General features: G+C 38.4%; 56 protein-coding genes, 1 tRNA gene and 1 other annotated feature (2 of these 58 cut by a window edge). Of the genes, 7 read left to right on the plus strand and 50 right to left on the minus strand.

Annotated elements, in window-relative coordinates; all coding sequences use genetic code 11:
- The 14 genes from ftsY to BN1206_RS06185 all read right to left on the minus strand — a co-directional run.
- Positions 1-658 carry the start of a signal recognition particle-docking protein FtsY gene (gene ftsY / locus BN1206_RS06120; protein WP_052543061.1) on the minus strand. It extends 662 nt beyond the left edge of the window, so 658 of the gene's 1,320 nt are visible here — the first part of the coding sequence; the start codon lies at positions 656-658; the stop codon falls past the left edge of the window.
- Complete coding sequence (gene smc / locus BN1206_RS06125; RefSeq protein WP_052543062.1) at positions 659-4,228, minus strand: chromosome segregation protein SMC; 3,570 nt, start codon at positions 4,226-4,228, stop codon at positions 659-661.
- Between the two features lie 12 nt (positions 4,229-4,240).
- Positions 4,241-4,927, minus strand: a complete 687-nt coding sequence (gene rnc, locus BN1206_RS06130; protein ID WP_013642162.1) for a ribonuclease III — start codon at positions 4,925-4,927, stop codon at positions 4,241-4,243.
- Between the two features lie 113 nt (positions 4,928-5,040).
- Positions 5,041-6,813 (minus strand): oligopeptide ABC transporter substrate-binding protein, encoded by a 1,773-nt coding sequence (locus tag BN1206_RS06135; protein WP_052543063.1) that lies wholly within the window; start codon positions 6,811-6,813, stop codon positions 5,041-5,043.
- A gap of 207 nt (positions 6,814-7,020) precedes the next feature.
- On the minus strand, positions 7,021-8,790 hold the full coding sequence (locus BN1206_RS06140; RefSeq protein ID WP_052543064.1) for an oligopeptide ABC transporter substrate-binding protein: 1,770 nt from the start codon (positions 8,788-8,790) through the stop codon (positions 7,021-7,023).
- Positions 8,791-9,008: 218 nt separating this feature from the next.
- Positions 9,009-9,941 carry an ABC transporter permease gene (locus BN1206_RS06145; protein ID WP_013642164.1) on the minus strand — a complete coding sequence of 311 codons (933 nt, stop codon included), beginning with the start codon at positions 9,939-9,941 and terminating at the stop codon, positions 9,009-9,011.
- A gap of 14 nt (positions 9,942-9,955) precedes the next feature.
- On the minus strand, positions 9,956-10,915 hold the full coding sequence (gene opp4B / locus BN1206_RS06150) for an oligopeptide ABC transporter permease (protein ID WP_013642165.1): 960 nt from the start codon (positions 10,913-10,915) through the stop codon (positions 9,956-9,958).
- Positions 10,916-10,917: 2 nt separating this feature from the next.
- Positions 10,918-11,904 (minus strand): ATP-binding cassette domain-containing protein, encoded by a 987-nt coding sequence (locus BN1206_RS06155; protein ID WP_013642166.1) that lies wholly within the window; start codon positions 11,902-11,904, stop codon positions 10,918-10,920.
- A gap of 3 nt (positions 11,905-11,907) precedes the next feature.
- Positions 11,908-12,930, minus strand: coding sequence for an ABC transporter ATP-binding protein (locus tag BN1206_RS06160; RefSeq protein ID WP_022087350.1), 1,023 nt, complete (start codon positions 12,928-12,930; stop codon positions 11,908-11,910).
- Between the two features lie 120 nt (positions 12,931-13,050).
- The gene (gene acpP / locus BN1206_RS06165; protein WP_013438182.1) at positions 13,051-13,293 is read right to left on the minus strand and encodes an acyl carrier protein; all 243 of its coding nucleotides are present in this window, start codon (positions 13,291-13,293) and stop codon (positions 13,051-13,053) included.
- A 33-nt stretch (positions 13,294-13,326) separates the two neighbouring features.
- Positions 13,327-14,328: a phosphate acyltransferase PlsX gene (plsX, locus tag BN1206_RS06170; RefSeq protein WP_013438183.1), complete on the minus strand. Its 1,002-nt coding sequence runs from the start codon at positions 14,326-14,328 to the stop codon at positions 13,327-13,329.
- Between the two features lie 22 nt (positions 14,329-14,350).
- Complete coding sequence (gene recG, locus BN1206_RS06175) at positions 14,351-16,387, minus strand: ATP-dependent DNA helicase RecG (protein ID WP_014565966.1); 2,037 nt, start codon at positions 16,385-16,387, stop codon at positions 14,351-14,353.
- Between the two features lies 1 nt (position 16,388).
- Positions 16,389-18,050: a DAK2 domain-containing protein gene (locus tag BN1206_RS06180; protein WP_013438185.1), complete on the minus strand. Its 1,662-nt coding sequence runs from the start codon at positions 18,048-18,050 to the stop codon at positions 16,389-16,391.
- A gap of 21 nt (positions 18,051-18,071) precedes the next feature.
- Positions 18,072-18,434: an Asp23/Gls24 family envelope stress response protein gene (locus tag BN1206_RS06185; protein ID WP_003547910.1), complete on the minus strand. Its 363-nt coding sequence runs from the start codon at positions 18,432-18,434 to the stop codon at positions 18,072-18,074.
- A gap of 167 nt (positions 18,435-18,601) precedes the next feature.
- On the opposite strand from BN1206_RS06185, the gene rpmB reads away from it, so the two are divergent.
- Positions 18,602-18,787, plus strand: a complete 186-nt coding sequence (rpmB, locus tag BN1206_RS06190; protein WP_007125368.1) for a 50S ribosomal protein L28 — start codon at positions 18,602-18,604, stop codon at positions 18,785-18,787.
- Positions 18,788-18,885: 98 nt separating this feature from the next.
- Here the strand turns inward: rpmB and BN1206_RS06195 are convergent, their stop codons facing one another.
- From BN1206_RS06195 to gmk, 11 genes are read right to left on the minus strand one after another with little or no spacing between them, the layout of a single operon-like run.
- Complete coding sequence (locus BN1206_RS06195) at positions 18,886-19,191, minus strand: hypothetical protein (protein ID WP_013438186.1); 306 nt, start codon at positions 19,189-19,191, stop codon at positions 18,886-18,888.
- Between the two features lie 44 nt (positions 19,192-19,235).
- Positions 19,236-19,922 (minus strand): thiamine diphosphokinase, encoded by a 687-nt coding sequence (locus tag BN1206_RS06200; protein ID WP_052543065.1) that lies wholly within the window; start codon positions 19,920-19,922, stop codon positions 19,236-19,238.
- Positions 19,922-20,572, minus strand: a complete 651-nt coding sequence (rpe, locus tag BN1206_RS06205; RefSeq protein WP_052543066.1) for a ribulose-phosphate 3-epimerase — start codon at positions 20,570-20,572, stop codon at positions 19,922-19,924. Before rpe ends, BN1206_RS06200 begins: the two co-directional genes overlap by 1 nt.
- An 11-nt stretch (positions 20,573-20,583) precedes the next feature.
- Complete coding sequence (rsgA, locus tag BN1206_RS06210) at positions 20,584-21,474, minus strand: ribosome small subunit-dependent GTPase A (protein ID WP_013438189.1); 891 nt, start codon at positions 21,472-21,474, stop codon at positions 20,584-20,586.
- The gene (pknB, locus tag BN1206_RS06215) at positions 21,475-23,502 is read right to left on the minus strand and encodes a Stk1 family PASTA domain-containing Ser/Thr kinase (protein WP_022087353.1); all 2,028 of its coding nucleotides are present in this window, start codon (positions 23,500-23,502) and stop codon (positions 21,475-21,477) included.
- Positions 23,492-24,247 (minus strand): Stp1/IreP family PP2C-type Ser/Thr phosphatase, encoded by a 756-nt coding sequence (locus tag BN1206_RS06220; RefSeq protein ID WP_013438191.1) that lies wholly within the window; start codon positions 24,245-24,247, stop codon positions 23,492-23,494. Before BN1206_RS06220 ends, pknB begins: the two co-directional genes overlap by 11 nt.
- Before the next feature lie 4 nt (positions 24,248-24,251).
- Positions 24,252-25,580, minus strand: a complete 1,329-nt coding sequence (gene rsmB, locus BN1206_RS06225) for a 16S rRNA (cytosine(967)-C(5))-methyltransferase RsmB (protein WP_052543067.1) — start codon at positions 25,578-25,580, stop codon at positions 24,252-24,254.
- Positions 25,567-26,511: a methionyl-tRNA formyltransferase gene (gene fmt / locus BN1206_RS06230; protein WP_013642174.1), complete on the minus strand. Its 945-nt coding sequence runs from the start codon at positions 26,509-26,511 to the stop codon at positions 25,567-25,569. The genes rsmB and fmt overlap by 14 nt, the downstream gene beginning before the upstream one ends.
- Before the next feature lie 13 nt (positions 26,512-26,524).
- A complete protein-coding gene (gene priA / locus BN1206_RS06235) occupies positions 26,525-28,924 on the minus strand; it encodes a primosomal protein N' (RefSeq protein WP_052543068.1) in 2,400 nt (799 codons plus the stop codon).
- Positions 28,925-28,974: 50 nt separating this feature from the next.
- Entirely contained in the window at positions 28,975-29,199 is a 225-nt protein-coding gene (gene rpoZ / locus BN1206_RS06240) for a DNA-directed RNA polymerase subunit omega (RefSeq protein ID WP_003547927.1), read from the minus strand.
- Positions 29,200-29,201: 2 nt separating this feature from the next.
- On the minus strand, positions 29,202-29,816 hold the full coding sequence (gmk, locus tag BN1206_RS06245) for a guanylate kinase (RefSeq protein WP_013438195.1): 615 nt from the start codon (positions 29,814-29,816) through the stop codon (positions 29,202-29,204).
- Between the two features lie 165 nt (positions 29,817-29,981).
- On the opposite strand from gmk, the gene BN1206_RS06250 reads away from it, so the two are divergent.
- Positions 29,982-30,266 (plus strand): hypothetical protein, encoded by a 285-nt coding sequence (locus BN1206_RS06250; RefSeq protein ID WP_052543069.1) that lies wholly within the window; start codon positions 29,982-29,984, stop codon positions 30,264-30,266.
- Here the strand turns inward: BN1206_RS06250 and BN1206_RS06255 are convergent, their stop codons facing one another.
- The 14 genes from BN1206_RS06255 to BN1206_RS06320 form a co-directional block, all read right to left on the minus strand.
- Positions 30,267-30,707 (minus strand): ASCH domain-containing protein, encoded by a 441-nt coding sequence (locus tag BN1206_RS06255; protein WP_052543070.1) that lies wholly within the window; start codon positions 30,705-30,707, stop codon positions 30,267-30,269. It abuts the gene before it with no gap.
- Positions 30,700-32,382 carry a DNA repair protein RecN gene (recN, locus tag BN1206_RS06260; RefSeq protein ID WP_014565970.1) on the minus strand — a complete coding sequence of 561 codons (1,683 nt, stop codon included), beginning with the start codon at positions 32,380-32,382 and terminating at the stop codon, positions 30,700-30,702. Before recN ends, BN1206_RS06255 begins: the two co-directional genes overlap by 8 nt.
- Positions 32,383-32,392: 10 nt before the next feature.
- Complete coding sequence (locus BN1206_RS06265) at positions 32,393-33,205, minus strand: TlyA family RNA methyltransferase (RefSeq protein WP_013438198.1); 813 nt, start codon at positions 33,203-33,205, stop codon at positions 32,393-32,395.
- A complete protein-coding gene (locus tag BN1206_RS06270; protein WP_013438199.1) occupies positions 33,206-34,075 on the minus strand; it encodes a polyprenyl synthetase family protein in 870 nt (289 codons plus the stop codon).
- A 2-nt stretch (positions 34,076-34,077) separates the two neighbouring features.
- On the minus strand, positions 34,078-34,320 hold the full coding sequence (locus BN1206_RS06275; RefSeq protein ID WP_007125351.1) for an exodeoxyribonuclease VII small subunit: 243 nt from the start codon (positions 34,318-34,320) through the stop codon (positions 34,078-34,080).
- Positions 34,310-35,668 carry an exodeoxyribonuclease VII large subunit gene (gene xseA / locus BN1206_RS06280; protein WP_013438200.1) on the minus strand — a complete coding sequence of 453 codons (1,359 nt, stop codon included), beginning with the start codon at positions 35,666-35,668 and terminating at the stop codon, positions 34,310-34,312. The genes BN1206_RS06275 and xseA overlap by 11 nt, the downstream gene beginning before the upstream one ends.
- Entirely contained in the window at positions 35,655-36,506 is an 852-nt protein-coding gene (locus BN1206_RS06285; RefSeq protein ID WP_013438201.1) for a bifunctional methylenetetrahydrofolate dehydrogenase/methenyltetrahydrofolate cyclohydrolase, read from the minus strand. Before BN1206_RS06285 ends, xseA begins: the two co-directional genes overlap by 14 nt.
- Before the next feature lie 56 nt (positions 36,507-36,562).
- Positions 36,563-36,955, minus strand: coding sequence for a transcription antitermination factor NusB (gene nusB / locus BN1206_RS06290; RefSeq protein ID WP_013438202.1), 393 nt, complete (start codon positions 36,953-36,955; stop codon positions 36,563-36,565).
- Positions 36,955-37,389 (minus strand): Asp23/Gls24 family envelope stress response protein, encoded by a 435-nt coding sequence (locus BN1206_RS06295; protein ID WP_013438203.1) that lies wholly within the window; start codon positions 37,387-37,389, stop codon positions 36,955-36,957. The genes nusB and BN1206_RS06295 overlap by 1 nt, the downstream gene beginning before the upstream one ends.
- A 16-nt stretch (positions 37,390-37,405) precedes the next feature.
- The gene (gene efp / locus BN1206_RS06300; protein ID WP_013438204.1) at positions 37,406-37,975 is read right to left on the minus strand and encodes an elongation factor P; all 570 of its coding nucleotides are present in this window, start codon (positions 37,973-37,975) and stop codon (positions 37,406-37,408) included.
- Between the two features lie 80 nt (positions 37,976-38,055).
- On the minus strand, positions 38,056-39,165 hold the full coding sequence (locus BN1206_RS06305) for a M24 family metallopeptidase (RefSeq protein WP_052543071.1): 1,110 nt from the start codon (positions 39,163-39,165) through the stop codon (positions 38,056-38,058).
- Between the two features lie 126 nt (positions 39,166-39,291).
- Positions 39,292-39,582, minus strand: a complete 291-nt coding sequence (rpmA, locus tag BN1206_RS06310; RefSeq protein WP_013438206.1) for a 50S ribosomal protein L27 — start codon at positions 39,580-39,582, stop codon at positions 39,292-39,294.
- Positions 39,583-39,602: 20 nt separating this feature from the next.
- Entirely contained in the window at positions 39,603-39,914 is a 312-nt protein-coding gene (gene rplU / locus BN1206_RS06315) for a 50S ribosomal protein L21 (protein ID WP_013642181.1), read from the minus strand.
- Positions 39,915-39,928: 14 nt separating this feature from the next.
- Positions 39,929-40,009 (minus strand) — a sequence feature (ribosomal protein L21 leader region).
- A 68-nt stretch (positions 40,010-40,077) separates the two neighbouring features.
- Positions 40,078-41,454 carry a DUF2325 domain-containing protein gene (locus tag BN1206_RS06320; protein ID WP_052543072.1) on the minus strand — a complete coding sequence of 459 codons (1,377 nt, stop codon included), beginning with the start codon at positions 41,452-41,454 and terminating at the stop codon, positions 40,078-40,080.
- A gap of 152 nt (positions 41,455-41,606) precedes the next feature.
- On the opposite strand from BN1206_RS06320, the gene BN1206_RS06325 reads away from it, so the two are divergent.
- A complete protein-coding gene (locus tag BN1206_RS06325) occupies positions 41,607-42,632 on the plus strand; it encodes a branched-chain amino acid aminotransferase (protein ID WP_013438209.1) in 1,026 nt (341 codons plus the stop codon).
- 55 nt (positions 42,633-42,687) lie between these two features.
- Here BN1206_RS06325 and BN1206_RS06330 read toward each other — a convergent pair whose 3' ends face one another.
- From BN1206_RS06330 to BN1206_RS06355, 5 genes are all read right to left on the minus strand, one after another.
- On the minus strand, positions 42,688-42,867 hold the full coding sequence (locus BN1206_RS06330; RefSeq protein WP_003547962.1) for a 2-hydroxymuconate tautomerase: 180 nt from the start codon (positions 42,865-42,867) through the stop codon (positions 42,688-42,690).
- Between the two features lie 223 nt (positions 42,868-43,090).
- On the minus strand, positions 43,091-43,930 hold the full coding sequence (locus BN1206_RS06340) for an alpha/beta hydrolase (RefSeq protein ID WP_013438211.1): 840 nt from the start codon (positions 43,928-43,930) through the stop codon (positions 43,091-43,093).
- Positions 43,931-44,099: 169 nt separating this feature from the next.
- Positions 44,100-45,329, minus strand: coding sequence for a GH25 family lysozyme (locus tag BN1206_RS06345; protein WP_052543073.1), 1,230 nt, complete (start codon positions 45,327-45,329; stop codon positions 44,100-44,102).
- A 173-nt stretch (positions 45,330-45,502) separates the two neighbouring features.
- Complete coding sequence (locus tag BN1206_RS06350; RefSeq protein WP_052543074.1) at positions 45,503-45,859, minus strand: arsenate reductase family protein; 357 nt, start codon at positions 45,857-45,859, stop codon at positions 45,503-45,505.
- 1 nt (position 45,860) lies between these two features.
- Positions 45,861-46,757 (minus strand): alpha/beta hydrolase, encoded by an 897-nt coding sequence (locus tag BN1206_RS06355; RefSeq protein WP_013642186.1) that lies wholly within the window; start codon positions 46,755-46,757, stop codon positions 45,861-45,863.
- Positions 46,758-46,926: 169 nt separating this feature from the next.
- Between BN1206_RS06355 and BN1206_RS06360 the strand changes: the two genes are divergently transcribed.
- Positions 46,927-47,003, plus strand: a tRNA-Arg gene (locus tag BN1206_RS06360).
- Positions 47,004-47,102: 99 nt separating this feature from the next.
- Here BN1206_RS06360 and BN1206_RS06365 read toward each other — a convergent pair.
- The 4 genes from BN1206_RS06365 to BN1206_RS06380 all read right to left on the minus strand — a co-directional run bounded on the left by BN1206_RS06365 (position 47,103) and on the right by BN1206_RS06380 (position 51,801).
- Positions 47,103-48,683 (minus strand): ATP-binding cassette domain-containing protein, encoded by a 1,581-nt coding sequence (locus BN1206_RS06365; RefSeq protein WP_052543075.1) that lies wholly within the window; start codon positions 48,681-48,683, stop codon positions 47,103-47,105.
- Complete coding sequence (locus BN1206_RS06370) at positions 48,683-50,260, minus strand: ATP-binding cassette domain-containing protein (RefSeq protein ID WP_052543076.1); 1,578 nt, start codon at positions 50,258-50,260, stop codon at positions 48,683-48,685. The genes BN1206_RS06365 and BN1206_RS06370 overlap by 1 nt, the downstream gene beginning before the upstream one ends.
- Before the next feature lie 324 nt (positions 50,261-50,584).
- Positions 50,585-51,400, minus strand: coding sequence for a Cof-type HAD-IIB family hydrolase (locus BN1206_RS06375; protein WP_052543077.1), 816 nt, complete (start codon positions 51,398-51,400; stop codon positions 50,585-50,587).
- Positions 51,401-51,471: 71 nt separating this feature from the next.
- Positions 51,472-51,801, minus strand: a complete 330-nt coding sequence (locus tag BN1206_RS06380; RefSeq protein WP_052543078.1) for a hypothetical protein — start codon at positions 51,799-51,801, stop codon at positions 51,472-51,474.
- Positions 51,802-52,004: 203 nt separating this feature from the next.
- Between BN1206_RS06380 and BN1206_RS06385 the strand changes: the two genes are divergently transcribed.
- Entirely contained in the window at positions 52,005-54,005 is a 2,001-nt protein-coding gene (locus tag BN1206_RS06385) for a hypothetical protein (RefSeq protein WP_052543079.1), read from the plus strand.
- A 52-nt stretch (positions 54,006-54,057) separates the two neighbouring features.
- Here BN1206_RS06385 and BN1206_RS06390 read toward each other — a convergent pair whose 3' ends face one another.
- Together BN1206_RS06390 and BN1206_RS06395 are read right to left on the minus strand one after the other, a co-directional pair.
- Positions 54,058-54,657: an SHOCT domain-containing protein gene (locus tag BN1206_RS06390; protein ID WP_013642205.1), complete on the minus strand. Its 600-nt coding sequence runs from the start codon at positions 54,655-54,657 to the stop codon at positions 54,058-54,060.
- A gap of 72 nt (positions 54,658-54,729) precedes the next feature.
- A complete protein-coding gene (locus tag BN1206_RS06395) occupies positions 54,730-55,527 on the minus strand; it encodes a TIGR02452 family protein (protein WP_013642206.1) in 798 nt (265 codons plus the stop codon).
- A 93-nt stretch (positions 55,528-55,620) separates the two neighbouring features.
- On the opposite strand from BN1206_RS06395, the gene BN1206_RS06400 reads away from it, so the two are divergent.
- Complete coding sequence (locus BN1206_RS06400) at positions 55,621-55,836, plus strand: hypothetical protein (protein ID WP_052543080.1); 216 nt, start codon at positions 55,621-55,623, stop codon at positions 55,834-55,836.
- A gap of 377 nt (positions 55,837-56,213) precedes the next feature.
- Positions 56,214-57,671, plus strand: partial view of a Xaa-Pro dipeptidyl-peptidase gene (locus BN1206_RS06405; protein ID WP_052543081.1) — the 5' portion only. Its footprint extends 924 nt past the window's final position; only the first 1,458 of its 2,382 coding nucleotides appear in the window; its start codon is at positions 56,214-56,216; its stop codon lies beyond the right edge, outside the window.

The following is a 57,671-nucleotide window of genomic DNA, read 5'->3' on the forward strand; positions in this document are numbered from 1 at the left end:
CACCTTGGTCGTAAAGGTCAACCAATTTTTCAACGATTACTTGCTTCAAATCATCACGTGATTTAGCATTTTGCAACTTAGCTTCTTCACGCAATTCATCGGTTAATTGTTCAGCTGTTTCAAAACCAACATCAGATTCAATCAACAAATCTTCAAGATCATCAAAGAAGTCTTCATCTACTGATCTAAATCTTGCAAAGAAGGCATTTAAACGCGCACCAAAACCTTTATTGGTTTTTTCAAGCCCCTTTTCATAAAGCTTTTCTTGAGCATCTTCTTCATCAGAGGATTTTTCCTCATCATTTTCTTGCTCTGCTGGTTGTTCTTCTTCAGTTTCAGATTCAGCCTCATGTGTTTTTTCTTCGGCTGGCTTCTCTTCTACTGGTTCAGACTCTTCAGAATTTTCCACTTCAGTAGCTTGTGGTTCTGGTTCTACTTCAGTTTCAGATGTAGGTTCATTTTCAGCCTCAGAGGTAGTTTCTGCTTCAGATTCTTCTGTTGCAGCAGTTTCTTCAGCTGACTCTTCTTTTTCAGGTTCAGCTGATTCTTCTTCTTGCTTTTCTTCTTCCTCTTGTTTTGGCTGTTCTTCTTTTTTCTCTTCTTCGTCCTCGTCTTTTTTACCAAAGAGAGACTTTTTAATTCGATCAAATAATCCCAATTATCTCACCTCATGTTTGTTCTTTAATTCTTTTAATGATACAGACAATACTTGAGAAACACCAGATTCTTGCATTACTACACCATACAATTGATCAGCCTTACGCATGGTTCCACGTCTATGAGTAATTACGATAAACTGCGTCTTCATATCGTACTTAAGCAAAAACTGGGCAAATCGAGTTACATTTGCATCATCAAGGGCAGCTTCCACCTCATCTAGTACACAGAATGGTACTGGATTTACTTGCAACATTGCGAACAGCAAAGTAATAGCAGTTAAGGCTCTTTCACCACCAGAAAGCAAACTTAAGCGTTGCAATTTCTTGCCAGGTGGTTGAGCGATAATTTCAATTCCTGTTTCAAGCAGGTTATTTGGCTCGGTTAGTTCAAGTTTAGCCTTTCCTCCGCCAAAGACTACAGGGAAGATTTGCTTAAAGCTGTCTGCAATTGTATTAAACGTATCCTTGAATCGAGTTTTAACCTCTTCATCAAGTTCATTCATGGACTTTTCAAGATCGTCACGTGCCTTAAGCAAGTCGTTTTGTTGACCACTCAAGAAGTCATAACGCTTTTTAACATCTTCATATTCTTGAATTGAATCAAGGTTAACTGGACCAATATCTTCAATTGACATGCGATGCAGTTTAACGCTCTTAGCTAATTCATTTCTGGTGTCTTCATCATTTTCGCCTTCAGCCTGAGCAAGAGCTGCCTCATAAGTTAATGAGTAATCATCACGCAAAGTTTCAAGACGTTGATTAATTGCACTATTGAACTTAGCTAGTTGCACTGAATAGCCTTCTTGTTCAATCGCGGCATCCTTACGCAATTCATAGTTTCGACTAGCTACTTGATCCAGCTGATTGATTTGCGCATCAAATTGACCCAATTGTGAACTAAGCTCATTCAACTTGGTTTGTAAGTCTTCAGTTTGCTGCTTGAGGTCCGCTTTTTGCTTCTTCAGATCGGTATTCTTTTGAACTGAACGCTCACCACTTTGAGTTAAATCTTGCAGTTTGTGCGTCAAATCAGCAGTTTGTTCTTGATTATTTCTAATCTGCTGTTTCTTCTCATTTTCTTGGCTACGCAAGTTTTCTAATTTGTTGGTATAAACCGCAATATCTGGATCCAACTTGGAAAGCTGATCTTGAACCTTTTGACTCAAGCTGTTAAAGTTTCTAATTCGCTCTTGCAGCTGATTCATTGCAGTTCTTTGCTCTTTACCTTGCTTAGTCAATTCATTTTGCTTGGTTTGAGCTTCTTCAATCTGCTGCTTTAATTCTTTAATCCGAGAATCACGTTCTTTGATTCTAGATTCGTACAAATTATTAGCATCGGTTAAACGCTTAACTTCTTTTTCTTGACTTTGGAAAGAAATAGCAACTTCATTAATTGCTTGATTAGTTTCTTGCAAAGAACTTTGAAGCTTTTGCAATTCAGCATTTACTCTTTGGGCTTGATCAACTAAGGTTTCAAGTTGATTCTGATCTTCTCTCAAAGTCTTAGTCAAAGTCTTGATTTGTGCTTCTAACTGATTGATTTCAGTAGCGGTTTGCAATGGAGAGTTATTCCGCTGATTTCTTTGTCCACCAGTCATGGAACCACCAGGTGAAATTACATCCCCATCCAAAGTAACGATTCGATAGCGATTGATGCGCTTAGAAATAGATAAAGCAGTATCAATCGTATCTACAATAATTACGCTACCCAATAAGTAATTGATTGCAGCGTTAATATTATGCTCAGTTTTGCTTTCAACTAAATCGCTAGCTACGCCTCTAAACCCCTCATATGATTCAAGTGTAGTAACGGTTGATTGAGGGATGCCATATTGACGCAAACCGTCTAATGGCAAGAAAGTGGCACGACCTGCACGATTGCGCTTCAATTGGTTAATTGCGTTTCTAGCACTAATTCTGCTATCGGTAATTAAATCCTGAACGCCACCCCCAAGAGCAGTGGTCATCGCAGCTTCTAGTTCAACTGGGAAGGAAATCAATTCACCTACTGCACCAATTACGCCAGGAAAGGCATTCATGTTGTTTAAAACATTACGAACACCATAGTAATAACCCTCGTGACGTTTTTGGATGTTAACTAAAGCTTCATGACGAGCCTCAATTTTTTCTAATTTTCCTCGCTCATTGGCAACTGTCTGACGCAATTGATTAACCTTATTAGTCAAGTCGCTATTTTGATCGCCAACTTCGGCTAACTTGATCTTTTCACTCTTGCGCTTTTCAGTTAAAGTTTTGCCTTCGGCACGGAGCTTCTCGAGTTCAGTCTTTGCCTCACTTAATTGCTTTGAGACATCGCTATTTTGATAACTAGTATCGACTTTGCTTCGCTTTAATTCAGTATTCAAGTTAACGATTTGGTTATTAGTCGTCGCTTGATCTTGAAGCAACTGAATATAATCATTTCTGCAGCTTTCCAGTTTCTTATTTAATTCTTCTGGATCTTCCTTTAATTCTGCAGTTAATTCATCACGTTGCTTTTGTAAAACAGCCTGCTTATCCTTTAACTCTGTCGCATTCTTTTGCAAAGAAGCCAAGTCTTCATTTAATTTAACCAGGCTATTTTTCAAACTCTTAACTTGATTTTGATACTCGACCTTAGTCGCATCATCAAACTGACGAGATTGCTCTGCCATTTGCAAGCTAGCATCCAAATCGGACAACTTCTTACTTAATTCAAGCAGTTGCTTTTGCGTATTATCACGCTCAGTTTGCAGCTTCTTATACTCGCCTCGTTTTTCAGAAACTGCATCTTGAGAGTCCTTAACTTCATTATCTAATTTAGATAAAAGAACTTGACTCTTCTTAGCAGACTTTTCTACATCTTCTTTTTGACGGTTGATATCTTCAATTTCAAAAGCCAATAGACTCTTTAATTTCTTGTCTAAACCTGCCTTTTGAAATTGATATTCTTTAGCCAGTGAGCTTTGTTCATGTAACGGCTCAAGACGACCTTCGAGTTCTTTAACTAAATCATTAATTCTAATTAAGTTATCTTGTGTCTTTTTGAGTTGCGTCTGTGCTTCTTCTTTTTGCTGCTTAAAGTGAAGCACACCAGCTGCTTCCTCGAAAATAAGTCGTCTTTGTTCTGGACGAGAATTTAAGATTTGATCAACGCGTCCCTGGGAAATAATGGCCAAACTATTTGGTGAAATTCCTGAATCAAGGAAAAGTGCACGAACATCGCGCATTCTAACTTGTTGATTGTTGATCAGAAATTCACTGTCGCCTGAACGCAAAATTCTTCTGGTAATTGAAACTTGATCGGCGTCAAAAGCCAATTCACGATCTTTATTATCAAATACTAAAGTAACTTCTGCTTTATTCAGTGGCTTACGATATTGACTACCAGCAAAAATGACATCCTTCATGTTGGTACCACGAAGGGATTTAGCACTGGATTCACCCATTACCCAACGGATAGCTTCAGTGATGTTACTTTTACCACTACCATTAGGTCCAACGATGCCAGTAATTCCGTCATTAAAATGAATAGTTGTCTTTTCCGCAAATGATTTAAAACCATCAAGCACTAATTCTGTTAATGGCACTTTTTCGTCCCCTTACTCTAATTCTTTTAATGCAGCCTTGGCAGCTTGTTGTTCTGCCGCCTTCTTATTATGGCCTTCGCCGCGAGTCTTAGCCTCATCATTGATCTTTAATTCAACTTCAAAGTGCGATGGCAATTGTGATTCACTGATGACTGAATATTCAATATTAACGGGACCATTTTGTTGCAACAATTCCTGCAAGTCCGTCTTATAATCGCGTGAATCATCAAACTCACCCTTATCAATTAAAGGATAAACTGTTAAATGCAAGAAGTGCTCAACTGCTGGCATCCCTTGATCAAGATATAAAGCACCATTAAAAGCTTCAAAAACGTCTTCTAGTAAAGTTTTACGGCTTCTAGCACCAGCTTTTTCTTCACCATTGCCCAAATGAATTTCTTTTTGAAAACCACATTCAATCGCAAATTCAGAGAAGCCTTCAGTTCTAACAATATTAGATCTTAATCTAGTTAATTCACCTTCATTTAACTTAGGGTAATGACGATACAAATAATTAGATACAGCCAATTCAAGAACGGCATCACCTAAAAATTCTAGTTTTTCATAATCACGAATCCCAGCGTCAGGGTGTTCATTTGAATATGAAGAATGCGTAAATGCTTCTTCTAGTAATTTTTCATTATTAAATTTAACATTATATTCGTCTTTTAATTTCTTTAAAAATTTTGTACTTACCATATAATTGCCCCTTTATACCTAGTAAATTATACCAGTTTTACCACTAAAATTTGAATGTCAAAAAAGACTACTTCAAAAAAATGAAGTAGTCTTTTAATATTTAGTAATTTTTATTACTTAGCGTAAGCTACATTGTACCAGTTAGGGAAACCGTTACCCATTGAAGCTGATGGCTTAAGTGAGTAGCCAGTAAGTTTCTTGTTAACTGCAGTAATAGTGTAACTGTTTGATACAGGAAGAACGTAAGCTTCGTCATCCATGTACTTTTGCCATTCGTGGAATTTATCAATTCTGTATTGGTGGTTGAAGGCCTTTTGTGAGTCCATTTCATCAAGAAGTTGAGTGTTCTTCTTAGTTACGAAACGTGAGTAGTTCATTGGAGCTGTTTGACTGTAAAGGTCGTTTGGTGATGGTTCACTTGAAAGTGACCATGCACCCATGAACATATCAACTGATGGGTCATCGTTTTGAACCTTGTCGTAGAATGAGTTAAATTCAATTAAACGACCGCCAGTAAGCTTAACGTTCAAACCTTCCTTCTTCCATTGTTGGATGTAGTTTTGGATGATTGGTTCTTGGTTAGCATTACCACTCATAGCTGCAAGATGAATAGTCAAAGGCTTACCGTTAGGTTGTACACGGTAAGTACCCTTCTTCTTGTAGCCAGCCTTGTCCAAGATTTCGTTACCCTTCTTAATGTTGTATGAGTAACCCTTAACATCCTTGTCGAAGTAGTCACCGAATTGCTTAAGAATCAAAGTAGGAATTCTAAAGCTTAAGCCGTATGAGTAACGCTTAGCAACTTGGTTAACGTTCATACCGTAACCAATGGCTTGACGAAGAGCCTTGTTGTTCATCTTGGACTTAGGGTTCATTACGTTTTCGCCCTTCTTAGCGTCCCACTTACCTACCTTAAAGCCAAGGTATGAGTATGAAAGTGGAACAGTAGCAATGAAGTTAACGCCCTTAGTATTCTTAACGTTTGGCCATTGTGAGTTGATAACTTGGATAACGTCAAACTTGTTTGACTTAATACTTTGAGCAACTGAGTTAGGGTTGATTACAGTAGCGGTAATCTTGCTAAGCTTTGGCTTGCCCTTGTAGTAGTACTTGTTTGGTACCCAAGTAGCTGATTGACCACGAACAAGTTTTTGAAGCTTGTATGGACCAAAGAACAAAGGCTTCTTACGGATCTTGTCGCTTGACATTAAGTCTGAGAATTTAACGTCCTTTAAGTAGTGGTAAGGTGCTGCAGCTTCCCAGATGTAGCCATTACCACTAGTGTTCATACCTGGCTTCATAGTCTTAAAGTGAAGAACAACCTTACGACCATTTTCACCATCTGGCATTTCAAGACCAGAAATAGTGCTTGCCTTACCTTCGTGGTATTCTTTCAAACCTACCAAGTCAGCTAAACTTGCAGTGTAACGTTGTGACTTAGAATTCTTGTTAGCAATAATTTCGTAAGCGTATTCGTAGTCCTTAGCGGTTACTTGCTTACCATCTGACCACTTAACGCCCTTCTTAATGTTGATAGTTGCAGTCTTGGCCTTTTGGTCAATCTTAATGGTAGCTGCACCCTTATTAGTGAAGACATAATGATCATCAGTTGAGAAAAGTGATTCAGCACCATATTGCATAACTTCGGTATCAGTTGCTGAAGTTGAAAGTTCATCATTAAAAATACCTGTGAATGGGGTATCGGTTTCAACAGCAACCTTTACAGTACCACCGTTCTTGGTAGCCTTCTTTGGAACAACTGAACTAAACTTAGCAGCAGTTGAAGCTTCATTAGCGTTTTGATTAGATGACTTCCCACAAGCTGCTAAAGTAAGAGCAACACCTGATAAAAGTGTAATGCCAGCAAATACTTTTGCCTTTTTCATTAGTAAAAATCCTCCATAACTTGGAACAAGTTGATACTATCAATAATAGCACTATTACAAAATAGTTACAATAGCATGAAAACGGCAGGTATCTTTTTAAGACATCTGTCGCTTTTTTATGTTAGTTATTAGATTTTTAATATGAAAGTTTATGTAAAGGATTATTTATTGTTTAGAAATTTTGGAGATTTTTACTAATGTGCCTAATTACTTAGCGTAACCTACTTGGTACCATAATTGGTGACCGTTGTTGTTTTGTGATGGCTTAGTTGAGTAACCGGTGATCTTGTTGTTTACAGCATTGATACTGTATGAGTTGCTGGTTGGGATTACAAAGGCTTCATCGAACATGTACTTTTGCCATTGGTGGAAGACCTTTACACGGTACTTAGTGTTAAATGACTTCTCTGAGTCCATTTCAGCAAGCAGCTTGTTGTTTTCTGGAGTTACGAAACGTTCGTAGTTCATTGGTGAAGTTTCACCGTACATGCTTCCTTGTGATGGTTCAGAAGCTAAGCTCCAACCTGCTTGGAAGAAGTCGATATCCTTAGAATCGTTTTGAACCTTGTCGTAGAATGAGTTGAATTCCATCAAACGACCACCAGTAAGCTTAACGTTCAAACCGATCTTGTGCCATTGTTGTAAGTAGTTTTGAGCAATAGCTTCAGCGTTTGGTGAACCTGACATAGCAGCAAAGTGAAGTACTAATGGCTTACCGTTAGGTTGTACACGCCACTTACCCTTCTTCTTGTAGCCAGCCTTGTCCAATAATTGGTTAGCCTTCTTCAAGTTGTAGTTGTAGCCCTTGATGCTGCTGTCGTGGTATTCACCGAAGCCTGAAGGAATTAAAGTATTAACTCTGAAGCTCAAGCCTTGGGTGTAACGCTTGTTAACGGCATCAATGTTCATTGCATAACCAATAGCTTGACGCAATGACTTGTTGGAAACCTTGGAGTTCTTATCCATGACATTCTTGCCAGTCTTAGCGTCCCATTTACCCATCTTAAAACCAACGTAGTTGTATGCCAATGGAACTTGAGCAACCCAGTTAACACCCTTGGTGTTCTTAACTTGATCCCATTGTGAGTTAATTACGCCAGCGATATCGAACTTGTGACTCTTAATAGCTTGCGAAGCTGAGTTAGGGCTAACTACTTGGATTACAACCTTGTTTAACTTTGGTTTACCTCTCCAGTAGTACTTGTTTGGTACCCAAGTTACTGATTGACCACGAACAAGCTTATCAAGTTTAAATGGACCAAAGTATAATGGCTTCTTTCTGATTTGATCACATGATTGAAGCTTGTTAAATGGAACATTCTTTAAGTAGTGGTATGGTGCAGCTGATTCCCAGAAGTAGCCGTTACCTGAGAAGTACATACCTGGTCTCATTTGTTTGTAGTGAATTACAATTGTACGACCCTTTTCACCATCTGGCATTTCAATACCAGAAATAGTCTTAGCCTTGCCTTCGTGGTATTCTTTCATACCTTGAATTGACTCAAGAGTTGAATCGTAACGTTGTGCTTGAGTCTTCTTGTTTGCCAAAATTTCGTATGGATATTCAAGGTCTTTAGCATTTACTTGCTTACCGTCTGACCACTTAACACCCTTCTTAACAGTGATGGTTACTGTCTTGGCCTTACGGTCAAGTTTCATAGTTGCGGCACCTTTATTGTTAATTCTGTAATGATCATCAGTATCGAATAATGATTCTTCACCAGGTGCAGCTACATTTGAGTCAATTGCGGAAGTTGATAATTCATCTGAAAAGATTCCAGTAAATGGAGTATCAGTTTCCAAAGCTACAGAAACGGTACCACCCTGCTTGGTAGCTTTCTTAGGAGTTGAATCTGGAAACTTCTTAGCATCCTTTGCTCCTTGGTTATTGCTGTTACCGCTTTGACCACAAGCAGCCAATGCTAATGCGGCCGCGGAAACTACTCCGACAGAACCTAAAATCTTTGTTAATTTCATATAATTATTCCTCCATCTAGGATATCTTTTATGATTTTTATTAAAAATCTTTGAATCAAGTTGATGATTAAATAATACCACGCTATATTAGTTTTTCAATAGTTTTATGAAATTATTTTTAATTTTTATTTTATTAGAATTACATAACTTTATTATCATGCAGACACAAAAACAGCTCTATCAAGCGATAGAGCTGTTTTAATATATTTATTAGATTATTAATTTTCACGTTGTCTTGCGTCACCAGCACGTTGAAGAGCACGACCAACGTAGTTAATACTTAAGGAAATTACCAAAAGCAAGATAGTAGCTGGAAGCCATAACCATGGACGGTTAATAACGTTAACTGGGTCATCAGCAAATCCAATCAAAGTACCAAGTGATGGTGTAGTAGTTGGCAACCCATAGCCCAAGAAAGACAGACTAGTTTCAATACCAATGTTACCAGCAATAGTTAAAACAACGTCGATGATAATCATTGAAGTAATGTTTGGCAAAACTTCACGGAACATGATTTGTAAGTTAGATGAGCCTGATGTCTTTGATGCCAAAACATAGTCACGGTCACGTTGTGACAGAATGAATGAACGGTAATAACGTGCCGTCGTCGTCCATCCGAACATCGCGATCAAGAATACCAAAGTTACAGCGTTGTAGTTAGGAATAACTGTAGTCAAAACAATGATAATTGGCATTTGTGGCAAAATTTGAATGAAGTCAACTATTCTCATGATGATGACATCAATAACACCACCATAGTAACCAGAAACTAATCCGACTACCAACCCAACGATTTCAGTGATTACAGTAACTGAGATACCGATCATGATTGAGTTACGTCCACCCATGATGAGTAGCTTCAAAATGTCACGACCACCATCATCAGTACCAAGAAGGTGACCACCTTGGCCCCAACCGTAATATGCGTCAGCGATATTCATTTCAGTAATTTGTGCTCTATTCAAGAACAGTGAACCACCAAAAGTGAATAACAAAATTAAAATAATGATAATCAACGCTGTTAAAGCAGACTTAGAACGTAAAATTTCACGTACAGCCACCTTGAATCCAGAAGGTGGGAGAGTAGCCTTTGGTGTAGCGTCTTTTTTACTTGCTTTCTTTGTAGCAGTATCTTTCTTCTTATCAGCCATTTCTTCTCTCCTCCCTATTGAATTCTAATACGTGGGTCAATAATACTCATAATGATATCTGACAATAAGTTACCAATTAAAGTCAAAATACCAAAGATAAGAATCAAAGCAGTTAAAGTGGTGTAGTCACGTTGACTGATTGAGTCAAGGAACAACTTACCCATACCAGGATAACTGAAGACACTTTCAATAATCATTGAACCACTAAGAAGACCAGTAATAGTATTACCAAGGAAGGCAGCGATTGGCAATAATGAGTTTCTCAAAATGTGTTTATGGAAAACGACATTTTCAGGAACACCTTTACTGCGAGCTGTTCTGACGTAGTCTTCAACCTTGTTGTCAACGATACCAGTTCTCAAGTACTGAACGATACCAGTAGTAGTAATCAAAGCATACAAGACTGCTGGCAAAATCATGTGGTAAAGTCTACTGCCAAGCACGCCCCAGAATCCTGACGCGTTAGCTGAAACTGAACCTGAGATTGGGAACCAACCTAAAGTAAAGCCGAAGAGCCATAATCCTAAGATATAGAATACGAACCCTGGCGTTGCCAAAGTAATGTAGTTAAAGATTTGAACACTAGTATCTTGCCATTCATCTTGGTGACGACCAGCAGTGATACCAAGAGGAATAGCAATACTATAAGTCAAAATTGTAGTCAAAAGTGAAAGCCAGAAAGTATTGTTTGCACGATCGGCAATCAATGAAACTACTGGAACGTGCTGGATGTAACTTGTACCTAAATCACCATGGAACAAGTTGCCCACCCATCTAAAGTATTGCACGTACCAAGGATCATAAAGACCAGCAGCTCTTTTTAAAGCTTCAATTTGCTTCGGGTCAGTGTTAGGGTTGATTGATCCGCTGAATGGGTCACCAGGCATCATCTTAGCTAAAAGGAAGACGAGCAGACTCAAGATGATCAATTGAGGGATCATGATTAATAAACGACGTAAGATTGTTTTCCACATGCTTAATCACTCTCCTTTTCTTCTCGTTCTTCAATTTTAGCTTCTTGTGCCATGTCTTTTGGCAAAGCTACCCAGTGGTTAGGAGCTACCTTTTGAAGTGGGTAAACACGACCATTTTCGTCATACCACTTGCTTTGGTTTTCCTTAAATTCTCTTTCGACTTGTTCACGGTGCTTCTTGTGTTCTTCACGGTGTTCTACGTCTACCCTAGGAATTGCGGAAAGAAGTCGCTTAGTATAAATATGAATTGGGTGCTTGTAAATTTCATCACGGCTACCCAGTTCTACCAAACGACCACGGTGCATAATCGCCAAATTTTCTGACATATGCTTAACCACGCCTAAGTCGTGAGAAATGAATAAGTATGCAATGTTGTATTGTTGTTGAATGTGCTTCATGAAGTTCAAAACCTGAGCTTGAACTGATAAGTCCAAAGCACTAGTTGGTTCATCGGCTACAATCAATTTTGGATTCGTAGCTACCGCACGAGCAACACCAATTCTTTGACGCTGACCACCAGAGAATTCATGAGGATATTTGTAAATCGCATCACTAGGCATCCCTACAATATCGAGTAATTCTTGTACACGATCACGTTCTTGATCAGTAGTCAAGTTTTCGAAGTTTCTGATTGGCTCAGCAATGATATCTTCGATTCTCTTTCTTGGGTTCAAACTTGACATTGAATCCTGGAAAATCATTTGAACATCCTTGTTGTAGTCAAGCTTTCTACGATTGCTTGCCTTAGTTACGTCTAGGCCCTTATACATAATTTGACCACTAGTAGCTTTTTCAACACCAACAATTACCTTACCAGTCGTTGACTTACCAGAACCAGATTCACCAATTAAGCCGTAGGTTTCACCTTCACCAATTGAGAAGTTAACCCCATCAACGGCACGAACATAATCAGTAATTCTGTTCCAAAAGCCTGAACGAATTGGGTAATATACTTTTAAATCTTTAATCTGAATTATTTCTTTGCCCATATACTACTCCCCACTTGCTGCTTTTTGCGTTTCGTCTTCAAAATGGAAGGTCTTCCAGCAAGTACATCTTACCCAGTGACCTGGGACTACTTCGTGTACTTGTGGATTTTCTTCATGAGCGCTTGCTGGAATCCATGGGATTCTAGCAGCAAATCTATCACCTGTACGTGGCATATTCTTAAGTGATGGCACAGTACCATGAATAACATGGAGGTCCTCATCTGAATCATCAGATTGAGGCATTGAATTAAGCAATGATCTTGTGTACGGATGAAGAGGATTTTCGAAAATCGTCTTTACATCTGATTTTTCTACGATTTGACCAGCATACATAACAGCAACTTCATCTGCAGTTTCTGCCACAACGCCCAAGTCGTGTGTAATCAAAATAATACCTGAGTGTGATTGCTTTTGAATGTCTTCAAGCAAGTCCAAAATTTGAGCTTGGATAGTTACATCCAAAGCTGTTGTTGGTTCATCAGCAATGATGATTTCAGGCTTACATGCGATAGCCATCGCAATAACGACACGTTGACGCAAACCACCTGATAATTCGTGTGGATACATTGCGTACATTTCTTCAGGCTTAGGCATACCTACTTGATTAAACAATTCAATAACACGTGCATGACGTGCCTTTTCATCCATATCCGTATGGTAGTATAAAGTTTCAGCTACTTGATCACCAACACGCATCAAAGGATTCAAGCTGGCTAGTGGGTCTTGGAAGATCATACCGATCTTGTCGCCACGAATCTTATTAAACAATGATTCATTCAAACCAACTAGGTTCAATTCGTTGTAAAGAATATCACCTGTAACTTTAGTGTTTTTATGGTCATACAATCCAATAATACTTGCAGCGATAGTACTCTTACCGCAACCAGATTCGCCTACGATAGCAAGAATTTCGTCACGCTTCAAAGTCAAATTAATATCATCTGCAGCATCATAGAATTTCCCTTGCAAACGGTACGCCGTATGCAGGTGCTGAATATCTAATAATAGATCACTCTGCTTTTCCAAAGGTCATTCCTCCATTTATGGCTTTGTTCATTAAAAGCCGTTTAATCTTTTCTATTTATTTTCTAATTATAAACACAAAGCTGGTCGTATGCAAATAGCTACACGGCTTTTTTTAGGAAATTAACCTTGATGAGACTCGATATATGAGACTGCATCCCCAACTGTTTTAATCTTTTCAGCTTCTTCATCAGGGATTTCTGAGCCGAATTCATCTTCAAGTTGCAAAATGAATTCTACTAGGTCAATTGAATCAGCATCCAAATCGTCGGTAAAGCTAGTACTTTCAGTGATCTTGTCTTTATCTACATCAAAATTTTCAGCAATCAAATCTTTGATCTTATTAAAAATCTCTTCTTTTGACATATAAATATTCCTCCTTTTTAATAAATTATTTTACTATTTTGAAGCAAATTCGTCTTTAAAATCTTCAACAAGATTTTCTTTAATCATTTTATCAACCTGCTTCAAGGTGTAGTAAATCGGTCTTACATCTGAACGGCCGTGTGTCTTAACAACTGGTGCATTGACACCAAGAAGGACAGCTCCACCATACTTAGCAGTATCAAATTTTGATCTAAGGCTGGATAATGAACCCCTGACCATTAAAGCACCAAGCTTAGTCATGACGCCACCATTTAAAAGACTGTCTTTTAATAGATGTAAAAGAACGCTTGAAGTTCCTTCGATATTTTTAAGAACGGCATTGCCGGTAAAACCATCAGTAACTACAACATCAGCGTTGCCAAGCAATAGTTCGTTACCTTCAATATTTCCTTGGAAGTTCAATGAACTATCCTTCAGCAATTGATAAGCTTGTTGGTGAACATCGTCACCCTTGTCGCTTTCTGCACCAACATTTAAAAGGCTAATACGTGGATTTTCAATACCGCGAATCTTTTCTGCATAATAAGAAGCCATTTGCGCCCATTGCAACAAGTATTCAGGCTTACTCTTAGCGTTAGCACCTACATCTACCATGTTAAAGCCATCATCACTGTTTTGTGCAGGAAGCGTTGGCATCAAACCAGGACGAACGATGCCTTTAATTCGGCCGATGATAAAGATACCACATGCCAAAAGCGCACCGGTGTTACCTAATGAAAGAAGTGCATCAGCTTTTCCTTCTTTAACATAATTTGCGGCAACCACCATTGAAGAATCTTTTTTCTTTCTGATGGCTCTTACTGGCTCATCTTCATCTTCAATAATTTCAGTTGTTGATACAACACCCAATTGATCATTAATTTGATCAGCTGGAATTAATTTACGCAATTGTTCTTTATCACCAAATAGTAAAAATTTAGTGTCGGGCATTTCGCCTTTTGCTTTCAAAACAGCCTCAATGATTGCTTCTGGGGCATTTTCACCGCCCATGGCATCAATTGCAATTGTTCTCATATACTTTTTCACCACATCTTTTTTAAATTCTGTTTTGTTCTAATTGCTTATATTCTAACACTTGCTTTAAGGAATTATGTTCCGGACTTGTTAATTCTGGATCTGCTTTAACCAACTCACGGGCGACCTTTTGGGCCACTACTAACGTATTGTAATTATTGACCACATCACCTACGCGAAATTCTGGCAAACCGGATTGAGCTTTACCGAATAAATCACCTTCACCACGCATTTTAAGATCTTCCTCAGCCAATTTAAACCCATTGTTGGTTGCGGCAATGATTTTCATTCTAGCCTTGCCTGAATCCGTCTTAGGATCTGCAATAAAGATACAGTAACTTTGTGTTTGACCACGTCCAATTCTTCCACGCAGCTGGTGCAATTGACTTAGACCAAAACGATCGGCATTATAAATGACCATCATGTTGGCATTAGCTACGTCAACTCCAACTTCGATTACGCTGGTCGTTACCAAAATATTGATTTCACCACTAGCAAAGGCGGACATGATCTCGTCTTTTTTAGCTCCTGGCATTTGTCCGTGTAAAAGCACTACATTCTGATCTGGAAAATCATGGCTTAATTTTTCATGCAATTCTTCAGCATTCTTTAAATCCAGAGTTTCTGATTCTGTAATCAATGGCGTTACCGCATAAATTTGGAAGCCCTGATCTAGTTGCTCGTACATTAACTTGTAAACGTCTTTCATCTGGCTGCTGGTCTTCCAAGCCGAAATGATTGGTTTTCGGCCAGCCGGCAGATGATGAATTTCAGATACTGTCATATCGCCATAAACAGTCAGAGCCAAAGTTCGAGGAATTGGCGTTGCCGTCATTGCTAAAATATCCGGATTGTCACCTTTATTGATCAAAGCTTGTCTTTGACCAACACCGAACCTGTGCTGTTCATCAATGATGACTAAGCCTAACTTTTTAAAGATGACGTTCTTTTGGATTAAAGCATGAGTACCAATGACGACATTGATCGTTCCGTCCGTTAACTCGCAATAAATTTCACGGCGCTCGAGTGTTTTAGTATTACCTGTAAGTAAAGCTACTCTTACGCCAAGTGGACGCAGCAACTCATCAATCTTTTTAAAATGCTGCGTAGCCAAGATTTCGGTTGGCACCATCAAGGCAGCCTGGTAGCCCGCACTAATTGCCGCAAAGATAGCATAAACAGCTACAATGGTTTTACCAGAGCCAACATCACCTTGAAGCAATCTTCTCATTTGACCATCTGAGTGCATATCCGCGAAAATTTCATTAACAACTTTCTTTTGATCATCAGAAAGCTCAAATGGCAAAGATTTAGTCAAATTAGCTATTTCTTTTAAATCATATTTCTTAGGGTAACCCTGCTGCTTACCATCATGATTTGCAAGCAACGCCAGCTGCAATTCAAAAATGAAGAATTCACGGAAAATCGCACTTCTTTTAGCCAATTCAGCATCATGACCATTTTTAGGGTGATGCATTTTTTGAATAATTTCTTGATCATGTAGCAGACGATACTTTTCCATGATTTCTTTTGGAACAATATCCTGCACCTGATCTAAGAAACTATCAATAGCCAAATTAATTAAATTAATCAGCTTCTTTTGCTTTACGTGTCGATTAACTGGATAAATCGGCGCCATACCACTGTCATTTTCTTTAGCAGCTACAAATTTAAAGGCGGACAAACTTTGCCGAGCGACATTGTATTTACCATAAATGGCAACTTCTTGCCCAATCTCAATTTTACTTTTCAGCCACGGTTGATTAAAAAAATTGACCATGACAATATCATGGTCAATTCTTATTTTGAAGCTTAGTCTGCTCTTCTTGTATCCAAATCCACTAACAAAAGGCTCAGTTGCTACGATTCCTTTCAGCATTACCTTTTGACCATCCATGATTTGGTCTAACGGCAATGTTTGAAGTTCGTCATATCGAAAAGGAAAATAAAAGAGTAAGTCATAAATACTATAAATCCCTAAGCTTCCTAGATCAGCTGCAGTCTTTGTCCCTACGCCTTTTAAATCTGTTACCGGAGCAAATAATGCATTATCTAACATTTTATTCAACTGATACTAAGAAATGATATACTGGTTGACCGCCATCATGAATTTCAAATTCAAGATCATCATGTTTTTCTTCAAGTTGGCTAACCACTTCTTGTGCTTCTTCTTCATTTGAATCACGACCAAACATGATGGTAATGATTTCTGAATCTTCATCAAGCATCTTTTCGATCATTTCGGTAGTAGCCTTGATCAAATCAGCGTTATCAACCTTAATATTACCGTCGATGATACCAAGGTAATCATTCTTGTGAATTTCTACGTCGTCAATTTCAGTATCACGAGTAGCTTGAGTTACTTCACCTGAAACTACAGTGTCGAGATCTTCTGACATAGCTTCAACGTTATCATCAACGGAAGCATCTGGGTTAAATGAAAGCATTGCAGTAAGACCTTGTGAGATAGTCTTGCTTGGTACGATACCTACTGGAATGTCACTAACTTCTGCAGCTTGCTTAGCAGCCATCACGATATTACCGTTGTTTGGCAAAACAATTGCCTTCTTAGCACCTGACTTCTTGATTGCATCAATAAAGTCTTGGGTTGATGGGTTCATTGTTTGACCACCAGAAATAATTCTGTTTACGCCTTCGCTTTCAAACAATTTTCTAATACCGTTACCAGAAGCTACGGCAATAACAGCAAAGTCAACTGATCCTTGTTGTTCTTCATCTTGATCAACGATGCTTTCGTGTTGGATACGCATGTTGTCGATCTTGATCTTGCCTAATTGACCGAATTGACTACCGTACTTGAAGACATCACCAGGGTGTTCGGTGTGAACGTGAACCTTAGCAATTTCACCATCAGATACAGCTAAAAGTGAGTCGCCCAAACCTGACAAGTGCTTTCTGAATTCTTCCAAATCGAATTTCTTCTTGTTTGGCACGTCAGCGTTAAGGTCAACCATAATTTCAGTACAGTAGCCGTTCTTGATATCTTGAGTAGCTAGTTGACTTTGTACAGAAGATTGGTGGTGCATTGCGTTGATCATTTCATCCATTTCAGTTTCGTCAGGTTGATATTGATCAGCAAAGTTTTCACCAAGAAGACCTTCTAAGAAACCTTCATAAATGAACAAAAGTCCTTGACCACCTGAGTCAACAACACCAACTTGCTTCAATACTGGAAGTAAATCTGGAGTTGATTTAAGAGCCTTCTTAGCACCTTCAACAACTGCCTTCATTACTTCAGTAACATCATCAGTGTCATTAGCCTTAGAAGCACCTTCTTGAGCAGCAACACGAGCTACAGTCAAAATAGTACCTTCGACAGGTTTCATTACTGCCTTATAAGCAGTAGCTACACCATTTGAAAAGGCGTTAGCCAATTCTTGTGCAGTTAAGGTCTTCATGCCTTGAGTAGCTTTGTAGAAGCCGCGGAACAACTGTGAAGTAATAACACCACTGTTACCACGTGCACCCATCAACATTCCTTTAGCTAAGCTTTCAGTCAAATCACCAACATTGCTGCTAGGATTTTCAGAAACGGCTCTTGCCCCACTTTCAATAGTTAAATTCATGTTGGTACCAGTATCACCATCAGGAACTGGGAACACGTTCAATGAGTTAACAAACTCAGCGTTCTTACCAATTCTGTGGGTGGCAACACGCACCATATCTCTAAATTGCTTACTATCTATTTCATTTAAAACCACTATTTAAAACCTCCGCTTACGTTATTCGTCAAGTACTTTTACGCTTTGAACGATTACATTAACGGCTTTAGTGTTAATTCCTAATTGATTAGAAAGATTGAATTTAACACTGTCTTGAACATTCTTACTTACTTCAGAAATCTTAAGTCCATAACCAACAATAATGTACACGTCAACAGTAATTTCATTATCTTCTGACTTTACAACAACGCCACGTTTATAGTTGGCGCGGTTAAGAATCCCGTCAAAGCCATCGCGAATAGCATTCTTAGATGCCATTCCTACAACGCCATAATTAGACGTAGCTGCGCCACCAACAACAGTTGCAATTACACCGTTTGAAATATCAATCAAACCATCTTTTGTCTTGATCTTAACAGCCATCTTTGTCCTCCGTCTCATTATCTATGTATACGTTTATTATTTTATCATAGTACTTACTCAATCAATAAACAAAATACGTTGTAAAAAAATCCTTTTAGAGTTGAATTGCTTCAAAACATATGATAATCTAATTAAGTATGACACCACAAATAAAGGAGGTTTAGCAAATGGCAAAAGATTACGTAACAGGTAAGAAGACTACATTCGGTAACAAACGTTCACACTCAATGAACTCAGCTCGTCGTGCTTGGAAGCCAAACCTTCAAAAAGTTCGCATTCTTGTTGACGGTAAGCCAAAGCGCGTTTGGGTTTCAACCAAGGCTTTAAAGTCTGGTAAAGTTACTCGTGCCTAATAATAAAAAAGCCTATTAGATCTTCGATCTGGTAGACTATTTTTTTACGCTTTTTTAGCAATCATAAAAGGGACAGCTTCACGCTGTCCCTTTTTCTTTTATTTCATAATGTTGTGATGCTTATCATCGTCTGAAATTTCTTCTGCCATTCTTTCATCGATTGGCGTATAAGCATACTCAGTAATCATTTCACCAAGCTTAGTTGGCAAACCTAAATCTTGATAAGTAACGTTTCTAGCCGCACCGTTAATTGTAGCAACTTCCTTATTCTTCTTTTTATCAAAAACATGAACGTGATTCTTGTGCATGTAGTCCTCTACATTTCTCTTAGCACGATCAAGTCTGGCTTCATAGCGACCGTTTTCGAAATCAGCAACATCTTTTTCAAAATCAGTATACTTCATAATATTTCCTCATTTCTTTTTCTTTACCCTATTTTCACACTTTTTCAAAGATTATGAAAGCGATTGATATCTTTAGAATAAATTGCCGCAATCAAGCCTTGTTTAAAGGTAATCTTGAAACTGTCGCTGTTAGGTAAAAATTCATTTGATGAAAAAACGCGAGGATACTTACCTGAATAATTTTTCAGATCATATCTTGCACCAATTATATTAAAATCCTCAGTTGCAGAGAGCAAAGCAAAACCGATATACGGATATTCTTCCTTTCTCTCAATCACATGCATCCCTGGATTAAAGAATTCGATGCTGTTTTGTTTATCTGACAATTCTACCTTTGGCGCAAATTGATTAACAGCCGGATTAAGAAGCATCAATAAATTAATCAAGAAGTGGTCTAGTCTGCCACCGGTTGCACCTAAAATAGTTAATTTATCTGCATGATAGTCGTTAAAAACCGTTTTCAGCATTAACTCCGAATCGGTCAAATCTTTAACTGGGTTAGAATAGCGGATGTCTGTTACACTCTTTTCAATCCGTGCCAAATCATTATCTTGTAATGAATCAAAGTCGCCAATCGCTACATCGGGCGTAATACCTAGTTCTTCTAAAAACAAGGCACCACGATCGACACCGAAAATCAATCCATGATTGCGTTTAGCCTCTAATAGCTGCTCTTTAATATCCTGGGGCCATAAATCAGTCGGGCCACCTAATAATGCATATACTCTCATTATTTAATGACATTTTCTAATTTACGAACTTGGTTAGCTATATCACCATTTTTATATAAATATGAACCCACTACAAAGACATTAGCACCAGCATCCTTGGCGATTTTAATAGTTTGATCATTAACACCGCCATCTACTTCAATAGCAATATCGTTGCTAACAATTTCTCTAGCCTGTTTAATTTTCTCAGCAGAATCCTCAATAAATTTTTGTCCGCCAAAGCCAGGATGAACCGTCATTACTAATACCTGATCAAGCTTAGATGCAAACTTAGCTACAACATTGCTAGGCGTATCAGGATTAATTGCTAAAGAAGTTTTGACATCATTGGAAATTAAGTAATCAAGCCAATAATCCAATTTCTTCTCACTCATTGCTTCATAGTGAAGTTCAATCAGATCAGCACCCGCATCCACAAAGGCTGGTATAAGATCATCTGGATTATCACTCATTAAATGAATTTCTGATTCTGTCATCGGAAATTCACGTTTGAAGTCTTGAACCAATTGAGGTCCAAAAGAAAGATTAGGCACAAAATGTCCATCCATAATATCGATGTGAAATCTGCTAATTCCTGCAGCAATGGCATCTTTGACATCATTTTCTAAATTTAGATTATCTGCATTCAAAATTGATGGTGCAATAAGCATATTTTCCTCCGTTATTTTAAGTATTCGGGGATGCGGCCTTCACTAATTTCGGTCCGCATTGCCAAATAATCCTTGTATCGGCTTGCTAAAATTTTACCTTCTTCAAGCAGCTTCTTTACTTCACAACCTGGTTCTTTCAAGTGCTGACAGCCGCGAAACTTACATTTTTGACTAGCACGCTTGAATTCCACAAAGTAATTGCATAATTCATTAAGTTTAATTGGGGTCAAATCAATTGAAGAAAAGCCAGGTGTATCAGCAAGGAAGCCTTCGCCCAACTTAAACAATTCTACTTTTCTAGTAGTGTGCTTACCGCGGTTTAAACTAGTCGAAATTTCGCCTGTAGCTTGATGAGCGTCTTCTTTTAAGTGATTCAATAAAGTTGACTTACCCGCACCAGATTGTCCCGCTAGCGTCCAAATTTGATCTTTACCGATCAATTCTGGAATCTTAATTTGTACATCATGATAGTCAGTAAAAACAGGATAACCGATTTCTTGATAGTAAGCTAAAGATTTTTTTATTTCACTAAGTTTATCATCGTCGATCAGATCAGCCTTAGACAAATAAATAGTTGCCTTTACCTTTTGCCAAGAAAAGAAAATCAAAAAGCGGTCTAATAATTCTAATGAAAAATCTGGTTCAACCGCAGAAATTACCAATAATACATGGCTAACATTTGCGACAGCTGGACGGCCAATTCGATTTAACCGCGGCATAATTTTAACCAGATAACTCATTCCTTTGTCATCGATCTGGATTTCTACTCGGTCTCCTACTGCTGGTTTTTGCTTTTTTTGACGAAAAACGCCACGAGCACGCGTTCTCACGATACCCGCAGCGGTTTCTACGTCATAATAACCAGCAATTAAACCAATAACAGTTCCTTGTGCTAGTTTCATTTATTTAGTCACCTTTTCATTCAAGATAGTTTCTCCATTGCGGACTACTCTTAATTGTCCTGCACCATTCTTAATTGAAAATGGAATTGAGAAGCTCATATCACGTTTAATATAAAGATCACGGTAAATATTGCTTAAGTAGTGATCGTCGTCCTTAATATAGATCTGAACATGATCGCCCTTAGTAGAACTTGACTTGCTGGATGAACTGTCTTCATCTTTATTATTATCTGTTTCTCCAGCACTGTCGTCTGCTGTCCCAACATAGTTTACGGTAAAGTTCTTAGTTATTGTGGTCTCTTTTTCTTCCTTGGGTCCACGAGAAACCTTAATTGCAATGGTTGAGCCACGATCAACTTTTGTTCCAGGACCTGGATCCATTGAAATGATTAAGCCTTTTTCGACATCATCAGAGTACTTTTGATTAATCTGCAAAGTTAAACCATGATCTCTTGCATAATCTTGAGCACTCTTTAATGAGTAATTATGCAAATCTTTCAATGTCACCGTATTACTTCTTTGACGTGGAGCCTTACCTCTAGAAACTACCAAAGTAATTGTAGTTTGCGTTGGCTTAACTTCAACCCCGGCAGCAATACTTTGCGAAATGATGTTGCCTTGAGTAATCTTGCTTGAGAATTGATCTTCTCTAACCACATCGAAGCCCTGATTTTCTAACTTCTCAGCGGCCTTATCATAATCATCGCCTACTACGTCAGGCACCTTTACCATGCTTGAACCGCTAGAAACGATCAAATTGACAGATTTTCCTCGATCAAGAGAATTGCCAGCCGTCGGCTTAGTGGCAATGACATAGCCCTTTTTAACATCATCAGATTGACGTCGAATAATTTTACCCACTTGCAAGCCAGCAGCTTCTAACTTTCTCTCCGCTGCATTCTCAGCAATGTTGGTTACATCAGGGACATTGACTTGCTTGGGTTGATTATTGCCGCTTAAAGCAAAAATCATAATGAAAATAATCAACCCAGCGGCAATCACAGAAAAGATCCACCACCATTTATGAGCTTTAACATTCTGCCAAAAGCTCTTTTTTTCTTTCTTAGGTGTTTCTTCTACCTCTGATTTTTCCTCTTTCTTGGATTCCTCAGCAGTAGTCTTTTGTGGTTTAAATCCTGGTAAAACGATGGTTTTATCATCGCTATTGCCGTGATTCGGAACAAAGATTGGTTCATCGCTTCGTTCGGGATCAAGACTGCTATCAAGATCTGCCTTCATTACTTGAGCAGAAGCGTAACGATCACGTGGATCCTTAGCTGTCGCCTTTAAAACGACATTCTCTAATGCTTGCGGAACGCTCTTGTCTTTCTTTCTAATTGAAGGAATAGGTTCTTGAGCATGTTTTAAAGCAACAGAAACAGGCGTATCCCCATTAAATGGCACAGTACCTGTAATCAATTCATAAAGAATGATCCCAAGAGAATAAATGTCGGATTGCTTAGTAACCAATCCTCCTCTTGTTTGTTCTGGTGACATGTAATGGACAGAACCCATCACTGAATTAGTTTGCGTAATTGAGCTTTGGTTAAGCGCTACTGCAATACCAAAATCGGCGATTTTAATATTACCTCTTTTATCCATTAAGATATTTTGTGGCTTTAAGTCTCGGTGAATCACATTATGCTTGTGAGCAAGAGCTACCGCACTTAAAATTTGATCCATGATGCGAATTACTTCACGCAAATCTAATGGAGAATTTTCACGGATATATTCTTTTAAATCAGGACCGTCGACATATTCCATTACCATATAAGGAAGTCCATGATCCGTACCAACATCAAGAACTGAGACAATATTAGGATGACTTAGCTCACTGGTAGCTAATGCTTCTCTTTGGAAGCGAGCTTGCGTTTGAGGTTCATTTTGCAAATCTAAGCGCAAGATTTTAACAGCAACTTTACGCTGTAAAATAATATCTTCAGCCAGATAAACATTGGCCATCCCGCCTTCGCCTAAAGTATCAATAATGCGATAGCGCTCTCCAAGCAGATAACCTTTATCGATCACTGCTTTCGTCCTCCTTATTCCAAATTAGGCAGACAGTAATATTGTCACCACCACCTAATCGATTAGCCTCGCTAATTAACTTATTGCAGCGTTCTTTCAAACTTAATTCTTTAGTTGCCAAAATTTGTTGAATTTGCGGATCACTAAGAGAATTAGTTAATCCATCGGTACACAACAAGATAATGTCATTATCGCCCAATTTAATTTCATTAATCTCAGGATCAATCGTACTAGATACACCCAAAGCTTGAGTAATAATGTTCTTTTGTGGGTGATGCTTAGCTTGTTCTTTGGTAATTTGACCCATTTTAACCAATTCGTTGACTAAAGAATGGTCTTCTGTGAGTTGAACAAACTTTCCTTCTGAGTAGCTATATGCACGTGAATCACCCAAATGAGCAATTAAAGCATCATTGTCAAAAGCAAAGGCTAAAACAATGGTGGTCCCCATTCCGTTTAAATCGGGAAACTTATCAGCCGTTTTCAAAATGGTTTCATTTTCAGAATTTAACTGAACATCCAACCATTTATGCGCAATATTAGTATCGGTGAAGTCGGTAATGCCGAAGTTATGCCCCAAATGCGTAACTGCCATTGTTGAGGCTACGTCGCCGCCTTGATGTCCACCCATGCCGTCGCAGACGACCGCCAAAGTGATTCCCTTGCGATTTTTAAAAACTTGTACAAAATCTTGATTGCTTTTTCGTACCTTACCGATACTAGAAGCGTATGCTGTTTCAATCAAAAATCTAACCTCGCATCTTAAATTTAGCAATGAAAAATCCATCATTGTTATCTTGGTCAGGCATTATTTTTAGCATCCCAGTCTTTGATTCCAACTTGCTGAGCTTGAATGGCTTTAATTCGAAATCGGGATGCAATTTTAAGAATTTTTCGACCACGGCTTCATCTTCTTCTACCGAAATTGAGCAAGTAGAATAAACTAATTCACCGTCTTCTTTTAATAATGGACTAACTGAATCTAAAATTGCCAATTGAATTTTTTGTAAATTCTGCAAGTCGCGTTCAGTCTTAGTATAGCGAATTTCTGGCTTACGTCTTAATAAACCTAAACCAGAACAAGGTGCATCTACTAAAATCTTAGTAAATTCTCCCGGCTTGAAAACATCTTGTACTTTGCGCGCATCACAAGCTTTAATTTTAACCTTATTAGCTACATTCATTCTTTTCGCATTTTCTTTAACTAAATGCAATTTCTTTTCATGAATGTCTAAAGCTGTTACATCACCGGCGACAACTCGCTCTGCCATTTGCACGGTTTTACCGCCCGGAGCACTACATGCGTCCAAAATATGCTCTTCTTTGGAATCAAAATCAAAAGATTCTATCACTAAACTAGCGGCTTCATCTTGAATTGTCAATTTTCCGCGCTTGAATAAATCACTTTGACTAACGCCGCCATGACCTAAAATTATATCATTAACAGATAAGTTAGACCATTCGGGTTCATAACCTTCCGTTTTTAGTTGATTAAAGACTTGATCTCGATCACATAATGCTGAAATGCGGACACTATTTTTAGCCGGTTGATTGATGCTTTCAAGCAACTTTTTAGTACGGTCCATGCCCCAATAATTGGCAAAATAATTTACTAGCCATTCAGGCATACTTTCTTTTACACTCAAATATTTTATTTCATCTTTTGCGTCAGGTAAAATTACGCCTCGTCTAATAAATGAACGTAAAATTCCATTCACTACACGATAGCCAGATGAGTGATGCTTGCCAAACTGTTTAGCAAGTTTATTTGCTTCATCTAAGACCGCGCGATTGGGAACTTTATCCAAAAAGACAATTTGATAAATGGACATCAATAAAAGTGGCTTTAGATATTTCTCAGTTAATTTAATTCTCACTAAGCCTTTCAATTGATACTCTAAAAAAAGTCGATACTGAATCGTCCCATAAACAATCTTAGTGGCTAAATTTTGATCAGCCTGTGAGAGATCTGAATGGTTAAGACTGTTATTTAGGCTGATGTTTGAATAGGATTTATCTTGTAAAACCTTGATTAATGTTTCTAAGCTGATTGCACGAGCGCTTTTACTTGTCGACAATTTCTTCTCCTGGTGTAAACTTGCTACCTTGACCGTTCAAAAAGTTCTTAATATTCATGCGCTTCTTGCCACTTGGTTGTACTTCAAGCAAATTCAAAACATTACCATCGGCAAAACTAATAGCGAAGCGACCCTTATTTGCGACAACTGAACCTGGCTTCAAATCTGTAGTTTCATCAGCAACTTCAGCCTTCCAAACCTTGAAACGCTTGCCTTCAACCATCATGTAAGCGCCTGGATCTGGGTTAAGAGCACGAATCATATTATTGGCTTCAGTAGCTGTCATGCTAGTAGTGATTCTTTCTTGCTCTTTGGTAATATTAGGTGAAAAGACCACTTTATCAGGATCTTGAGGCGTCTTTTTAACAGTACCATCAATAATTGAAGGTAAAGTCTTAAGCAAAAGATCACGACCTACAATTGCCAACTTGGCAAATAAAGTACCAGCATTATCATCCGGTTGAATCTTAATTGCTTCTTGAGCATAAATATCGCCGGCGTCCATCTTTTTGACCATTTCCATAATGGTAATACCAGTTTCGGCATCCCCGTTAATTAAAGAATATTGGATTGGTGCACCGCCACGATACTTAGGCAAAAGTGAGCCATGAACATTTACAGCAGCAATTTTAACTGAATTCAAAAACTTAGTTGGCAAAAATTGACCATAGGCTGCAGTAACAATTAAGTCAGCGTGCATATCAATTAATTCTTGCATTTCGTCAGAGCCAGATAATTTTGCAGGTTGGTAAATAGGTAAATTATGTTTTTCTGCAGCAACCTTAGCTGGACTCTTAGTAATTTTTTGCTTACGTCCAACCTTCTTGTCTGGTTGAGTTACTACAGCCTTAATTTCATAATTATTTTCAATTAAACCTTCAAGTACTGGAACTGAAAATTCCGGTGTTCCCATAAATATTACTGATGTCATTACAGCATCTCCTCTACATTATTCTTTCTGGTTCATTATCAATAAAAATACTTAAGCCATACTTCTTTGCTTCCTGTGCGGAATCCTGAACATGGTGTAATAGTTTATTCAAATTAGGTTCTTTTTTATATTTTACCAGTATTTGGTAATAATATTGATTTTTTACACGAGAAATTGCACTTGGCGTTGGCCCTAAAATAATCGTTTCTGCATGAAGCTCTTTAGTTAAATAGCGTTTGATCTTAAAAGCTTCTCTTGCAGCGTTTTGCTCTTTTTTAGCAGCAATTGAAATTAAAACAGTAAAGAAGTATGGTGGATAGTTTCCAGCGTGTCTAACGTTCATTTCATAGCCATAAAAACGCTCATAGTCCTGCGTCTTAGCTAATTGAATAGCGTAGTGTTCCGGATTATATGTCTGGATCAGCACTTCTCCTTCTTTATCTGCTCGGCCAGCACGCCCAGCAACTTGCGTTAAAAGCTCAAATGTCTTTTCAGAAGCATTGTAATCTGAGAACCACAAACCTGTATCGGCATTGATTACTCCTACCAAGGTTACATTAGGGAAATCCAAACCTTTGGCAATCATTTGCGTTCCAAGTAAAATATCTGCTTCGTGATTACCAAATGCATCCAAAATTTTCTTGTAGCTACCCTTTCTACGGGTGGTATCAACATCCATGCGTAAAATTCTAGCGCCTGGCAAAAGTTCTTCCAACTCTTCTTGTACTTTTTGCGTTCCAGTACCCAAAAAACGAATTTGAGAACTTTGACAATTAGGACAACGAGTAGGAATTGGTTCAGTGTGACCACAATAGTGACACTGCATGCTGTTAGTATCCTTATGCAAGTTCAAAGATACATCACAGTTAGGACATTTTAAGACAAAGCCACATTCTCGACAAAGCATAAAGTTGGCAAAACCGCGACGGTTAAGCATCAAAATAACTTGTTCTTTTTTCTCTAGTCGCTTTTTAATCGCATCAACTAGTTCAAGCGATAAATCAAATTGGCCGCCTGCAAATTGAACATGTTTTAAATCGATTAATCTTACTTTAGGCAGCTTCTTATTGTTGGCTCTCTTGGTTAGTCGTAAAAGATGATAGACATTCTTTTGTGCCCTTGCACGGCTTCCTAAAGACGGCGTTGCGCTGCCTAATACAAGTGGACAGTGATGGTATTTACTGCGCCAGATAGCCACATCTCGAGCGTTATAGCGCGGATCAGACTCTTGCTTGTATGATGACTCGTGTTCCTCATCGATCACGATTAAGCCGATATTTTTAAGCGGTGCAAAAACCGCACTTCTGGCACCAACTACTACTTTGGTTTCGCCGCGGCGTATTCTGCGCCATTCATCATATTTTTCTCCTTCAGATAACGCACTGTGCAAGACAGCAACTTCTTGACCAAATCTTGCCTTTACTTGACGCACCATCTGTGGGGTAAGCGAAATCTCTGGCACCAGCATCAAGGCGGTTCTGCCTTGGGCTAAAGCTTTACTGATGGCATGCAAATAAACTTCAGTCTTGCCGCTACCAGTAATTCCTTCAAGCAAAAATGTTTCAGCTTTTTTCTCATCGATAGCTTTGGCAATTTCGTCTAAAGCATGTTGTTGTTCATCATTTAACTTGATTGGAGCTGGTTTTTCATCATCTTTAAAGCCTGCTAAAGGATCACGATAAACTTCAACTGCCTTTTTCTTTAGCCAGCCTTTTTTAACAGCCGAATTCAAGACTGCAGCGGTTAAACCCAATCCAGCTTCTAATTCCTTTTGTGTTTTGGGATAAGCATCGGTATGTTCAATGATATCCATCAAAAGCTGCTTTTGCTTTACCGCATTTTGCCGCAAAGTATTATAGATTTTAGTATATTCTTCTGGTGCCAAAGCCAATGCATATTGATTTTCCTTTTTCTTTTTAGCCTTATTGTCGACAACATACTCAATCTTGGCATCATCATTTTTTAGCAAACTGCGGATTTTCTTGATTTGTGTTGAATCTGTTATTTTATTTAAATCAATGGGATCGCCTTGAAAAAACGGCATCTCTTTAGCCTTTGGACTAGCAGGTAGCAATAGTTTACGATAGCCGGCCCGCATCACCCATGGCAGCATAGCCTGTAAAATTTTGATCCGGTATGAATAAATATTTTGTGCTAAATCTGCAGATAATTTAACTAATTCAGGCGTTAGTGGCGGCATTTCATCAACCACTACCAACAAATCCTTCATTTTGCCTTTAAAATTGCTAGTTTCAGATAGGCCGATAACAAAGCCTTGCACTTTTCTGGGTCCAAAAGGCACTACTACTCTTGACCCGACTTGGATTTCCTTCTCAATGTCAGAGGGAACATGATATTCAAAAACGCGATCAGTCTGTCGCGCCGCAACATCTACAATCACTTGAGCAATCATCTAATCACCTGTAAAAAAGACCTTCACCCCATAGGATGAAGGTCAATCAATTAATCTTCGAGGTTAACCTCGGCATGTGCTGGGTCAACTGTAACTTTTCCAGCAGCGATTTCTTCAAGTGCCTTACCAACGGCCTTATCACACTTAAAGTGTTCAAGTGTTGGGGGATCGCCAGCTTCAAGTTCATGTGCTCTCTTAGCAGCAAGAACAGATAATGAGTAACGTGAGTCAACACGTGACAATAATTTATCAATTGATGGGTAAGTAATTCTCATAATTAATCCTCCTTGACCATCTTGCGGTAGTCATCAATTACACGTTTAACACTGACATGTTCTGCATCAACAATTGCTTTAATATGATCTACTGCATTAGCTACTGTATCATTAACTACTGCATAATCATAGTCTTCCATTTCTAGAATTTCATTTCTGGCTTGCTTGATACGACCACGAATTACTTCTTCTGGTTCTGTACCACGATGTTCTAATCGCAAATGCAAAGTATGTAAATCAGGTGGGGTTAAAAAGATGAATACGCCATCTGGCATCTTTTCACGCACTTTTTGTGCCCCATTGACATCAATTTCAAGTAAAACATCCTTGCCTTCATGAAGCATCTTCTTCACTGGAGCGAGGGGCGTTCCATAATGATGTCCAACGTATTCATTATATTCTAATAGCTCCCCATTTTTAATAGCTTCTTGAAAACGTTCCTCGCTGACAAAGAAGTAATCCTTGCCGTCAACTTCACCTGGACGAGGTTTTCTAGTAGTCATTGAGACTGAATATTCAAATGGAAAGACCTTGTTCTCCACAATAGCACTTTTTACAGTCCCTTTACCAACACCTGAGGGACCGGAAAGTACAAGTAATAAACCTTTATCTGCCATGCTGAACTCCTCTTAGTAACTATTAATATATCTAGTTTGCACTAAAATCGCGAGATTTTCAAGTTTTCACTTTTTATTATTTTACATGTGCCAAACGCTTGTTTTGTAGAAACGAAGTTCGTATAATTATTTTATCGAACATCGGTTCAGTAAAGGATGATCAATATGTCTAATTTTTTAACCAAAAAACTAAAAAAAGCTTATCACCATTTGTTCGAATACAATACTGATAAGCTTTGTATTTATAGCCAATTTAATGGCATAATTTTAGCACGTCTGTCTTATGCTATTTTGCACAAGAATTATATTTTAATTACCTTTCAGGATGGTAGCTACGAGATTGGCCAAATTCCCAAAAGAATTTCAATTGGACGTTTCGTTTTACGCGACATCGATCGAAAAATATTACGCATCGTTGATATCGATGATATTTTTCGTGTCGACCTATAATTAGCCCACTTTAGTAAAGGTCTCGCAGACCACCTCAGTATCCTCGGTAAATTTTTTACCTAATTCTTCCTTGCATTCCCAGGTGAAAAAAGCCTCATGAACTTTTCTCCAAGATTCATAGCTGCGGTCGCCTTCACCTTCTAAGTAAGCGTGTTTTTCAGACACGTTTTTAAATGGCATGATCTCCACGGTCTCATTTTTTATGACGCATACTGGTTGATTATTACCATCTAAGACAATCGAATACATGCCAACAACTGGCACATCATCTGCTGATATATAGATGCTTGTTGTTGCTGTCTTGATTCCTCTATTAATCAAATCACTCAAAACATCTGCATCGTGACTATTAGCACCAAATGCATAAGCTCCTTCTAATGCATTTGGCGCTATTTTATTTTTTTGACAAAATTCATTCCAAAATTTGCTAATACTATTCATCTTTTATGCTCTTAATCAAATCAGCGGCATTTTTCTTAGCTGCATCTGTCACGTCTTGTCCAGCCATCATTTGTGCAATGGCAGTAATTGTTTCTTCCTTGCTTAATGGGCCAATCTGAGTGAAGGTTGAACCATCTTTTACTTGCTTAGCCACAAGATAACGTTGATCACCTGCAGCAGCTACTTGAGGTGAGTGCGTAATTGCAATTACCTGCTTGTTGTGACCAATAGAATGCATCTTTTTACCAATCGCAGCAGAAACACGACCAGAAACACCAGTATCAATTTCGTCAAAAATCATTGTTCCTACCGGTTCAACGCGGCTAAAGATAGCCTTCAAAGCTAAAATCAATCTTGATTGTTCACCACCAGAAACAATTTTTACTAATGGCATCAAATCTTCACCAGGGTTTGGAGCAATGAGAAATACAATTTCATCTGTACCCTTTTTAGTAAAGGTTTTAGTTTCATCAAAATTGATTGAGAAGCGAGCTTTTTCCATGTATAAGTCAGCAAGCTCTTGCTTAATTTGCTCTTCTAGTGAATGCGCTACTTTTTCACGAGTTAAATGCAACTTGCGTGCTTTTTGCGTTAAACGTTTTTCTACTTCTGCAACTTCAGCTTGAATCTTCTCTTCATCAAGGCCACCAGTTTCAAACTGGCTGAGTTCTTTTTGTACCTTGCTGTAGAAATCAAACACGTCTTTCAATGTTGGACCGTACTTTTTTTTCAAAGAATTCAAAGTATCAAGTCGATTAGTGACATATTGGAAACGTTCTTCGTCAAAATCCATCTGGTCCATCAAGTTGGACAATTCACTGCGAGCATCATTTAAAGCATAAACACCGTCATCAACAGTTTTGGCAAAGTCCTTAAACTTGGAACCAAACTCCGTTAAGTCGGTAGCCGCATTCTGTGCATCCCCCAACAATGTGGCTATTCCATGCTCATCATCATCGTAAAGCTGCATAAAGTAGTTAGCTGTATCTGCGATCTTTTGATAATTATTCAGCTCGTTATACTCTTCTTCGAGCTTTTCATCTTCTTCAGGATCCTCTAAGTCAGCGGATTCCAATTCATTATTTTGAAATTGCAAAATATCTTGCTTTTGTGCCAATTCCTGTGCATCCTGACGCAAATGACGCAGTTGACGGGTTAGCTTTTGCCATTTTTCAAAATCAGCTTGATAATCTGCCAAATCATCCTTAAAAGAAGCTGGTGCATAATTATCAACCAAATCAATCTGACGATCCTGATCCATTAGAATTTGCTGATCGTGCTGGCCATGAATATCAACTAAATAATGGCCTAAATCACGCAAAACGTTAATCGTCGTGAGCTGTCCATTAATTCGTACTACGTTTCTGCCTTTAACCGCCAGTTCACGGCTAATTACCAACTGATCATCATCATGAGGCAAACCATATTGATCGCATAGTTGAGCAATTTTTTCTTTCTGGTCATCAAGCTCAAACAGTCCTGTAATGACAGCCTTATTTTCACCCGATCTGATCATTTCTTTTTGACCGCGGCCACCCATTAACAATGAAACAGCATCAATAATAATCGATTTACCAGCACCGGTTTCACCAATAATGACCGTCATCTTTTCTTGAAAGCGAACCTTCAGACTTTTAATAATCGCAAAGTTTTTAATATCCAGTTCGACTAGCATCTCATCACTCCTAAAGCCCGTTTACAGCGCGCTCGACTACTTCCTCTGGGGTACCTTGCCATAGGTTATGACCACCATCTGCTTCATCTTTTTGCAAATGAATCAAAAATTCGATATTGCCTTTACCACCCTTAATAGGTGAATAATCAACGCCTAAAACGTTGAAGCCGATGTCCAAAGCTTTTTGCATAGTATGTTCAATGACTTGCTTATGAACTTCATGATCATGCACAATACCATGCTTACCCACATTTTCAGGACCAGCTTCAAACTGAGGCTTAATCAAACAAACAGCATCGCATTTATCCTTCAAAATGGCACACATTGGCGGCATGATCAAATCAAGTGAAATAAATGAAACATCGGTCATCGCAAAGTCAGGCAAACCTTGATCAAAATCTTCTGGCTTAGAGTAACGGAAATTTTGCTTTTCCATTACCACAACTCTTGGATCATCGCGGAGTTGCCAAGCGAGCTGATTATAACCAACATCTAATGCATAAACCATCTTGGCACCATTTTGCAATGCTACATCGGTAAAACCACCAGTTGAAGCACCAATATCCAGACAGATCTTATCCTTTAAATCAATATCAAAAACTTTTAAGGCTTTTTCTAATTTAAAACCGCCACGCGAAACATACTTTTTTCCATCATCTTTAACGTAAAACTTTTCGCCTTCTGGAAATTTAGTTCCGCTTTTATCAATTCTTTGATGATTATGATCAGAAACCAGTCCCGCCATAATTGCTCTTTGTGCTGCAGAACGAGAGTGAAAAATTCCTTGTTCTGCTAATAAAATATCCGCTCTTTGCTTTGTCATTTATAACACCTTTTGATATAGATCCAAAAATCCTGCCAAGATTTCACCATTCAGGCCGTGCAAATCATCTTTGGCTTGCTTAATCAAATCCCTTAATTCTTTACGACTCTTGTCAATGCCAAGAAGAGTCAAGGTATTGTTCTTGCCTTCTTCTTGGTCCTTATGCGTTGCTTTACCAGCTTCTTCGCTAGTTTCAACAACATCAACCAGATCATCATAAATTTGATAAGAGCGACCAAAGGCCTTAGCATAGTCAATTAACTTAACTTGTTCAATATCTGTAGCCTTAGCATAAACAGCGGCCATTTCAACACTAGCTTGGATTAAGCAACCGGTTTTTAGCCATTCCATCTTATTGATAAAATCAGCATCCCCAGCAACACTTTCATTATTGGTAGAATCAATATCCAAATATTGACCGCCAACCATACCGTTAGGACCCACTGCTTGCGTAATAATTTTTACCAATTCCGCAGAATTACTGCCTTGGGCAATCCATTGAATTCCGAGTGGCAACAAGGCATCCCCAGCTAAAATTGCTTCAGCTTCGCCCCACTTTTTATGACTGGTCAATTTGCCGCGACGATAATCATCATTATCCATTGCAGGTAAATCATCATGAATCAGTGAATAAGTATGAATTAATTCAATTCCGCAGGCGATTCTAATTTCTGGTTCTTCGATCTTCTTTCCTAAGGCATTTAGTGTAGCTAAGAAAAGAAGGGGTCTAAGGCGCTTGCCACCAGCCATTACTGAATATGACATAGTTTGACTAATCTTTTTGCTATCAACTTCATCAGCTAAGTGCCTAGCTAAATAATCATCAATAACGGGTGTCCAATCATCTTTAAAGTAAGTAAATGCTGTCATTTTTATTCCTCTGGTGCTGATGCGTTGTTAGGATCCAATTTGTGTTCAGTGCCGTCGCTATCAATCAACTTAGCTACAGTTTCTTCGGCACTAGTTAACTTCTTATCCAAGTCACGACTAATTTTTACGCCTTCTTGGAATTGCTTCAATGCATCTTCCAATGGAACATTACCATTTTCAAGATTGGTTACGATTTGTTCCAAATTGTTTAATTGTTCTTCAAAATTATTCTTCTTAGTTGGCATTATTTTCTTCCTCTATTTTTGTAACTGTTGCTTCAACTTGACCGTCTTTGAAATGCAGGTTCAAGCTTTCCTGCTTTTTAACTTGTTTTACTGAACTAACTGTCTTGCCATTAGCATCAGTAGTATAAACAAAACCACGCTCTAAGGTTTTAAGCGGACTGTAGTCATCTAATTGCTGAACGGTCTTGCTAAAGCTGTTGCGCTTGTCTTTTAAGTAGTGCTGCATATTATCAGCCAAACGTTTGGCCAAAAAGCGCTCTTGTTGCTGCATCTGTTGCATCTGCTTATCTGGACTTGCACTAAATAATCTTTGTTTTAACAAAAGATAACTCTGCTTTGAATGATCAACCATATTTTGCATACTGTTATGCAAACTATCCTTTAAGCGATCAACCGTCTCAATTTGCTGGTCATATAAACGCGTTGGTTCACGCATAATAACCGAGTTCTTTACTCGATTCAAGCGATCGCGTTTTTCACGAATAATTGCTTGCATGCTTGAGAATAAGCGACTGCGCAGCTGCTGAATACCGGCTAATTCATCAACCAAATTTGGCGTAGCATACTCAGCGGCGGCAGTTGGCGTAGCAGCTCTGGCATCGGCTACCAGGTCACACAAAGTGGTATCTGTTTCGTGACCAACTGAAGAAATAACCGGCATTGGCATTGCATAAATCTGACGGACCACTTCTTCTTCGTTAAAGGGCCATAAGTCTTCAAGCGAACCACCACCACGGCCAATGATCATGACGTCATACTTATCACCTTGCTCAGCTATTTGATGCATCGCACGTACTAAGGAATCTGCCGCAGTATCACCTTGTACTTGAGCAGGATAAAGGTCGATTTCGGCATGAGGAAAACGGCGGTTAGCAGTGACCATGATATCGTGAATAACCGCACCTGAAGCACTGGTTACAACTGCGATTCGGTCAGGAAAGCGTGGCAGTCTTCTTTTATGATCTTGGTTAAACAAGCCTTCTTTAGCAAGCTTGGCCTGCAATTGCTTTAATTGCTCATAAAGTGCACCAAGTCCAGCTGGTTCCATGTTTTCAGCGTAAAACTGATATGAACCTTGAGGGCCATACACGCTGACATAACCAGTAACGTAAACCTTCATCCCTTCTTCCGGTTTAAATTTAACCTTGTCGAAGTATGAACGAAACATTACCACATTAATCTTTGATTTTTCATCCTTTAATGAAAAATACTGGTGTGAATTACGGCGATATCTAAAGTTGGATAATTCACCTTGCAGAAAGACCTTATGTAAGTATGGGTCGTTTTTAAATTTCTGCGTAATATAATAATTTAAATCTGTAACCGTTAAATATTTATTTTCGGCCATTTTGTCTCCTAGTTAATTTAACTACTGCTTCCATTAAGAATTGTACAGTAAGAGGACCTACACCACCAGGGACAGGAGTAATATAGCTGGCTTTTTCTTTAACCGCATCAAAGTCAACGTCGCCGACTAATTTGCCATTAAGATGATTGATACCTACATCAACAACAACGGCGCCATCTTTTACCATGTCAGCCTTAACCAATAACGCTTCACCGGTGGCCGAAACAATGATATCGGCTCTCTTAGTAAGTTCGGCTAAGTTAGTGGTTTCTGAGTGAGCAATCGTTACTGTCGCATTTTGTTCAAGCATTAATGCAGCGAGGGGCTTACCTACAATATTGCTTCTACCAATGACAACAACGTCCTTACCCTTAAGTGGAATTTCATAATGTTTTAAAAGCGCAATAATTCCTTCTGCAGTAGCTGGCTCAATAAAGTGATCTTCCATCCATAGACGACCAATGTTAGCAGGAGTTAAGCCATCAACGTCTTTGTTGGGATCGATTCTTTCCAGCAACTCATCTGCATCAATTTGTTCAGGAGCTGGCAACTGGACCATTACCCCATTTATATTAGGATTCGCATTTAGCTTATCAATTAAGTCTAAAGCTTCTTGTTGTTTAGTATCAGCTGGCATTTGATAAATATCTTGAATAATGCCCATCTTTTCAGCTCTGCGCTTTTTGGTGCGAACATAAATTTTGCTAGCAGGATCATCACCAATATTTATTACGCAAAAATGTGGCGTTATTCCTTCAGCTTTTAAATTCTTAACCTTTTTTTTAAGATTTTCCCCTAATAAATTTGCTAAAGCTTTACCATCGAGAATTTTTCCCATTAACTTTCTCCTTACTGTTAAAAAAATAGCCGGCAAAACTGCCGGCTATTCATCCATTAAACAAAGTTTGCTAACATACCATTAATAAATGGCTTTTCTTTTGGCTCAGCAAATTCGTCACATAAATTCAAAGCTTCATTTACTGCTGCTTTAGGATCAATTTCATCGCTATTTTTGATTTCAAAAAGAGCAACTTCCATAATAGCAACGACAATTTGACTTACACGCTCTAGACGCCAGCCTTTTTTTAGGTGCTCTGACAAAGCAGATTGTAAATCTGCACGATTTTCAAGCACACCTTCGATCAACTTCTTCGAATAGGCAGAAAGCTGTTTTAAATTAAGCGCTGTAACGACTTTAGCTTCAACTTCTTCAGCATTTAAATCTGGCTCTTGATTAGCCAAATAAATGGCTTGCATAGCAACTTTGCGACTTTCGTGTTGGTTCATTATTTCTCTACTTCATCCTCCGGAAACAGCTCTGAGGTAGTTTCCTCAGGATCTTTTTCATCTTCTGGGAAAACTAAACCTACAACGTGTACATTAATTGACTTTAGTTCAAGGTCAGTCATTTGCAATAATTGTGCCTTAAGTTGCTTTTGAATTGCCACACCAACTTTAGGAACATTTACGCCACTTTCAAGATATACGTAAACATCAGCAACTAACTTGTTGTCTTCGTCAACCTTAACATTAACGCCTTTACCATGATCTTCACGGCCAAGAACCCAGTTAAGACCTGATCTTAGACTTCCGCGCATACCTGCAACGCCATCAACTTTTTCAGCAGCAATACCCAAAATAACTTCTAAAACACTTGGATCAATTTTAATTTGTTCGCTGTTTTCTTCGCCACTTAAGAGAATTTTTGAACTATCTGCCATTTCGCTACCTCAAAAACTACTTATTAGCACGTGATACGTAAGTACCGTCAGAAGTGTTAATAGTTAAAACATCGCCTTCGTTAATGAAGAATGGTACGTTAACTACCAAACCAGTTTCCATAGTAGCTGGCTTACCACCACCTGATGAAGTATCACCCTTGATGTTAGGTTCAGTCTTAGCAACCTTCAAATCAACAGTGTTAGGTAATTGAATACCTAAAGTTTCACCATCGTGCATAATTACGCTAACAACCATGTTTTCAAGCAAGTACTTGGATTCATCGCCAATTTGTTCATTTGGAATTGCCAATTGGTCATAAGTTGAAGTATCCATGAATACGTAGCTTGAACCATCGTTGTACAAGTATTGCATTGACTTAGTTTGAATATCTGCAGTTTCAACCTTAGCAGTTGAGCGGAAAGTATATTCTTGTACAGCACCAGTTCTCAAGCTCTTAAGCTTTGAACGAACAAAAGCACTACCTTTACCTGGTTTTACATGTTGGAATTCAACAATGCGCCATAAATCATTGTTGTATTGAATAGTAAGGCCATTCTTGAATTCATTTACTGAAATCATTGTCATATTAAGTCCCTCATTTCTACAATAATATCTTACCAATCTTAAACGGTTTTGGCTATAACTTCAACCTATTAAAATTACAACTATAAAGAAATTAGTTCATCTTTAGGCAAAGTTGAAAGCGTTTCTGGAGTTTGATCATGAACCAAAATATCATCTTCGATTCTAACCCCACCCTTGTCAGGCAAGTAAATACCTGGTTCAACAGTGTGGACCATGTTGTTAACTAATTTAGTGGTTCTAAATGGCAAAGCTGGCTGACAAAGTTCATGAATTTCTAGACCAATTCCGTGACCAATACCGTGGCCAAAGTATTCGCCATAACCTTGTTCGGTGATGTAATCACGTGCTGCCTTATCAACGTCATGACCGGTATTACCGACAACTGCAGCTTCTATTCCGCGACGTTGTGCTTCATGCACAATATCGTAAATTTTGTGCATTTCAGGATCTACTTCACCTAAGGAAACGGTACGCGTAATATCAGCAGCATAACCATGGTAAAAACTACCGAAGTCGATGACAATCATGTCACCTTCTTCAATCTCTTTATCGCTGGCCACACCGTGGGCCCAAGCTGAGCGAACACCAGAAGCTATAATTGTATCAAAGTCAGGACCATCTCCGCCATTAACTTTGAATAAATAATCAAGTTTAGCACCAACTGCACGTTCTTTTACGCCTGGTTTGATCATTGGCAAAATTGCCTTAAAGCTTTCCATTGAAATATTGATTGCTTTACGCAATGCGGCAATTTCTAATTCATCCTTAACATTGCGGACACGTTCAACCAATTCCTCGACCATTTCAAAATCGATGTCAGGATTAAGTTCCTTTAACTTAGCAAATTCAGCAGCTGAAACAAATTCGCCTTCAACTAAAACTTTCTTCACATTAAGCTTTTTAAGGGCCTTAGTAAGTTCTTCGTAATCACTGGAGTGTTTCATAACAACATCCATTTCACCTGGAGCTTGGGCCTTAATTTGTCCTGCAAAGCGTGAATCTGACAAAAGAGTACGTTCACCTGCGGCAGTTAAAATAAGTTGAGCTTCTTCACCGGTAAAATTGGTGAGATAACGATAATTAGCTTGATTAAAGATGATCATTGCATCGGCATCGTGCTCTTTAATCAAGTCTGTAACATGATTAATTCGGTTATTAATCAATGATAATAATTGTTGCTTTTCTTCCATAATCAGAACCTTCTTTGCATAGTATAATTTGAATCTATTATACTAGAATTTCAACTCTAATACTTGAAAAAGGTTACAAAAAAGACGAATGGTCTTAACCATTCGTCTCCTTAATTATCTTCTGAATTACTTAGCTTCTTCAGCTGGGTATACAGAAACTTGCTTCTTGAACTTGCCAAGACGTTCAAACTTAACAACGCCGTTAACAAGTGCAAATAAAGTGTCGTCTCCACCTTGACCTACGTTCTTGCCTGGGTGAATCTTAGTACCACGTTGACGGTAAATAATTGAACCTGCGTGGATTGATTGACCGTCACCAGCCTTAGCGCCTAAACGACGACCAGCTGAGTTACGACCGTTGGCAGTAGAACCGCCACCCTTGTGGTGGGCAAATAATTTCATACCTAAAATATTCATAATCATTTCACCTCTGAAAATTAAGCTTCAATCTTTTCAACTGTAACCTTAGTGTAAGGTTGACGGTGACCATACTTGCTGTGTGAGTGCTTCTTAGGCTTGTACTTGAAAGTTACAACTTTCTTTTCCTTACCTTGCTTTTCAACTTTAGCAGTTACCTTAGCACCATCTACTAATGGAGTACCAACCTTAACGTCGTCACCATTAGCTACAAGGATAACTTCGTCAAAAGTTACTTCGCTGCCTTCTTCAGCATCAAGCTTTTCTACAAATACGCTGTCGCCTTCTGCAACTTTGTATTGCTTACCACCGGTCTTAATAATTGCGTACATTTGTACACCTCCGAAAAAATACTTAGACTCGCCGAACTGAGGTGCTTCTTACTCAAGAAGACTTCTAACCCCAAGCCGTGCGGTTGCAGATGTGGAGGTCCCCACAAATACAACTCTTATATAATACAACGGTTTTCAGCGGATAGCAATAATTTACTATAAATTACTTAGTCTCTGCTTCTTTATATTCAATGGATTGTATTCCTTCATAAGCTGGCAAGCCATTTTCAGCCCGATAAAGTGCACGTTCAAAAGAACGATATCCTTTAGATGAAGAAACAGCAAATTTCACGCCATATTTTGAGGCAAATTCTTGGATGTTCCAAGTTGCATCGTGAGCGGCATATGCGGTCATCAGGATCACGATATCAAGATCCTTGATTTGCCGCTCCATGATCTTCTTTTTGCCTTCAAAAGCATCAATTGGAATAGGAATACCATTGTATCTAGTAACGATGCCTTCGAGAATACCTTCATTTTGGTTGTTACCAATCGCAATGCCGACTCTTTGATAGTGCAGATTCATGTCCAGCTTGGTTAATTCTTCCGCGTTATCCTTCTTGGATTTGTCTTTCTTCTTATAAGATAAATCAGACTTCTTTGGCGGATCTACTTGATAAATCCAGCGAATTTGAACGGCATCACTTGGATTCTTCTTAATTCTCACATCCCCTGTGTACCAGGCAAGATCTACAATCGAACCATCTTCGAGGTGAATATTTTCGCCTTGATAATAACTAGAGTCAACCGGAATAGTTACTTCTTTGCCACGAATGCGCAGTTTTTCACCCTTAATATTGCGCGTAATTGCTAACTGGCCAGTCTTTCCTTGAACTACCGCATAACGGAACTCTTCAATTGGATCGTAATCACGTGCGCGCAATTTGCGATAACCAACCACACGCAGCACTTCTGCTTCATAGTTTGGATTGTCCTTATCTTCTAAGGCTTCGACAATATCGCCACTCTTTAAGTTCAAGGAGTGTATTTGTGATTCCTTGATTCTAAAAACAATTTGACCATTATCATTAATCAAATTGCATCCCGAAAGAGTCCGAATAACTGTGTAACGTCTTCCCTTACGATAGTCACGCTTAGGTTCTTCCTTAGGCTTTAAGGCGTCTTCAAAGATTTTCTTGTTAACTGCTTCTGTTGTAGTCTTAGACTTCTGAATGGCCTGGTCAAGTTTGCCGAGTACATTACCATAACGTTTGCCCACGCCAGGAACAAAAGTAATCTTGTGCAAGGCTTCAAGTGACTTCTTCTTAGCAGCCTCATCACCAGGTGTTTCAATTAATTCAGTCAAGCCCATCAATAATTGCTTAAATTGCTTTAAATCTGCGTTTCTTTGTGCGATTGATTGTGTGTTAGCCATCTTCTTAGGCTTAGGAGCTTCCTTTTTAAGTGCCGCTTTTCCAGCTGTGCCACCTTCTGCCATAGCAAGAATTGCCTTAATTGCGTTTAAACTATTGGCTAAGCTTTTATCATCTGCGTCAGTTTTATTTAAAATAATTTTGATATTATTTCGATAATCGTACATAGTTTCACCACTTTTCCCAAATTTACATCCTATCTATTATATGCTTACTTTTAATAATTAAAACTAAAATATAAAGTTATCAGTTGTATTTTAAGCTTAATCTAACTATAATTTAACGAAAAAGCACTTTAAAAATATGAGGAGGCATTTTTATGACTAAAACTCGTCCAGAAGACTTGGATTGGAACAAGCTTGGCTTCAAATATCATGACTTACCCTATCGCTGGGTAGATGAATTTAAAGATGGTAAATGGCAAGGCGGTCATTTGACGCAAGACTCTACTATCACTTTTAATGAAGCAGCTGAAGAACTCCACTACGGTCAGGAAATCTTTGAAGGTTTAAAGGCCTACCGCAGAAAAGATGGCGGCATTAACTTATTTAGACCTGACCAAAATGCCAAAAGAATGGCAAATTCTGCTAAGCGTCTTTTGATGGAGCCTTATCCAGAAGATGAATTCATTAAAGCAGTTAAAGAAGTCGTTTTAGCCAACCAAGATTTCGTCCCTCCTTACGGCTCAGGTGGTACGCTCTACCTTCGTCCATTTATGATGGGAACTCAGCCAATTGTCGGCGTTTCACCTTCTGAAACTTATCAATTCAGAATTTATGCCACTCCCGTTGGCGCCTATATTAAAGGTTTGAAACCAATGCCATATGAGGTCAGCGACTACGATCGTGCTGCACCATTTGGTACTGGACAAGCAAAAACTGCCGGCAACTACGCCAGCAGCTTGATGCCATCATTGATTGCCAAAAAGAATGGTTTTGCCGATGCCCTTTACCTTGATCCAAAAGATCACAAATATATCGATGAATTCGGCGGTGCGAACTTCTATGGCATTACTAAAGATGGCCAATTCCAAACACCAAAATCAGACTCAATTTTACCTTCAATTACCAAACGCTCTATCTTAAAGATTGCTAAAGACTTAGATCTTGATCCAGTCGAAACTAAGATTCCAATCGAGGACGTCGATCGCTTCGCAGAAGCTGGCGCAATGGGGACAGCTGCTGTAATTTCACCAGTCGGCTCACTCACTTATCAAGGTAAAAAGTACGTCTTTGGTAGTGAAACTGAAGCTGGTCCGATCACCCAAAAACTGTATGATACTTTAACTGGCATTCAATTTGGCGATCTTGAAGACAAATATGGTTGGACTGTTAAATTAAGTTAAACAAAAATAAGCAAAGAAAAATGATCTTCTACCAAAATAGAAGATCATTTTTTGTTTAGGCTCTCCATTCGCCGCCTTGGCCGTATGAATGCTTACCTAATTCATTGATGATTACGTGGATGTGTTCCTTAGGAGCACCAGTATTCTTGTGAACTGCTTCGGTAACGTCCTTCATCAAATTAGTGATTTGTTCGTCTGAACGCCCTTTAATTAATTCAATATGTACAAATGGCATAATATTCAACTCCCTATCTTTATGAATTTGCTTCAATTATAGCAGAAAATTAACCAAAAACTTCGGCTGCAGCTAGAATTTCGAGCTTTGATTCATCTACTTTATCTCGAACATATGCATCAAATAAGCGATTACGATACTTATCAGTTTTCAAATTAAAATTAAGCGTCCAGGCTCCCAAAAAAAGCCAGTAAACTAAGAACCTCCTTTTTCATATCTATCCTCAATTTTTCTTCAAAAAATCGGTAATCAAGCGGTTAGCACGCGTCACATATTTACCCTTAAAGTCATGACCAGCATGCTTGAAAATATATAATTTCGAATGCTTAAACTTCTTATTAGCCTTCTCTGAATATGTTTCAGGCACAATGATATCGTCTGTACCATGCATGATCAGTACAGGACCATTGTATTTAGTGGCGGATTTTAACAAGTCATAATTAAACAGTTTAGCAAAGTAATTCTTACCCACTGTAAAACCAAACAGATTCAACGTATCAGGCACGCGATTAATTGATTTAAAGGCAACCTGCGCATAATCAGTAATTGAAAATGCAGGGTAAAGCAAAATTAATGACTTAACTTCTTTTGGATATTTAGAAGCAAGCATCGCGGAAACGGCCCCGCCCTGGCTTTCACCTAACAGCGATACCTGATAGCGATCAACATCGCTTCTATTTCTAACTGCATTTAAAACTGTCTTTAGATTTTGCTCCTCCGTAAAAATCGACATATTCAATTGACCAACGCCTGTGCTGCAGCCATTTTTGGCACCACCAGGATAATCAAAAGCATAAGCGACATAACCCTGACCTGCCAAATATTGTGCATATTTAGTTACATCACGGTAGTTGCCAGCTAAGCCGTGCGATAAAATGACCGCCTTTTTCTTACCTGGTAAATTTTGGGGCAAGTACAATCGACCATAAATATTGACGCCATCTTGATTGATATTCCAATCTTGCTCCAATACTTGATATTTCTTTTGGGGCAAGCTCTCCCTTGTTTTATTTCGCTTAACTGTTTTTACTGATGAATCTGAATTAGTATTATTTTTATTCATCGTGCATCCCGTCAACGCGAATGCCAAGCTAAGCAAAACTAATGTTGCTAATTTTTTCAAAATTTATTTCACCTTAATTAAAAAAATACCTAAGCGTTGCTTAGGTACTTTTATTATACAAAAAAAGCGCGCGCATATTCACTCGCGCTAAATAGATATTTATCTTTTTTTAGAAATTAGCTGACTTAACGTATAAGCCCTTACCAATACGGTAGTAGTACTTACCGTTAATGTTAAAGCGTGAACCGTAAGTCTTAACTGGAGTACCTTTTCTCAAAACTCTCCAGTTTGCACGTCTTCCTGCGTGGTTGTAGATATAAGCATTGCGTCTCATAACACGTGAGTTACCTAAAACGTTGCTTGCCATTACATAACGGTCATTGCCAACCTTAAGAGCAGTCTTGCCATTATCCAAAGTTACAGTTGAGCCGTAGTATTGAATGCCGTAGTAAGCTGCGTAGTAGCCACTTTGACGTTCACCCTTCTTGTTGTAAATGTAGGCCTTCTTCATTACGTAAGCAGAAGTTGCTGGTTCAGTTGGAGTTGAATCAGTCTTATTGTCAGTAGATGAAGAATTTGAGTTATTAGTAGTATTTGAATTACTGCTTGAAGGAGCTTGTGAAACAGCACCGTTGTTAGAAGTTACATTACCGTTAATTGATAATGGAAGAACAGCAACGTTACCATCAACGCTTAGTCCGCGCCAGTTATCAGTAAATTGCCAAATTGATACACCGTCCATTGATGGGAAGTAATTAAAGTTAGGATTATCAATTCTACCTGAAATAGCATATGAAGCTACCCATAATGAGTTAGGGTACTCAGCAATTACGCTGCTGGTATCAATGTTGTTTTGCAAAACTGATGAACTTGCGTAAAGAAGTGGTTGGTAACCAGCTGCCTTGATTGTGTCCATGAATGCAATGATTGCGTTAGCAGTTGGCGTCTTACCACCATAAATGTTGTTGCCTTGGCCAGTTTCATAGTCACAAGCAATATATGAACCCTTTGGTAAACCAAATGCTTGCGCTGCCTTAACAGCATAGTTTGCTTCTGCTACAGCAGCACTTGAGTTAGAACTAAAAGTAGCAAAGTGGTATGCCATTGGCATCATATTGTTAGAAATAGCTGTAGAAATTTGGCTTGAAGCCTTAGGGTTACGGTATGAAGTACCTTCACTTACCTTAACGATAGCAAATTGTGCACCTGCTTGAGCATGACTTGATAAGTCAGCATTTTGGTAACTGGCAACGTCCACACCAAGTGAACGTGCTGCAACAGATGTAGTTGATGCTTGAACAGTAATTTGTGGTCGATTAATTTGAGTTACTGCCACTCCTGCAGTTTCTAATACGGTTGCACATGCCAATTTAATAATTAATTTTTTGGTTGTAGTCAATCTTCTCGTCCTCCACTATGTGAAAAAATTCAAATTCACACTTGTTGATCTTCCTAGTAATACGAAATCAAATTTAGGATAAGCTCGTTTGAGATTTTAGTCAATAGATTCGCTCTAGATGTAAGGTTAGCTTAATCTTTGTCATAATTTTGTATCATACAAAGCCAAAAGCTTTACAGCCAAGTTTCTTCATAAATATTTTCTCTAAAACCACAAGTTAAATGATCATCGCCGACAACAAGCGGACGCTTAATCAGTTTGCCATCTTTGGACATCATCTCGGCAGCTTCTTCAATCGTCATATCAGGAATTTTGTCCTTTAATTTCTGCTGGCGGTAATGTTGACCAGATGTATTGAAAAAGTATCTTAAACCGCGATCTTGATACTTAGTCATCCACTTAATCAAGTCTTCTTTTTTAGGTGGCTGTTCAACTAAATCTTGGAACTCATACTTTACGTCATGATCGTCTAACCACTTTTGCGCTTTCTTTGAAGTAGAACAACGTTTATAACCATAAAATTTAATCATATTAATCCTTCTTCATGTGTTCTCTAAAGAATTCAAGTTCTTCATCGTTAGCAATATCGGCTAATTCATCCTTTTGATTTACGAAAAAGACATGGCCACGAGGATGATCTTTATCGCCATATGATTTACAAATTGCATGCACGCCGCGACCTAATAAGAAGCCAAATAAAGTAAACTGCATATCATGCAAGAAATCATTATTTGAAGTAATTAAGAATGTTGGCAAGAAATTAGAGTTAATATACTTTTCAACGTCAAGTTGTTCGTGATACTTATCAACTGCTTTAGGAATGAAGTAAAGACTCTCAAGACCATCAAGACTTTCGGGAGTTAAAACAAATGAAGCAGCACAGTTAAGTCCAACTGCTCTAAACTTTAAGTTAAGCGGCTTGTATGGGAACAATTTGGCATAGTCTGGATTAGTCAAAATCGTTACATATTGTTCAGCCATTTGACCACCGGCACTGTCGCCAACGATGAAGACATTGTTTCTATCTAAACGATATTCTTCTGCATGGTCATCGACCCAGTGCATGTAACGGTCGACATCGTCCAACTCATCAGGAAATTCGGCGTTTTCTGGGGCAAGTCGGTAGTTAGGGTTAATGAAGGCAAAACCATGCTTAGCCAGATTCATGCCGTAATATTGGTAAGTTTCTTTGGTGCCGTAAACCCAACCACCACCGTGGATATTGATGATGACAGGAAATGGCTCATCAGTCTTTTTAGGCAGATAAACATCTAAGGTATGCCATTTGTCTGAGCCGTATGATAAGTCATCGATCCGTTCAACCTCGGGAATATCATGTGGCAAATCTTTGTCACGTTCGTCGTCGCTCTTTTTGCATCTCGCACGATACTCTGTGACAAACTTTTTAAGTCTCTGTGAAAGTTCCATAATGCTTCTCTTTTCTATTATTTATTGATCACACTTTAATTATACTTGCTTTAAAATAAAAACCCGGATTTAAAATAAAAAAATAATTTTTTTAAAATATCCCTTGCATTTTAAATGGGTATTCCCTATAATAGTTTATGTTCTGTTGAGGACATACAAACATACAGATGGTCTGGTAGCTCAGCTGGATAGAGCAACAGTCTTCTAAACTGTGGGTCGTGGGTTCGAATCTCACCCGGATCACCAAAGTAGCAACGCTTGTGGACGTTGCTTTTTTGTTGCAAAAAATAGGCCAAAGAAAAATGCCGATAATCTTTGCTTTACGCTTTGATTGTCGGCATTTTTTTATCTAGTTAAACAGATTTCATGATCAAAGATCTTCTGCATCTCATCATTAAAATTATGTGCGATAAACACAATCGTGGCGTCGGTTTTAACTAATCGTTTCAAAATTCTCATTGTTGCAGCTTGGTCAATTGCACTTGTTCCTTCATCAATCAAGATTAGCTTACTATCATGAACCTTACTACGAGCTAAAACTATTTTTTGCCTTTGACCACCTGAAACGTTTAATTTATTCAAATCAATTTCTGTTTCAATTCCATCTGGAAACTTCGATACGTCACTAGCTAGCTGCACATCGTTAATTGCTCCAGAAACAAATTGTTCTAGTTTATCATTAAACATAGTAATATTCTCGGCAATCGTCGCTGGGAACAGCACTGGAAATTGTGGCAAATAACCAATTTCGGCTAAATCTGGCTTAACTACTTTCCCACTCTCATCAAAGTATTCAATTTCACCACGAGTGGCTTTTTCTTCGCCTAAAATCAACTTAAATAAAGTACTCTTGCCAGAACCAGAGTCACCAGTAAGTAAGACCTTTTCACCAGCATTAACTTGAATATCAGGGAAAGCTACTTCTTCACCGTTCTTAAATTTGATAGCTAAACCTTTAGTTGAAAACGACACTGGCTGTTTCAAATCAACCGATTTTTCATCAATGATCTTTTTCCTGGCCTGTAAAATTTGCTTACGCAAATCCTTAGTTGCCTTCATTCGACCGCCATAATCAGCTATTCCTTGAAGCGAAGCAAACATCGCTGAACTAAAGTTACCAATACTTGCAATTAAACCAAAAGCAGCCCAATTATTAACCACCAAAAATCCAGTTAACAGGAAAATCAATGCATCCCCAACTGAATAAGCTAATTGATTTAAATAGTCCAGTTTTTGATCTACCTTTTGTTTTTCAACGTTAGCATTTTCCAATTTACCTGAACTCTTAGCAATCACGTCGAACAACTTTTGTCCTGCTAAATATCTGCGCAGTTCTGAAAAACCAATGAGCCAATCACCCAATGTCTTCAGATACTTTTTATTTGCATCAGATACTAGACTGGTAACCTTCTGTAATTGCTTATCCATCAGTTTAGGCAAATAAATCTGCACTGCCGCAAAAATTAAACACGCAAGAAGTAAGCTCCATTGAAATGTAAACAGTGTAAGGGCTACGCTAAACACGCTAACGAGCATCCCTGCCACATAACGAAATGAGTTTAGATAATCATTGTGTAGCAACGTTAAATCATTAGTCATTCTGTTCTGCACGCTGCCCGCATGATGACTCTTACCATCTTCAAAATAATGATCCGTCAATTCTTGCCTAATCAAATGAAGATACCTTTGCACGTGCTTTTGCCAGATAATTCCCGCAACATTATAAAAAAGATAGACGAAAACGTAACAGACAATCTGCAAAACGGTCCAAAAGATGAACATCTGTAAGTTGCGATTACGTACTGCATTAAATTGCAGCGTTAAAAAGTAAGCTACCCCAATTTCACCTGCTGCACCGGCCATTTGAAGTAAAAGTGCAATGCTAAAACTCCACGGATTTAATTTGAACAATTCTTTCCAGCTCATTATTTACCCTCCAAGTGAATTTCACGATCAAACAACGCCCTTTGCTCTTCACTCAAGTTGTGTGCAATCATCAAAAGTGTTTCTTTGCCCTGCGTTAAATTACGTAAAATCTTCGTCGCACCCTTTTGATCAATCGCACTAGTTGCTTCATCTAAATATAAAATTGACTTTTCATGAACCATTGCCCGCATTAAGACGACTTTTTGTTGCTGTCCGCCTGAAAGCAAATTATGCTTTACTTCAATTTCAGTAGCTAATCCATCCTTTAGTTTTTCTTCATCATGAACAAAAGCATTTGCTTCAACTGCAGAATTAACACGATCGTTCAATTTTGAATTAAACATTGTGATATTCTCCAAAATCGATGCGTCAAACATCGTTAAATCCTGTGCTAGATAGCCTATTTGATTAAAATCTGGATGAATAAGCTCATCATTTTTATTCTTAAAAATTACCTCACCACTGCTTAGCTTAATTTGTCCTAACAATACTTTTAATAAAGTAGACTTACCGGTACCGCTATCGCCTACAAGCAGAACTTTTTCACCACGGTTAATGACAAAATTAGGATAAGCAATCTTCTCACCATGCTCATATTTAACAGACAAATTCTTTACTTCAATTGAGGCAATTTCATCAATCGAATCATATTTCTTATCTGCTTCAATTTTTTGCAATTTGGCTAGCTGATCTCTCAAGGTCTTAGTTGATTTAAGCTGAATATACTTAGTTACACAACTATTTACACTGTAAAAGATCCCATTAGCAAAATAGCCAGCAGTTAGAATTGCACCTAAGCTCACTTGATGATTGAAAAATAAAATTCCAGCAATTACTGGTACACCAACACGCCCCATAACATCAAAAATGGCTGCAACCATCCCTACATAAATCATTGACTTATCACGTTGATATTCGCTTTGTTCAAGCTGATGACTTGATTCACCAATTTTCTTTTTCAAAATTGATTTATTTTTATATCTCCGAAGTTCTTCAAGTCCATTGAACCAATTTTCGATTAAATTCAAAAACTGTGCATTCTTGGAAGATACTTTTTCCGTTGCCTTATTTGTATATTTTTCTAATAACTTAGGCACTACAATTGCGAAAAACGAAATCACCAGACTATATGCCACCAATATCCAGTGAAAAGTGAATAAAGTTCCAATTGTAAAAACGATATAAATCAAATCACAGGCAAAGTAGAAATAAACATCATAGTAGCTTGTCTGAATCATCTGCAAATCATTACCCAGATGATTTTCCATATCAGCCACTTTTTCTGGTTTCCGATAATAATGTTTAACAATATTTTGACGCACCTGATGAAATAAATTCTGCGTCTGCTTAGTATTTTGAATATTTGCAATGTTAAAACTTGAATTGCAAATTTGACCAAACACAAATTGCACAGCAATTAATTCAATAAATAAGGCAAATTTTCTTTGCGAAATTGCATTAAGTTCAGGACTAGTCAAGTAAGTATAAAAAGTAGTTGTGGCTTGCGTGAGCGTGATTAAAAACAGTACTAAAAATGCACGCTGATAGTTTGTTTTAAGATAATCTTTTAGACCCATTATTTTTCCTCGTTATTATCTACAACTAATTGACGAACTGTTTTACATCCCTAATCTGATTTGTCGCAAAGAAAAAGCACTGTCATTCGCATTTGAATTAACAGTGCAACAAATAAAGGTCGATTTTATAAAAAAATCGCCTTAGATTCGCCTACTGCTAATACTGATTGCAAAAAATGGGTACACTAAAAAAGTGCCAAAGTTCATTTTCTAATTAACAAATCAAGTATTAGAGATTCAAAAAGCGAATCATAAAGCAATTATCCTCTGTTTCTATAAGTTAATTAAACTATATCATCTATTTTTAATTTTGCAAGATAATTTTTATTTTTCTTCATCCAAGTACTTTTGCAATACTCTGAATACACCATTTTCAGTATTGGCCGGTGCAATAAACTTGGCATGTTTCTTAACCTTGTCCATACCGTTAGCCATAGCGTAAGAATACTTGGCAAAATCAAGCATTGGGATATCGTTGCCGCCATCACCGAAGGCAATTAAATCGTCACCGGTCATGTCCATCTTAGCTAGCAAACGTTCAAGACCACTACCTTTACTTACGCCTTTTACATTAACGTCGATGGCAAAAGTAGCCGATGCAAAGGCTGAAATCTTATTTTCGTGATCTTTATTAAATGCTTCTTCAACGTCTGCGGCGTGCTTACTGTCCATACCAAAAGTAATTTGATAAATATCATCTTCTGGCAAATCATTCCAGTCATCAATCACATCACTATTACCAGCAAAATATGCCAGGAAGTCACGTTCATCCTTGTCAATTTCACTGTGCAAGTATGCAATATCCTTTTGAAAGACCATAGTTGCCATCTTGCCGTATTTAGCTTGAACGTCATCGAGCAGTTCTAAAACGTCTGCTCTATTCATTGGGTAACTTGCGGCGTCCTTACCCTTGATGATCAAACGGGAACCGTTTAAAGTTACAAAGTCCATTCTATCAGCAAAGCCCTTGAAGTCTTGCTTTAATCTAACGTAAGGTCTACCTGAAGCAACGATAAAGTGTACTCCACGCTTTTCAAATTCAGTTAAAAGTTGGTCGAATTGTTCATGATCAAATTGCTTACGATCATCCAAAAAGGTACCATCCATGTCAACTGCGACTGCTTTAAATGGTAATGTCATTCTCTTCACCTCAAAAAATTTTTTCAACAGGTTTTATCTTATCATCTAAAGCCGCTCTCATGGCAAATATTTTATCTAATTTTCAACTGCATTTTCCTGCTCCGACGCCAAATTAGCACATTAATCGCAATCAAAACCACCGTGGTAATGAAAAAGATCACATTATCATTCCAAAATTCCATCCAACCATACTTAGTAAGCGAACTTGGCGTAACTAGTTCAAGCACAAAGGCATAAATATAAGACACACCAAAAATGCCGGCAATCACACAATTAATTCCTGCTAAAAAGTACACCAAATATGCGCCAATTTTTGCTCGATCTTTGAGTAAATGAATGCCAATGAGCATCAACACAAATGAAATGCATAATGGCAACACGTAAAATGTCCAAAAGCCCATAACATATCCTCCATTTTTTTGAGATTATTATGTCCAAGATTTTTAAAATTTTAGTAAAACCGTAATTAAGATTTTCCAAAAGGTGTCATCTTTTCTATACATTTTTTATTCAACTATAATAGGAATAAAGGGAAAAGAAGGCGATTAACTTGTACTAATGAAAGATAGCATTATTAATATAGATGTAGATTGAAGGCATTTTTATGAAACCAGAAAATTTAAAAAAGCTCTTGCACCAAAATAGGCATAAGCTTTCGAAGAATCACGTTAAAGAAGATCAATTAAATATTAGCTATGTAAAAATAAATGATTTAAAAACAGCAAATAAGGCATCGGCCTTTAATATCGAACGCAATAAAGTCATCGATGAACAGCTCAATAAATATATGCATCCCAACTCCATCCACATTCGCTTAAAGCCTTACTTTGACTCTGGCACTTGGATCAAATGGATCGGTGTCTTGGGGGATGTAACTTTGCCGAATAAAACCAATCTCAATGGCTCATTGTTGATCGATAAAATCTCCTGCTACTCAGATAAGGTGGAAATTCTCGACTACCATGCTTGGCTGAATATTGAAAATATCAAATACATTGAACATCATAACCAACAGCTGGCAATCGGCGACTACATTGAAGGTATCAGTCAGGTTAAACAATATGGTCAGGGCAAATATGGCTTAGCCGCCACCTATATTAAAAAAGCCGGCATGTTCATCGGTACCAATAGAGCCGAAACATTGGTCAGCACCTATGATAGACAAGATTCTTGGGTGGTTGAACTAAGCAACAATAATCTGACGAAGAAGAATTATAGTGAAAACTTTATAAATAAAGATCTCGCTGAATTTGCTTCAACAGGTGCGCATGTCGATGCTAAGTTCCAACCAAGTCGGTATGAAAAGTTCCAGCAGCGTCTGCAAAATCTGCAACAAGGCGAATCTGACGATGTTTTGCCACTAATTGACAAAAATAAGCAAAAATACACTGCTACGGTTGTTCGTAGCCGTGCAGTAAAGATTCCAAACATCGCCCACAAGATGCCGCAATTAGAGGTTAAAGACGTCAAGGTCGTTGATAGCGGTCGCTTGGTCTTTGCTAAATATTCCTTGCCTTATGTGGGCGACATTAAGAAGCTAGGTGAATTGCGCACTGATGATCAAATCAGCTTCTATAGCGAAGCTGCACCAAATAGCAGCAATTCGTTCAATATGGTAACCAACTTTGAATTGCTTACAGAGCATGATTTTATCCCGCTTCCATCTAACCCAAATGCCTTTTTGGGCTACATTATGTGGCGCCACCCAGAAGAAGGCGAATCGACTTACATCGCCAACTACCAAAACTGGGCTTTGGCTAAGCAGATTCATACTGAAGAGATCGATCATGAGATCGATTCAATTCGCCCTACTTCCAATTTAACTGAGCTTGAATTAGCCAACAATTTAAGTATCGATCAAAAATTGGTTGCCAACGCAAGAAGGCAAGGCTTGATCAAACCGGTTACCAGCAATGGACTAACCAGACGTTACGATAGCAATGCCTGGAACTTGCTTAGACAGGTTATCGGTGCCCAAGATAGTACGACGATTGAACATTTAAAGCAGATTTATCCGATTTATACTACGGATGATATCGTGAAAAAGACTGGCGTGGATCGTAGCGAAGTCGATACGAGAATCCGGCAAGAAGAGTTTTTCCCACTAAACGGACTGCATTGCTCGATCAATATTTATGGTCCAAAGGTGTTTGATTTATTTAAAACACGTAAAACTGTGCAAGATCTTTTACCAAATAAGACTGGTGTGGTCACTAAGCGTGAAATTCCGGTTAATAAGTCGCTGCATGAAGTAATTGAAAAAGCTGAAGCTGAAAATAAAGAAAAGCAAAAAGCTGAAGTAACTGAACCTAAGAAGCCAGCGATCAAGTTCAGCAAGAGAGCTGAGCCAAAGCCACAAATTACGGAACCTCAACCTAAAGTTGAAGAATCTACTCCAGCAGCTACAAGCTCTATCATTATTATTTCTACCTTTGCCGATGAAAAATATGACTATGTTGCAGCTGATGCCAATAAGGCAATCGCTGAAATCATGGCGGCTGCTGAAAAAACGATGGTTAACAAGATGCTGCAAGTTAAAGACCACACTACAGGTCAGCCTGCAATCATCTCTGTCAAGGCCATCATGAAGATGGAATTGCAATAAAATAGAAAGAAAAAGTCATGTGTCTCTAAAAACACATGGCTTTTCGTTTACTCTAAATTTTCAAAATTTGCTTTTTCTTAGCTTGAAATTCTTCTTCAGTCAGAATCCCTTGATCAAGCAAATCTTTCAACTTCTTAATCTGCTCTACTTGCTCATCAAGGTTATCATCATTTCGCGACCATTTCTTAATCGTTGCTGTCAAAAGTGCCGCAGTTGTCCTATTAAGTAAGTTAATGTTAACTTGTTCATTATTCACTATTAACGTTAATTCTTCAGATATAATTTGCTGCTGTAAGAGCACGCTCATAATCTCTGTTAACGGGATCACACGGCTATTTTCACTAGGATGTTTTTTACTCAAAATAATCAAATTTTGATTAGTACATGTCAGCATTACATCTTCGCCCTGATCAGTAATTCCGAGCGCTGCATACTCGATTTTTTCATGATCACTCAGTAGATTACTAAGCGGCGCTAAATCCTTACTGTTAAACCAAATGTCATAAACTTTAGCATTAATCAGTTGTTGTTTAAGTTCAGCTGGCAAATCTAGTTTTTTAATCTTAGCAATAACTTGTTGGCTGCGCTGGTCGGCCAAAAACGCTTGATTCGCTTTTCTTTGTTTTTTACTAAATAAATCAAAAAGTCCCATAGATATTTTCCTTAGTACATAAATATTTACTTATATTATGAACTAAATTTACCTAAAAAACATCTATCTAACTCACTCGAAAACTTTCTTAAATTCATTCACTGCGCGATTTTGTCGCCGCTCATCTGGGATCACTGCATAAACGACCTTTGAAATACTGGTTGGCTGCTCGAAAGTCCTCTGCCACATCTTGGCAACTTCGGCTGGCTTAAAGCCAAAGACGCCGGCGCCCCATGCACCAAGGATCAATACATCAACTTTTTGATCTTCAGCTATTTTTTTAACAAAATTCATTCGACTAAGCATTGCACTGTCAGCATCACTATAGAACTTCATCTGCTCTTCTGGCTCACGCAAGGTGCGACGACCAGCAGTCTTATTAGGTGCGGCACATGTGAGCACACCACTTTGAACATCCCCATCCCAGATAATATCAGGCGAATAAAGCCCGCGGTTCATATATAGGCCGCGATTTCTGTGCTGTTTATTCCAAGCATAAAAATCACGTTGACTTGCAATAACCGGATAAAGGTCTGACTGCGTACAAATCGCTTCTTCTTGCGCCATTGCACCGTTTAAAAAACCACCACCAGGATTAACATATGAAGCAAAATTCAAAGCAGCTACTTTTTGTTGCGGATAATCTTGGCAGGCCTTAATCACGGCTTGATTGGTAGCAAGGGGCCAGACAATTTGCTTAGCTTTTTGAGTAAAATCATCAACTTCTTTATCGGCAAAAGCATCAACACTATAAACCTTGGTACCTTTAATTGAAGCTCGAATTTGAGATTGATATTTTTGCTCGATCATCGCTTCATGTTTGCGGGCCACATTGCGATAATGTTCACGTTTAGAGTTATAATTTGCCATCAGTTTTCCTTTCTAAAAAATATCGAAGTTTGAACGTTTGTTTGATATAATTTTAATAAAAAACTAGCACAAATACAACTAAGAGGAATAAGAATGAAAACTCTAAATATTATCGGCATCAGCATTTATCTGATCATTGCTATCGTTCTAGCGGTCAGACGTATTCAGTTCACCCAGGCATTTCACCAAAATAAAATTAAAGAAGAAAATTATGATCGTCTAACTAAGCGAAACACGATTGAATTAATCGTAGTCGTTGCTCTAGCATTGCTTTACGTTTATACGCCATTTAAAATTTTTATCTTTTAACGAAAAAAAGCCGGCAAAATCGCCGACTTTTTCATTATATAAACTTAACATACTTCGTATTAAGCATCACATACTTGCGTCCTAATTTAATCTGCGCATAACTACGCTTGCCATCTTAAACACACGATTTACATGATACTTAACACCTGGCTTAGCCTTGCGTGAATTCTTCACCAACTTACCCTTTTTATTAATCGTGACAAATCTTATATTAATTCCCAATTATAATATTAGTACTCTATTTTATAATTAAAAATAAAATTGCACTGATACTTATATAAGAGGACTCTAAAATTAACTTAATCTCATCTTTTTTGATTGCGATGTCACCTTAAACAGGTAAACTATAATTAATAAGAAAAAAAGGAGCGAAATCAATGAAATACAATCAATATGCCTATGTTGAAACCAGCTTTGATCAACAAGTCAAAGAATTAATCGACATCAACTTCCTACCTAGAAACTACGAAGACTGGTCTTTCAGCGACCTGCTTGAAAAACTCGTTAAAAACGCAATCGCTGAAGCCAAGACTGATGCTGCTAAAACGGCCAAGTTGAACGAATTCGCTGTTTCAGATCATGAAACTTTAGCAGATTTCTTAAAAGAAAAGTCTGAATCCATCGGCACCGAGCAATTCTACAACGTTGCTTTGCAACTGCTCGGCTATCACGTTCACTACGACTATCAATTTGATGACCCAACTCGCTTTATGCAAAAAAATGCTTTGCCATTTGTTCAAGACATCAGCGACAATCACAAATTGATCTCAGCCTTCTACCGTTTGCTCAACACTCGTAGTAAGAATGGTCAAATCTTGCTCGATGTGATGGCTGGTAAAGGCTACTTCACTCAATTCTGGGGCCAAAACGAATTCAAATTCTTCAACGGCAAGTCCATCCCTGTTTTTGACACTAACAAGGTAATCCGTGAAGTCGTTTACGTAGAAACTGATCTTGACACCGACCACGACGGCAAGAGCGACTTGATTCAAGTTACTGTCTTCCGTCCTGCCGAAACTAACAAAGGCCTCAAGGTGCCAGCACTTTACACTGCATCCCCATACTTCGGTGGCATCATCGCCAACGAAAAACGAAACCACAACGTTGATGAAAACTTGTCCGATGCAAGTACCTGGAACGACCCACAATATGAACACTCTCCAATCGTTAAGGCAGAAAAGCCAGACGGCTCAAGCCACCCAGCAACTGAAGAAGCAGTTCACAAGTCATCTTACCCATTAAACGAATATATGCTTGCTCGTGGTTTTGCTAGCGTCTTTGCTGGTGCCATCGGTACGCGCGGCAGTGACGGTGTCAGAATTACCGGTGCACCTGAAGAAACTGAATCAGCTGCAGCTGTCATTGAATGGCTTCACGGCGACCGTGTTGCTTACACTGACCGCACCAGAACTGTTCAAACCAAAGCCGATTGGTGCAACGGCAACATCGGGATGACTGGTCGTTCATACTTGGGTACTTTGCAAATCGCTATTGCAACTACTGGCGTCAAGGGTCTGAAGACTGTTGTTTCTGAAGCTGCTATTTCATCATGGTACGACTACTACCGTGAACACGGTTTGGTTATTGCTCCTGAGGCTTGCCAAGGTGAAGACCTCGACCTTTTGGCTGAAACTTGTCAATCTAACTTGTGGGATGCCGGTTCCTACCTCAAGATCAAGCCAGAATACGACAAGATGCAAAAGGAATTACTTGAAAAAGAAGACCGTAAAACTGGTCAATATTCTGACTTCTGGGAAGCAAGAAATTACCGTCATCACGCAGATGGCATCAAGTGCTCATGGATTTCAGTTCATGGTTTAAACGACTGGAACGTT

This window comes from Lactobacillus sp. OTU4228 (assembly GCF_001006945.1).
Taxonomy (GTDB): Bacteria; Bacillota; Bacilli; order Lactobacillales; family Lactobacillaceae; genus Lactobacillus; species Lactobacillus amylovorus.

What these genes read in the sequence shown, in the direction of transcription:
- priA (WP_052543068.1), bottom strand. Translation starts at nt 28,924, where the DNA reads ATGATTGCTCAAGTGATTGTAGATGTTGCGGCGCGACAGACTGATCGC.
- BN1206_RS06305 (WP_052543071.1), bottom strand. Translation starts at nt 39,165, where the DNA reads ATGGAAGAAAAGCAACAATTATTATCATTGATTAATAACCGAATTAAT.
- BN1206_RS06355 (WP_013642186.1), bottom strand. Translation starts at nt 46,757, where the DNA reads ATGGAACTTTCACAGAGACTTAAAAAGTTTGTCACAGAGTATCGTGCG.
- BN1206_RS06195 (WP_013438186.1), bottom strand. Translation starts at nt 19,191, where the DNA reads ATGAAGTATACTGATTTTGAAAAAGATGTTGCTGATTTCGAAAACGGT.
- plsX (WP_013438183.1), bottom strand. Translation starts at nt 14,328, where the DNA reads ATGAGAACAATTGCAATTGATGCCATGGGCGGTGAAAATGCCCCAGAA.
- efp (WP_013438204.1), bottom strand. Translation starts at nt 37,975, where the DNA reads ATGACAATGATTTCAGTAAATGAATTCAAGAATGGCCTTACTATTCAA.
- acpP (WP_013438182.1), bottom strand. Translation starts at nt 13,293, where the DNA reads ATGTCAAAAGAAGAGATTTTTAATAAGATCAAAGATTTGATTGCTGAA.
- rpmB (WP_007125368.1), top strand. Translation starts at nt 18,602, where the DNA reads ATGGCAAAAGATTACGTAACAGGTAAGAAGACTACATTCGGTAACAAA.
- xseA (WP_013438200.1), bottom strand. Translation starts at nt 35,668, where the DNA reads ATGGCCGAAAATAAATATTTAACGGTTACAGATTTAAATTATTATATT.
- BN1206_RS06255 (WP_052543070.1), bottom strand. Translation starts at nt 30,707, where the DNA reads ATGAATAGTATTAGCAAATTTTGGAATGAATTTTGTCAAAAAAATAAA.
- fmt (WP_013642174.1), bottom strand. Translation starts at nt 26,511, where the DNA reads ATGACATCAGTAATATTTATGGGAACACCGGAATTTTCAGTTCCAGTA.
- BN1206_RS06330 (WP_003547962.1), bottom strand. Translation starts at nt 42,867, where the DNA reads ATGCCATTTGTACATATTGAATTAATTAAAGGGCGTTCAGACGAACAA.
- BN1206_RS06145 (WP_013642164.1), bottom strand. Translation starts at nt 9,941, where the DNA reads ATGGCTGATAAGAAGAAAGATACTGCTACAAAGAAAGCAAGTAAAAAA.
- recN (WP_014565970.1), bottom strand. Translation starts at nt 32,382, where the DNA reads ATGCTAGTCGAACTGGATATTAAAAACTTTGCGATTATTAAAAGTCTG.
- BN1206_RS06400 (WP_052543080.1), top strand. Translation starts at nt 55,621, where the DNA reads ATGAAAACTCTAAATATTATCGGCATCAGCATTTATCTGATCATTGCT.
- BN1206_RS06370 (WP_052543076.1), bottom strand. Translation starts at nt 50,260, where the DNA reads ATGGGTCTAAAAGATTATCTTAAAACAAACTATCAGCGTGCATTTTTA.
- rpoZ (WP_003547927.1), bottom strand. Translation starts at nt 29,199, where the DNA reads ATGAGAATTACTTACCCATCAATTGATAAATTATTGTCACGTGTTGAC.
- BN1206_RS06340 (WP_013438211.1), bottom strand. Translation starts at nt 43,930, where the DNA reads ATGAATAAAAATAATACTAATTCAGATTCATCAGTAAAAACAGTTAAG.
- BN1206_RS06140 (WP_052543064.1), bottom strand. Translation starts at nt 8,790, where the DNA reads ATGAAATTAACAAAGATTTTAGGTTCTGTCGGAGTAGTTTCCGCGGCC.
- rpmA (WP_013438206.1), bottom strand. Translation starts at nt 39,582, where the DNA reads ATGAATATTTTAGGTATGAAATTATTTGCCCACCACAAGGGTGGCGGT.
- BN1206_RS06375 (WP_052543077.1), bottom strand. Translation starts at nt 51,400, where the DNA reads ATGACATTACCATTTAAAGCAGTCGCAGTTGACATGGATGGTACCTTT.
- recG (WP_014565966.1), bottom strand. Translation starts at nt 16,387, where the DNA reads ATGTTAGATAATGCATTATTTGCTCCGGTAACAGATTTAAAAGGCGTA.
- BN1206_RS06135 (WP_052543063.1), bottom strand. Translation starts at nt 6,813, where the DNA reads ATGAAAAAGGCAAAAGTATTTGCTGGCATTACACTTTTATCAGGTGTT.
- BN1206_RS06365 (WP_052543075.1), bottom strand. Translation starts at nt 48,683, where the DNA reads ATGAGCTGGAAAGAATTGTTCAAATTAAATCCGTGGAGTTTTAGCATT.
- BN1206_RS06380 (WP_052543078.1), bottom strand. Translation starts at nt 51,801, where the DNA reads ATGGGCTTTTGGACATTTTACGTGTTGCCATTATGCATTTCATTTGTG.
- BN1206_RS06385 (WP_052543079.1), top strand. Translation starts at nt 52,005, where the DNA reads ATGAAACCAGAAAATTTAAAAAAGCTCTTGCACCAAAATAGGCATAAG.
- BN1206_RS06265 (WP_013438198.1), bottom strand. Translation starts at nt 33,205, where the DNA reads ATGACAAAGCAAAGAGCGGATATTTTATTAGCAGAACAAGGAATTTTT.
- BN1206_RS06320 (WP_052543072.1), bottom strand. Translation starts at nt 41,454, where the DNA reads ATGTACGATTATCGAAATAATATCAAAATTATTTTAAATAAAACTGAC.
- rpe (WP_052543066.1), bottom strand. Translation starts at nt 20,572, where the DNA reads ATGCTTATTGCACCATCAATTTTGAATGCAGATAATCTAAATTTAGAA.
- BN1206_RS06285 (WP_013438201.1), bottom strand. Translation starts at nt 36,506, where the DNA reads ATGGGAAAAATTCTCGATGGTAAAGCTTTAGCAAATTTATTAGGGGAA.
- BN1206_RS06185 (WP_003547910.1), bottom strand. Translation starts at nt 18,434, where the DNA reads ATGGCTGTTAAGATCAAGACAAAAGATGGTTTGATTGATATTTCAAAC.
- gmk (WP_013438195.1), bottom strand. Translation starts at nt 29,816, where the DNA reads ATGGCAGATAAAGGTTTATTACTTGTACTTTCCGGTCCCTCAGGTGTT.
- BN1206_RS06270 (WP_013438199.1), bottom strand. Translation starts at nt 34,075, where the DNA reads ATGACAGCATTTACTTACTTTAAAGATGATTGGACACCCGTTATTGAT.
- BN1206_RS06325 (WP_013438209.1), top strand. Translation starts at nt 41,607, where the DNA reads ATGACTAAAACTCGTCCAGAAGACTTGGATTGGAACAAGCTTGGCTTC.
- BN1206_RS06395 (WP_013642206.1), bottom strand. Translation starts at nt 55,527, where the DNA reads ATGGCAAATTATAACTCTAAACGTGAACATTATCGCAATGTGGCCCGC.
- BN1206_RS06275 (WP_007125351.1), bottom strand. Translation starts at nt 34,320, where the DNA reads ATGCCAACTAAGAAGAATAATTTTGAAGAACAATTAAACAATTTGGAA.
- rnc (WP_013642162.1), bottom strand. Translation starts at nt 4,927, where the DNA reads ATGGTAAGTACAAAATTTTTAAAGAAATTAAAAGACGAATATAATGTT.
- rsgA (WP_013438189.1), bottom strand. Translation starts at nt 21,474, where the DNA reads ATGAAACTAGCACAAGGAACTGTTATTGGTTTAATTGCTGGTTATTAT.
- BN1206_RS06350 (WP_052543074.1), bottom strand. Translation starts at nt 45,859, where the DNA reads ATGATTAAATTTTATGGTTATAAACGTTGTTCTACTTCAAAGAAAGCG.
- BN1206_RS06250 (WP_052543069.1), top strand. Translation starts at nt 29,982, where the DNA reads ATGTCTAATTTTTTAACCAAAAAACTAAAAAAAGCTTATCACCATTTG.
- BN1206_RS06295 (WP_013438203.1), bottom strand. Translation starts at nt 37,389, where the DNA reads ATGGCAGATAGTTCAAAAATTCTCTTAAGTGGCGAAGAAAACAGCGAA.
- opp4B (WP_013642165.1), bottom strand. Translation starts at nt 10,915, where the DNA reads ATGTGGAAAACAATCTTACGTCGTTTATTAATCATGATCCCTCAATTG.
- BN1206_RS06200 (WP_052543065.1), bottom strand. Translation starts at nt 19,922, where the DNA reads ATGAGAGTATATGCATTATTAGGTGGCCCGACTGATTTATGGCCCCAG.
- BN1206_RS06155 (WP_013642166.1), bottom strand. Translation starts at nt 11,904, where the DNA reads ATGGGCAAAGAAATAATTCAGATTAAAGATTTAAAAGTATATTACCCA.
- BN1206_RS06390 (WP_013642205.1), bottom strand. Translation starts at nt 54,657, where the DNA reads ATGGGACTTTTTGATTTATTTAGTAAAAAACAAAGAAAAGCGAATCAA.
- rplU (WP_013642181.1), bottom strand. Translation starts at nt 39,914, where the DNA reads ATGTACGCAATTATTAAGACCGGTGGTAAGCAATACAAAGTTGCAGAA.
- nusB (WP_013438202.1), bottom strand. Translation starts at nt 36,955, where the DNA reads ATGAACCAACACGAAAGTCGCAAAGTTGCTATGCAAGCCATTTATTTG.